At 35.8% G+C, this 57,671-nt stretch carries 60 protein-coding genes and 1 other annotated feature (1 of these 61 only partly in view); of the genes, 10 read left to right on the top strand and 50 right to left on the bottom strand.

Annotated elements, in window-relative coordinates:
* Nucleotides 1–56 precede the first annotated feature (56 nt).
* The 26 genes from CC204_RS18810 to CC204_RS18690 all read right to left on the bottom strand — a co-directional run bounded on the left by CC204_RS18810 (nt 57) and on the right by CC204_RS18690 (nt 24,025).
* A complete protein-coding gene (locus tag CC204_RS18810; protein ID WP_088271568.1) occupies nt 57–530 on the bottom strand; it encodes a GNAT family N-acetyltransferase in 474 nt (157 codons plus the stop codon).
* A 315-nt stretch (nt 531–845) separates the two neighbouring features.
* Nucleotides 846–1,442, bottom strand: a complete 597-nt coding sequence (locus CC204_RS18805) for a DUF805 domain-containing protein (protein ID WP_088271567.1) — start codon at nt 1,440–1,442, stop codon at nt 846–848.
* Between the two features lie 242 nt (nt 1,443–1,684).
* Nucleotides 1,685–2,365, bottom strand: coding sequence for an amino acid ABC transporter permease (locus tag CC204_RS18800; protein WP_088271566.1), 681 nt, complete (start codon nt 2,363–2,365; stop codon nt 1,685–1,687).
* Nucleotides 2,366–3,211, bottom strand: a complete 846-nt coding sequence (locus CC204_RS18795) for a transporter substrate-binding domain-containing protein (protein ID WP_088271565.1) — start codon at nt 3,209–3,211, stop codon at nt 2,366–2,368.
* Between the two features lie 9 nt (nt 3,212–3,220).
* Entirely contained in the window at nt 3,221–4,681 is a 1,461-nt protein-coding gene (locus CC204_RS18790; protein WP_088271564.1) for an amidase, read from the bottom strand.
* A 354-nt stretch (nt 4,682–5,035) separates the two neighbouring features.
* Nucleotides 5,036–5,659, bottom strand: coding sequence for a hypothetical protein (locus CC204_RS18785; RefSeq protein WP_088271563.1), 624 nt, complete (start codon nt 5,657–5,659; stop codon nt 5,036–5,038).
* A 214-nt stretch (nt 5,660–5,873) separates the two neighbouring features.
* A complete protein-coding gene (locus CC204_RS18780; protein ID WP_088271562.1) occupies nt 5,874–5,996 on the bottom strand; it encodes a putative holin-like toxin in 123 nt (40 codons plus the stop codon).
* Between the two features lie 415 nt (nt 5,997–6,411).
* A complete protein-coding gene (locus CC204_RS18775; protein ID WP_088271561.1) occupies nt 6,412–6,912 on the bottom strand; it encodes a hypothetical protein in 501 nt (166 codons plus the stop codon).
* Nucleotides 6,913–6,999: 87 nt separating this feature from the next.
* A complete protein-coding gene (locus tag CC204_RS18770; RefSeq protein ID WP_088271560.1) occupies nt 7,000–7,500 on the bottom strand; it encodes a hypothetical protein in 501 nt (166 codons plus the stop codon).
* Nucleotides 7,478–7,960, bottom strand: coding sequence for a hypothetical protein (locus tag CC204_RS21585; RefSeq protein WP_227011203.1), 483 nt, complete (start codon nt 7,958–7,960; stop codon nt 7,478–7,480). Before CC204_RS21585 ends, CC204_RS18770 begins: the two co-directional genes overlap by 23 nt.
* Nucleotides 7,957–8,481, bottom strand: a complete 525-nt coding sequence (locus CC204_RS21580) for a hypothetical protein (protein ID WP_227011202.1) — start codon at nt 8,479–8,481, stop codon at nt 7,957–7,959. Before CC204_RS21580 ends, CC204_RS21585 begins: the two co-directional genes overlap by 4 nt.
* A 12-nt stretch (nt 8,482–8,493) precedes the next feature.
* Nucleotides 8,494–9,357 (bottom strand): S8/S53 family peptidase, encoded by an 864-nt coding sequence (locus CC204_RS18760; RefSeq protein WP_157894324.1) that lies wholly within the window; start codon nt 9,355–9,357, stop codon nt 8,494–8,496.
* A gap of 1,254 nt (nt 9,358–10,611) precedes the next feature.
* Nucleotides 10,612–12,063, bottom strand: coding sequence for a hypothetical protein (locus CC204_RS18755; RefSeq protein ID WP_088271558.1), 1,452 nt, complete (start codon nt 12,061–12,063; stop codon nt 10,612–10,614).
* Between the two features lie 37 nt (nt 12,064–12,100).
* Nucleotides 12,101–12,430 carry a nucleotide pyrophosphohydrolase gene (locus CC204_RS18750; RefSeq protein WP_088271557.1) on the bottom strand — a complete coding sequence of 110 codons (330 nt, stop codon included), beginning with the start codon at nt 12,428–12,430 and terminating at the stop codon, nt 12,101–12,103.
* Nucleotides 12,418–14,151, bottom strand: a complete 1,734-nt coding sequence (locus CC204_RS18745; protein ID WP_088271556.1) for a DNA/RNA helicase domain-containing protein — start codon at nt 14,149–14,151, stop codon at nt 12,418–12,420. The genes CC204_RS18750 and CC204_RS18745 overlap by 13 nt, the downstream gene beginning before the upstream one ends.
* 261 nt (nt 14,152–14,412) lie before the next feature.
* Nucleotides 14,413–14,691 carry a hypothetical protein gene (locus CC204_RS18740; RefSeq protein ID WP_088271555.1) on the bottom strand — a complete coding sequence of 93 codons (279 nt, stop codon included), beginning with the start codon at nt 14,689–14,691 and terminating at the stop codon, nt 14,413–14,415.
* Between the two features lie 5 nt (nt 14,692–14,696).
* The gene (locus CC204_RS18735) at nt 14,697–15,014 is read right to left on the bottom strand and encodes a hypothetical protein (protein WP_088271554.1); all 318 of its coding nucleotides are present in this window, start codon (nt 15,012–15,014) and stop codon (nt 14,697–14,699) included.
* Nucleotides 15,015–15,031: 17 nt separating this feature from the next.
* Complete coding sequence (locus tag CC204_RS18730; RefSeq protein ID WP_088271553.1) at nt 15,032–16,321, bottom strand: hypothetical protein; 1,290 nt, start codon at nt 16,319–16,321, stop codon at nt 15,032–15,034.
* The gene (locus CC204_RS18725) at nt 16,314–16,763 is read right to left on the bottom strand and encodes a DUF1310 family protein (protein WP_088271552.1); all 450 of its coding nucleotides are present in this window, start codon (nt 16,761–16,763) and stop codon (nt 16,314–16,316) included. Before CC204_RS18725 ends, CC204_RS18730 begins: the two co-directional genes overlap by 8 nt.
* Before the next feature lie 367 nt (nt 16,764–17,130).
* Complete coding sequence (locus CC204_RS18720; protein WP_088271551.1) at nt 17,131–17,349, bottom strand: helix-turn-helix transcriptional regulator; 219 nt, start codon at nt 17,347–17,349, stop codon at nt 17,131–17,133.
* Nucleotides 17,350–17,590: 241 nt separating this feature from the next.
* Complete coding sequence (locus CC204_RS18715) at nt 17,591–18,556, bottom strand: DUF1002 domain-containing protein (RefSeq protein WP_088271550.1); 966 nt, start codon at nt 18,554–18,556, stop codon at nt 17,591–17,593.
* A gap of 320 nt (nt 18,557–18,876) precedes the next feature.
* On the bottom strand, nt 18,877–19,968 hold the full coding sequence (locus CC204_RS18710) for a hypothetical protein (RefSeq protein ID WP_088271549.1): 1,092 nt from the start codon (nt 19,966–19,968) through the stop codon (nt 18,877–18,879).
* 30 nt (nt 19,969–19,998) lie between these two features.
* Nucleotides 19,999–21,348: a deoxyguanosinetriphosphate triphosphohydrolase gene (locus CC204_RS18705; RefSeq protein ID WP_088271548.1), complete on the bottom strand. Its 1,350-nt coding sequence runs from the start codon at nt 21,346–21,348 to the stop codon at nt 19,999–20,001.
* A gap of 318 nt (nt 21,349–21,666) precedes the next feature.
* Complete coding sequence (gene ptsP / locus CC204_RS18700) at nt 21,667–23,394, bottom strand: phosphoenolpyruvate--protein phosphotransferase (RefSeq protein ID WP_088271547.1); 1,728 nt, start codon at nt 23,392–23,394, stop codon at nt 21,667–21,669.
* Entirely contained in the window at nt 23,394–23,660 is a 267-nt protein-coding gene (locus CC204_RS18695) for a phosphocarrier protein HPr (RefSeq protein ID WP_010765749.1), read from the bottom strand. The genes ptsP and CC204_RS18695 overlap by 1 nt, the downstream gene beginning before the upstream one ends.
* A gap of 173 nt (nt 23,661–23,833) precedes the next feature.
* Entirely contained in the window at nt 23,834–24,025 is a 192-nt protein-coding gene (locus tag CC204_RS18690; RefSeq protein ID WP_088271546.1) for a hypothetical protein, read from the bottom strand.
* 249 nt (nt 24,026–24,274) lie between these two features.
* On the opposite strand from CC204_RS18690, the gene CC204_RS18685 reads away from it, so the two are divergent.
* The 3 genes from CC204_RS18685 (at nt 24,275) to CC204_RS18675 (ending at nt 28,102) form a co-directional block, all read left to right on the top strand.
* A complete protein-coding gene (locus CC204_RS18685; RefSeq protein WP_088271545.1) occupies nt 24,275–26,548 on the top strand; it encodes an ATP-dependent Clp protease ATP-binding subunit in 2,274 nt (757 codons plus the stop codon).
* A 602-nt stretch (nt 26,549–27,150) separates the two neighbouring features.
* A complete protein-coding gene (locus CC204_RS18680; protein ID WP_087639448.1) occupies nt 27,151–27,465 on the top strand; it encodes a DUF1827 family protein in 315 nt (104 codons plus the stop codon).
* 157 nt (nt 27,466–27,622) lie between these two features.
* On the top strand, nt 27,623–28,102 hold the full coding sequence (locus tag CC204_RS18675) for a DUF3955 domain-containing protein (RefSeq protein ID WP_088271544.1): 480 nt from the start codon (nt 27,623–27,625) through the stop codon (nt 28,100–28,102).
* Nucleotides 28,103–28,184: 82 nt separating this feature from the next.
* Here the strand turns inward: CC204_RS18675 and CC204_RS18670 are convergent, their stop codons facing one another.
* Nucleotides 28,185–29,762, bottom strand: coding sequence for a peptide chain release factor 3 (locus CC204_RS18670; RefSeq protein ID WP_088271543.1), 1,578 nt, complete (start codon nt 29,760–29,762; stop codon nt 28,185–28,187).
* Between the two features lie 512 nt (nt 29,763–30,274).
* On the opposite strand from CC204_RS18670, the gene CC204_RS18665 reads away from it, so the two are divergent.
* Nucleotides 30,275–31,783 carry a helix-turn-helix domain-containing protein gene (locus CC204_RS18665; RefSeq protein WP_088271542.1) on the top strand — a complete coding sequence of 503 codons (1,509 nt, stop codon included), beginning with the start codon at nt 30,275–30,277 and terminating at the stop codon, nt 31,781–31,783.
* A 19-nt stretch (nt 31,784–31,802) separates the two neighbouring features.
* On the opposite strand, the gene CC204_RS18660 is transcribed toward CC204_RS18665, so the two are convergent.
* From CC204_RS18660 to CC204_RS18650, 3 genes are all read right to left on the bottom strand, one after another.
* Entirely contained in the window at nt 31,803–33,182 is a 1,380-nt protein-coding gene (locus tag CC204_RS18660; RefSeq protein ID WP_088271541.1) for a hemolysin family protein, read from the bottom strand.
* 161 nt (nt 33,183–33,343) lie between these two features.
* Nucleotides 33,344–34,489 (bottom strand): AI-2E family transporter, encoded by a 1,146-nt coding sequence (locus CC204_RS18655; RefSeq protein ID WP_088271540.1) that lies wholly within the window; start codon nt 34,487–34,489, stop codon nt 33,344–33,346.
* Between the two features lie 582 nt (nt 34,490–35,071).
* Nucleotides 35,072–36,070, bottom strand: coding sequence for an alpha/beta hydrolase (locus CC204_RS18650; protein WP_227011201.1), 999 nt, complete (start codon nt 36,068–36,070; stop codon nt 35,072–35,074).
* 124 nt (nt 36,071–36,194) lie between these two features.
* Between CC204_RS18650 and CC204_RS18645 the strand changes: the two genes are divergently transcribed.
* Nucleotides 36,195–36,629: a GNAT family N-acetyltransferase gene (locus CC204_RS18645; RefSeq protein ID WP_088271539.1), complete on the top strand. Its 435-nt coding sequence runs from the start codon at nt 36,195–36,197 to the stop codon at nt 36,627–36,629.
* 44 nt (nt 36,630–36,673) lie between these two features.
* On the opposite strand, the gene CC204_RS18640 is transcribed toward CC204_RS18645, so the two are convergent.
* The 4 genes from CC204_RS18640 to recX all read right to left on the bottom strand — a co-directional run bounded on the left by CC204_RS18640 (nt 36,674) and on the right by recX (nt 40,594).
* Nucleotides 36,674–37,489, bottom strand: a complete 816-nt coding sequence (locus CC204_RS18640) for a hypothetical protein (RefSeq protein WP_088271538.1) — start codon at nt 37,487–37,489, stop codon at nt 36,674–36,676.
* Between the two features lie 144 nt (nt 37,490–37,633).
* Nucleotides 37,634–38,167, bottom strand: a complete 534-nt coding sequence (gene ntdP / locus CC204_RS18635) for a nucleoside tri-diphosphate phosphatase (protein ID WP_087639440.1) — start codon at nt 38,165–38,167, stop codon at nt 37,634–37,636.
* 461 nt (nt 38,168–38,628) lie between these two features.
* Nucleotides 38,629–39,804: an A/G-specific adenine glycosylase gene (mutY, locus tag CC204_RS18630; protein ID WP_088271537.1), complete on the bottom strand. Its 1,176-nt coding sequence runs from the start codon at nt 39,802–39,804 to the stop codon at nt 38,629–38,631.
* Complete coding sequence (gene recX, locus CC204_RS18625) at nt 39,794–40,594, bottom strand: recombination regulator RecX (RefSeq protein WP_088271536.1); 801 nt, start codon at nt 40,592–40,594, stop codon at nt 39,794–39,796. The genes mutY and recX overlap by 11 nt, the downstream gene beginning before the upstream one ends.
* A 161-nt stretch (nt 40,595–40,755) precedes the next feature.
* Here recX and rlmD point away from each other — a divergent pair, with 161 nt between their 5' ends.
* Complete coding sequence (rlmD, locus tag CC204_RS18620; protein ID WP_088271535.1) at nt 40,756–42,126, top strand: 23S rRNA (uracil(1939)-C(5))-methyltransferase RlmD; 1,371 nt, start codon at nt 40,756–40,758, stop codon at nt 42,124–42,126.
* A gap of 88 nt (nt 42,127–42,214) precedes the next feature.
* Here the strand turns inward: rlmD and CC204_RS18615 are convergent, their stop codons facing one another.
* The 5 genes from CC204_RS18615 to CC204_RS18595 are packed head-to-tail and all read right to left on the bottom strand — an operon-like array spanning nt 42,215 to nt 46,415.
* On the bottom strand, nt 42,215–43,012 hold the full coding sequence (locus CC204_RS18615) for a histidine phosphatase family protein (RefSeq protein WP_088271534.1): 798 nt from the start codon (nt 43,010–43,012) through the stop codon (nt 42,215–42,217).
* 20 nt (nt 43,013–43,032) lie between these two features.
* The gene (locus tag CC204_RS18610; protein WP_088271533.1) at nt 43,033–44,457 is read right to left on the bottom strand and encodes a glycoside hydrolase family 1 protein; all 1,425 of its coding nucleotides are present in this window, start codon (nt 44,455–44,457) and stop codon (nt 43,033–43,035) included.
* An 18-nt stretch (nt 44,458–44,475) separates the two neighbouring features.
* Nucleotides 44,476–44,820: a PTS lactose/cellobiose transporter subunit IIA gene (locus CC204_RS18605; RefSeq protein ID WP_088271532.1), complete on the bottom strand. Its 345-nt coding sequence runs from the start codon at nt 44,818–44,820 to the stop codon at nt 44,476–44,478.
* A 4-nt stretch (nt 44,821–44,824) separates the two neighbouring features.
* On the bottom strand, nt 44,825–46,078 hold the full coding sequence (locus tag CC204_RS18600) for a PTS sugar transporter subunit IIC (RefSeq protein WP_088271531.1): 1,254 nt from the start codon (nt 46,076–46,078) through the stop codon (nt 44,825–44,827).
* A gap of 16 nt (nt 46,079–46,094) precedes the next feature.
* Nucleotides 46,095–46,415 carry a PTS sugar transporter subunit IIB gene (locus CC204_RS18595; RefSeq protein ID WP_088271530.1) on the bottom strand — a complete coding sequence of 107 codons (321 nt, stop codon included), beginning with the start codon at nt 46,413–46,415 and terminating at the stop codon, nt 46,095–46,097.
* Nucleotides 46,416–46,654: 239 nt separating this feature from the next.
* Here CC204_RS18595 and CC204_RS18590 point away from each other — a divergent pair, with 239 nt between their 5' ends.
* Nucleotides 46,655–48,553 (top strand): BglG family transcription antiterminator, encoded by a 1,899-nt coding sequence (locus CC204_RS18590; RefSeq protein ID WP_088271529.1) that lies wholly within the window; start codon nt 46,655–46,657, stop codon nt 48,551–48,553.
* Between the two features lie 52 nt (nt 48,554–48,605).
* On the opposite strand, the gene CC204_RS18585 is transcribed toward CC204_RS18590, so the two are convergent.
* The 6 genes from CC204_RS18585 to CC204_RS18555 all read right to left on the bottom strand — a co-directional run bounded on the left by CC204_RS18585 (nt 48,606) and on the right by CC204_RS18555 (nt 52,528).
* Complete coding sequence (locus CC204_RS18585; protein WP_088271528.1) at nt 48,606–48,848, bottom strand: GlsB/YeaQ/YmgE family stress response membrane protein; 243 nt, start codon at nt 48,846–48,848, stop codon at nt 48,606–48,608.
* Nucleotides 48,849–49,320: 472 nt separating this feature from the next.
* Nucleotides 49,321–49,689, bottom strand: coding sequence for a 50S ribosomal protein L7/L12 (gene rplL / locus CC204_RS18580; protein WP_088271527.1), 369 nt, complete (start codon nt 49,687–49,689; stop codon nt 49,321–49,323).
* Between the two features lie 58 nt (nt 49,690–49,747).
* Nucleotides 49,748–50,248, bottom strand: a complete 501-nt coding sequence (gene rplJ, locus CC204_RS18575; RefSeq protein WP_088271526.1) for a 50S ribosomal protein L10 — start codon at nt 50,246–50,248, stop codon at nt 49,748–49,750.
* Between the two features lie 126 nt (nt 50,249–50,374).
* Nucleotides 50,375–50,503, bottom strand: a sequence feature (ribosomal protein L10 leader region).
* A gap of 190 nt (nt 50,504–50,693) precedes the next feature.
* Entirely contained in the window at nt 50,694–51,383 is a 690-nt protein-coding gene (gene rplA, locus CC204_RS18565; protein WP_088271524.1) for a 50S ribosomal protein L1, read from the bottom strand.
* A gap of 111 nt (nt 51,384–51,494) precedes the next feature.
* Nucleotides 51,495–51,917 (bottom strand): 50S ribosomal protein L11, encoded by a 423-nt coding sequence (gene rplK / locus CC204_RS18560; RefSeq protein WP_088271523.1) that lies wholly within the window; start codon nt 51,915–51,917, stop codon nt 51,495–51,497.
* Between the two features lie 248 nt (nt 51,918–52,165).
* Complete coding sequence (locus CC204_RS18555; RefSeq protein ID WP_088271522.1) at nt 52,166–52,528, bottom strand: hypothetical protein; 363 nt, start codon at nt 52,526–52,528, stop codon at nt 52,166–52,168.
* A 151-nt stretch (nt 52,529–52,679) separates the two neighbouring features.
* Here CC204_RS18555 and sdaAB point away from each other — a divergent pair, with 151 nt between their 5' ends.
* Both sdaAB and sdaAA read left to right on the top strand, forming a co-directional pair.
* Nucleotides 52,680–53,348: an L-serine ammonia-lyase, iron-sulfur-dependent subunit beta gene (sdaAB, locus tag CC204_RS18550; RefSeq protein WP_088271521.1), complete on the top strand. Its 669-nt coding sequence runs from the start codon at nt 52,680–52,682 to the stop codon at nt 53,346–53,348.
* 19 nt (nt 53,349–53,367) lie between these two features.
* Nucleotides 53,368–54,243: an L-serine ammonia-lyase, iron-sulfur-dependent, subunit alpha gene (gene sdaAA, locus CC204_RS18545; RefSeq protein WP_088271520.1), complete on the top strand. Its 876-nt coding sequence runs from the start codon at nt 53,368–53,370 to the stop codon at nt 54,241–54,243.
* Between the two features lie 59 nt (nt 54,244–54,302).
* Here sdaAA and CC204_RS18540 read toward each other — a convergent pair whose 3' ends face one another.
* The 4 genes from CC204_RS18540 to rpmG form a co-directional block, all read right to left on the bottom strand.
* Entirely contained in the window at nt 54,303–55,172 is an 870-nt protein-coding gene (locus tag CC204_RS18540) for an alpha/beta fold hydrolase (protein ID WP_088271519.1), read from the bottom strand.
* 76 nt (nt 55,173–55,248) lie between these two features.
* Nucleotides 55,249–55,791: a transcription termination/antitermination protein NusG gene (gene nusG / locus CC204_RS18535; RefSeq protein WP_088271518.1), complete on the bottom strand. Its 543-nt coding sequence runs from the start codon at nt 55,789–55,791 to the stop codon at nt 55,249–55,251.
* A 167-nt stretch (nt 55,792–55,958) separates the two neighbouring features.
* Nucleotides 55,959–56,129 (bottom strand): preprotein translocase subunit SecE, encoded by a 171-nt coding sequence (gene secE, locus CC204_RS18530; protein ID WP_087639412.1) that lies wholly within the window; start codon nt 56,127–56,129, stop codon nt 55,959–55,961.
* Between the two features lie 17 nt (nt 56,130–56,146).
* Nucleotides 56,147–56,299 carry a 50S ribosomal protein L33 gene (gene rpmG / locus CC204_RS18525; protein ID WP_087639411.1) on the bottom strand — a complete coding sequence of 51 codons (153 nt, stop codon included), beginning with the start codon at nt 56,297–56,299 and terminating at the stop codon, nt 56,147–56,149.
* Nucleotides 56,300–56,446: 147 nt separating this feature from the next.
* Between rpmG and cbpA the strand changes: the two genes are divergently transcribed.
* The gene (cbpA, locus tag CC204_RS18520) at nt 56,447–57,091 is read left to right on the top strand and encodes a cyclic di-AMP binding protein CbpA (RefSeq protein WP_088271517.1); all 645 of its coding nucleotides are present in this window, start codon (nt 56,447–56,449) and stop codon (nt 57,089–57,091) included.
* A 59-nt stretch (nt 57,092–57,150) separates the two neighbouring features.
* On the opposite strand, the gene murB is transcribed toward cbpA, so the two are convergent.
* Nucleotides 57,151–57,671, bottom strand: partial view of a UDP-N-acetylmuramate dehydrogenase gene (murB, locus tag CC204_RS18515; protein ID WP_088271516.1) — the 3' portion only. 382 nt of this gene lie beyond the right edge of the window; 521 of the gene's 903 nt are visible here — the last part of the coding sequence; its start codon lies beyond the right edge, outside the window; it ends in the stop codon at nt 57,151–57,153.

Below are 57,671 nucleotides of genomic sequence, written 5' to 3'. Positions count from 1 at the left end.
CACCATGTTGCTTTCTATTTATACCAATATAAACAGTCAACTGCATTTTTTATTTATCACAGTTCATATTCCATACAAATCGATGTCTCCATCTCTTCATACGGCGGGAAATTTGGAATTCTCGTAAAGCCATATTTTTCATAGAATTTGACCGCACCAAAAAAATAAATATCCGTTTCCAAAATCAACTTCTGAAAACCCTGTTTCTTCGCTTCATCAGCCAAAATATCTATCAACTGCCAAGAAATCTTCTTTGAGCGATATTCATTTTTAACAAATACTCGTTTGATCTCTGCATGATCTTGATCAACCCTTTTAAGTGATGCGCAACCGATAGGCTGCTCTTGATCATAGGCTATAAATACCAATTGATTTTTACGAGGCTCATTGAAAAGAGAGTACGCTTCGTTATCTTTTTCACTGTAGCTTTGATGGTCTAAGTCTTCATCCAACAATCGACATAGATAAAGAAAATGTTCGTCTTCTGAGGTTGTCTTGACAATTTTGATTTCTGGATTCTGTTCTATCATATCATTTTCCTTTCTATCACATTCTTAAACGTTCTTATTCCTAATAGCTTCTTTAAAACATCCGTAAATTCAGTTTACTACTTATAAATGTTCAAATCTATTGATAATTTTTTTGCCTTCAAATTTGTTTGATTCATACGATTTACTGTTTTCCTCACCACACATATATCAAAACACGTACTAAAAAAGCTTGGATACTTGAGTATAATAGACAAAAAAAGACAGGGAGAGCCCTGTCTTTAAATAAATATCAAAATCAGAAATAAGCTACATGCTTTATCATTCATCGCTTTCAACTTACTGCTTTGATTTGAATTATTCTGAGATATTTTCGTATGCACTAGAAAAAATAGAGGTTATAATAGGATTCTTGCTTTTAGTCGCCAACATATTCGTTGGTAAAAATGGACATACAGAGACGAACGTTGCTAATGTCATAAACAAGAAAATAAACAATGGTGAGCTGTTACTCATCATAGTCGGTGCTGAATAACTATCAGAATATTGATAAAGCATACTTGTGATCGAGCTTAAAAATGATGAATAAAAACTCAACATAAAGGTAAGATATAATCCGTAATAAACGACCATCAGCGCAAGTATCGCTTTGCTCTTTAATCCTACATCTCTTAGTCTTCTAACTGTTAATGCCAACATTGGGACAACTAATGCTAGAGAAAAAATGACAATGATAAATAATAAAACAGGGCTTACAGATGACTCATAATAAGATCGGCTGGCAGCATTAATACTCATAATAATAAATAAAATGACATAAATAAGAGCAATACATAAATTTGCCCACCAATAGCCTGCACGAGTTGAACGCCCTCTAAAATCAGCATAACCTTTCCAAAAATCTTTTACCGCTTGGGGAAATGAAACTTTCCCAGATTCTTCAATAGTTTTCATAAACTACTCCTTTCTCCATTACAATAGTTTACATTGTGTCAGTAATTTTTTCAAGAGATTTTTGTACTGTTCTGAAAAAAGGAGTAAAAAAAGATTTATGGCTACCGGCGCAATGATCCTTTTATTTTTAAAGTCATCATTGTAAACTGAGTTGAGTTTCTTAAATACTATTCGTCATTTCCCAGTAATGATTTAACAATCACTAATTCTATCTATAATAATTGTATCATTGGCTAAACATACTATATACGAATGCTACTTTTCCCTTCATACCGCTTTGCATAATACTGCTCCAAACGATTTTGTCCCCAGCCGATCCCAATACACAGTAACCAATACATCACAGCCACTAAAATATACATCGACATATAATCAAATGTCCTACCACCAACGATTTTAGCCTTTTGGAAAATATCCGGAATCGTGATCATCGCCGCCAGCGAAGTGCCTTTTAATAAATCCATCGCCACATTCCCTAAAGCCGGAATAGAGATTCGAAACGCTTGCGGTAAAATAATTTTACGCATCACTCGTCTAAAAGGTAAGCCTAACGCATACGCCGCATCCCATTGTCCAGCATCCACACCAGCAATCGATCCGCGATAAATCTCAGCAATAAAAGCACTGCTGGTCAAACTAAAGCAAATACACGCCGCAGTCAATGCATTTAACTGATACGGTAAACCAAAATACAGAAGGAAAAGCAAAACCAGCCCCGGCACACCACGCAAAAAGGAAATATAAAAACGAACAAACCCTTTTACGATTTTTGACGGCAACATGCCGAGCATCGTCAATATGATACCTAACATATTTCCAATCAAAAAAGTCAACACGCTGATGCCAATGGTGTAAGGTAATCCTGTCAGTAAAAATGGTATGGAGTCAACCATTAAACGAAGATCGATCATTGGAATATACATTTACTCCATCGAAACACTTTCTTCAACCTTTTCCTTTGGCTCTACTGAAACATCCGTTTGGAAATACGTTTCAGAGATTTTTTTCAACGTGCCGTCACTCGCCATTTCTTTTAGCGTTTCATTGATCTTTTCACTAAGTGCTACACTATCTTTTTTCATTAAAAATCCTGTTGAGTTAGCATTGAAATAGACACCCTCTAAAATTTTCACTGGAATGTCCGGCAGTGCCCCAACAGACATTTTTTGCAGGTAATAATCATTCAAGATCACATCTGTCCGGCCATTGGCAACATCTGTCAAATATTGATCATTCGTGGCATTATCATATGTTACTAGTTTTGCACCATATTTCTCTGCAATTTTCATATAATTTGTATTTGGCTCACCTGCTGCTTTTTTGCCTTTTAAATCTTCTAGAGAAGCGATACCTGAATCATCACTTTTCCGCACGATCATGCTGTCAAAAGAGTACTTGATCGGCGAAGATAACCTGAACTTATCTTTTCTTTCTCCCGTCAAGCTAAAATCATTTGCCGCTAGATCTGACTCTCCTTTTGCCACAGATGTGATCTGTCCATCCACATTGTACTCTTTAAATTCAACCTTCAAATCCAACCGTTTAGCCACTTCCTTGATCACATCCACATCGTAGCCAGTCAATTCATTTTGATCGTTGTAGTAAGACGAAGGAAACAAGGTACCAGATGTCGCGACGGTTAGCTTCTTCGCTTCTTCTACCTTTTCCCAACTTTGATCTTTACCTGAAGATGATTCTTTCGATCCCCCACACGCTGCTAAAACAAACAATAAGCCCATCACACTTAAACTAGTAATAATCTTTTTCATTAGAACCTCCTATGATTCACGATAAAATTTAGGTAATAAAAACTGCTGTTCCTGCTCAAAAAGTTTTCCTACTTGGAAAAGTAGATCCTCTCTGCCTTTTGAAGCCATAAACTGAATCCCCAGCGGTAAACCAGAATCAGCGATATGGGTAGGTAAACTGATCGCCGGCTGTCCAGTTAAATTTGCCAGCTGAGTAAAAGGCGTGATCGTCAAACTCTTTTCAAACATCTCATAGATCAACCTCTGTAACTGTTTTACTGATAAAGATTCTGCCTGAGCTAAGTCTTGGCGAATCTGATCACTTTGCAGCTCTGCATCGATTTTTGGTGCAATATCTGCTGCCGTTGGTGTTAAAAACAAATCATATTCTTCAAATAATTGCTCCATTTTATAGGCAGCCTGATCCCATAATTGCAGTGACTGAACATACTCGCTTGCAGGCAATTGTCGTCCGTATTGGTAGATTCCCCACGTCATCAGTTCCATATCAGAAATCGTTAATGGACGTTGAATTGCTTCCTGAATACCGCTAAACATTGCCGCGGTCTCTGCACCGTTCATTGCGTAATAACTGTCGATCAATTGCCGTCCATTGACTGGATACGAAATTTCGGTCACTTCATGCCCTTGCTGTTCTAAAAAAGCAACCGCCTTACGCACTGCTTTGACAGCTTCTGATGAAACAGGCGTACCAACCGGTGATTCAGTCAAAAAGGCAATTTTCAAACGTTTCTTATTTGCTGCCGTTTGGTGAGACCACTCTGCCTTCGGCGCTTGATACGGTGCTGCTTTTTCTGTCCCTCGTAAATGATAAAAAAGCGTCTCCGTATCTCTCATCGAAACAGTCAAGGCAAAATCGATCGAAGCCCCTTGCCATCCCCGCCAGCCATTGGGACCAACTGGCATCGTTCCTCTTGTCGGCTTTAAACCGATCAACCCACTAAACGAAGCAGGAATCCGGATCGAACCGCCGCCATCACTAGCTCCAGCAATTGGAAACAACCCGCTTGCCACAGCAGCGGCCGCACCACCGCTAGAACCGCCAGGAGAATAAATCAAATTCCACGGATTTCTCGCTGAACCATAAATCATCGGATCAGAAATATTCTTAAACCCAAACTCAGGCGCATTGGTTTTTCCTAACGGAATAAAACCTAAACGTTCTAACCCTTGAACAAAATTATCCGTTGTCGATGCACGATGATTCTTGAATAGACGAGATCCCGAAGTCGATTTCATGCCTGCTTTGTCTTGCCCTAACATTTTCAACGGAATCGGGAGACCGGAAAAAGGACCATCAGCTATTTGTGTCGTTTCAAATTGTTTTTTGGCAGCTTCAGCATCCCAGTCGACGAAAGCGTTTAGCTCAGGATTAAGCTTCTTTACTTGCTGATCCCGCTCATTTATCCATTCGGTGACACTTAACTTTTTTTCTCGGAATTGTTTTGCGTAGTATAAACCATCTTTCATTACTGCTCTCCTTTCGATTGCTTGCTGTTTTTTATTATACAGGTTTGTGTTGGAAAACCGTGATAAATTTGCTTGGGGGGGTTATTTTTAGAAAGATTTTTGTGTAGAGATATGTTTAGATCGGTTTGCTATATAGAATTATTTAAAATTATAGCGATTGTTTTAACAATTCCAGCAAATTTCAAATTGGAGGAAACATTGATTATTTCAATATTCCTTTATCAATATCTAACCTTTTCATTCTATATAAACAAAAACACCAATTCTCCTCAAAATTGGTGTTTTTGTTTAATCATTCGTATTTGCGCGGCATCCTTCTATTTGAAATAACTTCTTAACTTTCTAATTGCCTCATTACTCCTTACCCCAATATTCCTCATATTTTTTAATAGACATGTTCAATTCGGGATGTTCTTCCGCCATTGTTTGGATAAAAAGATATTCTCCTTTGTGCGGCTCTGGTTGCCCTTTGTTTTTGGATAATTTTTGAATGTTGTTTACTTCTTGATCTGATACTTTGTCAATATTCTCTGGCGTTGCTCCAGCTTGAAACATTCGTTCACGTTCTGTTGAATGACCGTCATACGTCTTTTTAGTAACATCGATTTGTTTTCTGAGTTCTTTTGCATCTTTTATTAATGTTTTTGACCCAACGTTTTCCTCAACAATATCTAAATCCTTTAATGTTGCTTCCCAGTCTCTATTGTAATGAAAATTGTAGTCTGCACTTAAATAGTGTTCTACTTGGTTTGATATTCTGTTTAACATATAGTCATTCGGGTAACGCTGTTTCATTTTGTAGATGGTCTCTCTTACTTGATTAAAATTTGACTGATCGATCGTTTTTACTAATTTGTTATAGTTGATTTTATTTTCATTCAGTTGACCATTGGCTTCTATCACGGCTGGGTATTGTTTACTGTTGCAACCAACGAGTAAAACCGATACAAACATAAGCAGTAAAATCACTTTTTTCATTTGTCTGCTCCTTTTGTGTAAAAAGTAAGACGTGCCATTGTTATATAAAAAATAAACGAGAAGAATACTTCAAGTCTCATTTATACTATGCTATAATTAAATTGAGTAAGAGAGATATGCTCGAACATACCTCTCTTATATAGAACCGTTTAAGACGGTAGCAAAGTTTTTTATTAAAAAAATAACCAGTTAACTTGCTAAAGTTGATGACTGGTTATTTCTTTTTGTCGTTTTTATGCATTTCTACAACTAAACGGATCAAAGCAATGGTAAACATCCCAAAGCTTAATATCAATTTAATTGTGTCTAATGCGGACAAAAGGCATCCTCCTTCCATAGATTTCAGTACTTACATTCATAAGCACCACCACCTTTCAGAAGTAGCCACCGTCATAACTTTTCTATAAGTTAATTATATCATACTAATTTGAACTTTTAAACGCGCGATTTTATTTCTATTTGGCACGATTGCATCAGTAAACAGATTGCTTTTCCATCACTAGACTCACTCCCAAAATAGTTTATATGACTAGTATAAAAAAAACTGCAAACAACACTCCAAATTTAGGAGTTTGTCTACAGTTTGAACAGTCCAACTAGCAAGCTGTTAATGACGATAAAAATCATAATCAACATGACAATTTTAGTCTAGAAAAGACTGAGAAAAACAATGGAAATTTTCTCAGTCAAAATAATTTTAAGCTATTCAATGTTTAATACGACAACCCTTTTCAGATTCTCAAGAAGATGTTTCAATCTTTCCAAAGATCGATCCCAAAAGAAGTAATTTCCTCATATTCTGCATCCGTTAAATGCCAAAAAATCATAGTTTCATGTCCAACAGTTCCCATCCACATATTTTTTCCTCTAAAAAAGGCAATGTCCTCTGGTAAAGTTGGCCCACACCAGTCATTTATTTTACTTGAATACTTTAATAATATCTCTAAAGAAGCACTATTCAATTTGAATCTATAAACATCTGCAACAAGTTCATAACGTATGACAATCGAGGTGCCCCATCTGTTCGTTTTTTCTACTTCTACTAAAAATTCAGATAGCTCATCGAGTAATTGATAGGTTTGAGGATTATATGAATATGAATAGTCTTCTTTAAAATCAATATCGTGTCGAATCGTAAATTCAAAGTAATCACAATCTGTTTTCAATGCCATTTGTAAAACAGCTTCATACTGTTGCTCGGTCAGTTCTTGTTCGTAACTATAATGATTTCTAAATTCTCGAAGCAACTCCATAAAATGAATGACCTCCTTTTCTGTTCCAAGTATGAAACTTTCCTCCTTAATCCACTAGCTAATACGACTACTTTTTTACAAAGCATTCTAGCTCTTCCAAGGATCAATTCCTAGGGAATAAATTTCCTGATATTCAGATTCTGTCAAATGCCAAACACTCTCAACTTCATGACCAACTGTACCCATCCACATTTTTTCACCTTCGAAAAAAGCAATATCCTCTGGTAATGTCGGCCCACACCAATCACTTATTTTCTTTGAATAGCGTAACACTATTGCTAATGAAGCTTGATTCAGTTTATACCTATAGACATCGGCAACGATCCCATAGCTTATTACAAGTGATGTTGCCCATCTATTTGTTTTTTCTACCTTTACTAAAAATTCAGACAATTCATCCAACAGCTGGTATGTTTGTGGATTGTATGAGTACGAGTAGTCTTCCATAAAATCAATGTCGTGACGAATCGTAAATTCAAAATAGTTACATCCAGCTTTTATTGTCATAAATAGTATTTTTTCATATACATCGTCACTAATATCTTGTTCATAATTATACTGGGCTCTAACCTCTTGCTGCGACTCCAAAGAATGAATGACCTCCTTTTCTATTCCAAGTATGATAGTGTGGAAAATTACCTGGGTTTATCTTTTTTTCTAATATAGGCTGCTGAAATTTCCCTCCTCTTAATCCACCAGCTAATCTGGCTACCTTAAATGCATCTGTTGAACTAGTAGACCATAAATCTCCATTCAATTTCATAAAAGTTACTGATGTGTTCAGATTCATTCCAGAATAAACCACAATACCAACTCTCCCTGTTCTCACTGCTCTATAATGATCATAGAATTGTCTATAATTTGAGTTCACAGAAAAAATGGTCAATGCTAAGCCTAACAGTCCCCCTACTATAGCTGCAAAAAATATTTTGATTAATTGTCGAGCAACTGGTACGGCTATTCGAATACCAGGTCCTATTGCAAACCCCGATGCTATTCCATCCTCCGGGGCAATTTCTTTCTTTTCTTGAGTTTGTGCATCGGTCACAACAATTGGTGTTTCAGCAAGTTGTTCTTCTGATGTGACATGATTTTTTTCATTTTCAAATATTTTTTTGTTGGTAATTCAATCTTTTGGATTTCTTCTGAATATTTCCCAGATTCAATGTCGCTCATTATTATTTTTTCTTCTGCTATCGCCTTATCCAACTCGTTCTTTTGTTCTAACGTTCCAAAGTAAATGCTAAATTCTTTCGTTCCTTCTTCATTGGACTCGGTTATTTGTAAACCATCTGAACTAATCAACTCTTCTTGAAATTCCTGCTTGATCTCTATCTTTTCAATGTCATCATCAATTTGCTTAATCGCATTAATAGTAAGCTCACTTTCTTTCAAATCAATATCAACATTTTCAAATGTAGTACTCTCATCACTTGATTTTTCTAATTCTGTTAAAATCTTTTTTTCAATATTTGCTACAGGATCATTTGTAACTGCGTAGGCAGTATTACTTATCCACCCACATACCAAAACCAACAATAAACTTACAACACTTTTTTCATTTTTCATCTCCTTAAATAATTATTTATTGATAACTTCCACAGATTTGAGATACTTACTCAAATCTGTAAAGTTTATCTCTTCTTTCACAGCTGCTTTTTGTAATTTATCAACAAGGATTCCGGTCGCGATTGCGGTAGAATAAGTTGTCCCTTTTACGTTTGCATACTCTCCAAGATCGTTTACGATTGCTTTGATTTTGCTTCCGGGAAAATAAAAATCAGCGTTATTGTTTGAATTCATCATAGATTTTTTGAAATGATCATCTGTTGCACCTATAAAAAATAGATTTTCTTTACTTTCTATTTGACGTTCAGTTGTATCAAAATTTCCATTTGAAAACACAAATATAATTCCTTGTTTTCGACCTTTTTCGATTAAGCTCTCAATTTCTCCCGAAAATGTGTTGAAAGCGATGCTGATATTAATAATTTCAACTTGTTTATCTATACACCATTCAATGGCACTTATGAGGTCTGCTTGCTTACAAACCCCATTAGATAGCACTGCAGCATTATATACTTCTATATATTTTGGATCAGCTATTCCATACGATTTATCGCTATGAAAATTTTGACTGATGACACTCAAAACTGAACTAGCATGTAGTGTATCTTGATTGTAATTTGTTGCAACAATCATTTTTCTATTAAAGTTTGCTAATTTGAAAAATACACTATGTTTGTCATCAACTAGACCATCAATTAAACCAACTTTAACTGTTCGTTTTTTTAGATTATTAGAATCTGAATACTTTTTTGAAAAACTTTCATAATTGAATATGGAAGATCTACTTGTATAAATTTTATTGATAGTCAGATAAAAAGAAATTAGCAGAAATAAACAAACAATTATTATTCTAGTATTTCTATAAATTGGTTTCAAAGCACTCACAACCTCTTACTTTTCTTTTAAACTATGATGAATTAAATAGCGAATTATTATTTTTTGATACTGCTACATTTTTGTTAATATAACGCAATGGAAATATTAACAGATTGCTAAACGTAATTACCAAACTAAAAAAGACATTTTTTACTTACAAAAAACATTCAATTTAAAACTTATTATACGTTATAAAGTTCGTTTAATCAATAAAAAAATTATTTCTCTGTTATTTTTCCTTATATATAAGAGAACAAATCAAGCTGTTATTTAATGCTATTTTTTACAAAAGTGACTAGATTTCTCTTGTACTTTTTGTATATACTGAGGAAGTAGAATAGAAAGGAGAATTTTCTTCCTTCTGTCAGCAAGGATTGCTAATCATCAGCTAAAAAAAATGTTATGATCAGCAATAAAAAAACAGCTCATGTAGAAATGAACTGTGGATATCAGAATATAAAATTGAATTGGCACTTCACTGTCCGGCAGCAACCAGATAGATGAAGCCTTGTAATGACAGCGAACACTGCCCTGACAAGTTGCCAATAGTGCTAGCAGCAGATACTAGCTTTTTTCAATGTACTCAAGGTTTATCTATTTTTCTATAGATTTCTTGCTTTTTTAGTGTACGAAAAAAGTGATAGCTGTTTCTTGAGGACTATTGCAAACGATATCAGGTGAATTTACCTGATATCGTTTTTTCTATTCTACAATTTAGTGAAAGGAGGTATTTTCAAGATAAAACAAAAAAGCACTTCATCATCTGACAGCAATCAAATGATGAAGCCTTGCATAGACAGCGAACACTATCTATACAAGTTGCCAATTACTAGCACTTTCGCACTAGTTCTTTTATTGTACCTAATTTTTCTTTTATTTTCTAGCACATTTGGAAAGTTTTAGTTTAAGGAGGGTATTTTAGTTAGTTCTTGCGTGTTTCTAGGAATTGATGGCGGTATTGGTAGTCCGCAAACGCCAATAGCGTTTTTTGTTTTATGTTGAGCAGATGGTGACACAGATACAGCAAGGCTTGAGGGGATTAGATGAAAGTCGTTTGTGTTACTAGTTTTGAACTAAAGTTGCCTGAGTCAATGCGCTGAAAAAATATTTATACAAACAATAAGATTAATTAAACTAGGTCCACTGTGTTTATAGTGTCCCTAGTTTACACTTAAAATTATCCTATACTTTTGATTCATGTAATTCAAATATATATTCTAAATATACTCCTTTGGATATTCATTTTTTCTATATCTAACCAACCATTATTTTTCTAGCTAAGGTATTTAAAAATTCCTGTTGAGGATGATCATATTCTGTATTTTTCTTTTTCTCAAGCAGCGAGACAAAGTCTTTATCCATAATAGGAATAATTAAATTTTTCATATCACTATAAAAATCACGACATCGATCTAAAATTAACTCTTCATTTTCTGTCCCTCTAAAAACTAAAAAACCGAATTGACCATTATTGACAGAAAATCTACCATTTAGTTGATCAAATTCTGGATTCAAAACTTCACCAGAATAGTTTTTACACTCAACAAATACATAAGAACACGGAATTTTTTTATTATTTGACAAAGTATAGAAAAAACCCCTTCGAGAAGCATTATCGTATGAGATATCTATTCTTTTCCTACCATCATGTATAGGTTGCTCTTTGATGGGATTAATTAAATCTGGATAAAATAAAAATGTCATTGTACCAATAATCAGATTGTGATAATCATTTGCATGCGACTTTCCGGTAGGTATCGTTTTAAATTTACTAATCATGCTATCTATAATACCTAGATATAATTCGTCAGAATAATCTTCAATGAGTTCTATATCTGTAACAGAAGCTACTCTGTCTTCAGCCTGACTTTTGAAATGATCATATATCTCTGGATGATTCTTCGTAAACTCCTGTAAAAAAATTTTTTTATCAAATCCATACTCTTTTTTCAAATCTTTTTTAGTAACATATTGCTCTCCATTTTTTCTTTCTCTTACTAATGTAGATCCTAACCTAATTTCTGTTTCTGCTAAATAATTATAGACAAAAGAATTTGCGTATATATTATAATCATAAAAATAATTATCCATTCTACAAACTATTGCTTTGGGTACTAAAATTATTGGCTTTCCCTCAATAACTAGCATGTCTTCAAAACTATTGTTCCAACTCATATTCTTGCTATCCCAATATATACCAGATGCAGCCTTCTCCAATTTTATTCCAAGTAACTCCATTTGATTTTTTGTATACTCAATCAAATGTTTTCTGATAACATTAATTGTTAAATCAGACAACTTATCATGTCCAATATTTCGAACAAAGATTTTTATATCACTAGCAGTATTAATTACACCATCTGTCACTGCTTCGCTGTCAATAATGTATTGAAATAATTTTTTTGATTCGTCTTTCCCTAATCCATTACCTTTTGTCCCTTTTTTCGTCCAACCAAAACATACTTCTTCTGGTTCATTAAAGCGAAAATACGTTCTTGCCTCGTCCTGTTTCTCTTCATGTAAAAGATTCAGAATAAATCCAAAATAATTTTCTAATGTCCGATGTGCAACTTGAGACCATCGATCATCCCTTATTGACAAAAAATACGGATCCAAAAATAATGGCATATCATTTTCTAAATCAATATCAACAAAATCAAGTTCACTCTGAGACATACCAAGACCTAATTTATCACTAATTTTCATATCAAATTCCCTCTTTTTTAGTTATTAGAAATATAATTTATAGTTTATTATATTTTTTACTATTCCCCTTACTCTTCTCAACCGGATACTTCCGATCATTCAACTCCAACTTTTTCTCAATAATCTCTTCAACGTCCAAATCTAAATCAGAAGCCAACATCAAACTATAAATCAACACATCTGCCAATTCCTGTTCAATATTCTCTTGATTCTTCTCTTTCGCTTCTTCACTTGTTTTCCACTGAAAATTTTCTAGTAATTCAGAGGCTTCCAAGGAAATTGAAATTGCTAAATCTTTGGGATTATGAAATTGTCGCCAGTCTCGGTCATCTCTGAATTGATTGATTTTCTTGATTAATTCGTCCATTTTGAATTCTCCTTTTGAATCGACATTAACTTCTCTCTAAGCTTATCATTACTGGCATAAATATATAAACCATTTATACCTCGTTTTAGCAAAACATTGATCGAATTCAAAATAATTTGTTCTTTTGTTTCTTCTATATTCTCGATTCCTTCACGATGTTTAAACGCCTCTGAATCTTTATACTTACTCGTATCAATAACTAACTCATCTTTTTCTGCATCATAATCGATTGAAGGACCTAAAATCACCCCTACATAATTCAAATCAAATCCTTGTATTGTATAAATCGAACCAACTTCGTTAATTGTTTTCTCTTCTTCAGCCCAGCTTTTTTTATAATCCGTACGATTCCAAGGAGCAGAAAACTCCCCTTCCTCAACAAGATAGTCTCCACCATCTTTTTTATGGATATAGTCAAAAGTTGAAACAATCCTACTTAAACCATATTTCTGATTTCTTGCCTTTATTTCCATTCGCATATCTTCGGCACTTGAGAAAAAGCGAAAATCAAAATCTTCATCGCCAAATCTTTTTTCTGATGCAGTCTTTTCTCGTTTTATCACTTTAGGAAAGGATAAGATTTTTCGATTCACAAATGAATCTACCCAATGAACGATTTCTGGATCAGCTTTCATTCTAAATTGAGTCGTCAAATGATATTCTTCATGAATTGGGTATTTATCTTTTATCTCAACAAGACTATCTACATCCCAATGACTTTTTAGTTTTAACACTTGTTTTTCATCAAACACAACAATCGTTACTTTGCTTCTTTTGATAACCTCTTCTAGTTGGTTCTCATATTCAAAATTATTGTACTTATCTTTTGTAGAGAGTAATAAATGGGACTCATCTACTAGCACTATGTCAGCTTGTTCTCGTTTCCCTTTATCAATGTCGTTTATAAAACTTGTTGGTTTCATAAAATTTTTCTTTTTTAAATTGGGTAAACTTTCCGCAATGCTTTTATATGTTTTCAACATCTCATTATGGTTCACTAAAAGATAATTATTATCTTGATCAAAGTCAGAAAACTCGTTGTCCTCTATCTTTTCAGCCAAGTCTTGAATTGTTTTAAATACCGAACTTAAAACAACGCTTTTTCCTGTGCCAGCTTCTCCTGCAATAAAAAAAACATGGTGTTCATTTTCCGTATCAGCTAAGCTTCGTTTACAAAAATCAATTACTTTTTCTTTTAAATCCTGCTGCTCAGGCGATAATCCACGAAATGGCGATAATTTGAAAGTATCTTTATTTCTTAAAAAATCAACGCTGTGATTAACAATTTTTTCATCTCTAAGACGAGTCCATATTTTAGGAAACAATACTTCATCATAATATCTTTTATCATAATAATTATGTGATTCGCTCCCTTTAATTTGGCTTCTGTTTTCAACTTTATATTTTTCATCAGCAACAAAACAACTGATTAAATTTGTCTCGATGTTCAATGCTGCAGATACGTTCAATGTCTCGTGACCGATCATTACGATTTTCTTCATCATCGCTTTTTTCTTATTTTTTAAATGTTCTGACATTCGTTTATCAAATCGTCTACTTTGTCCTACATACGCTTCTGGCATTTTCTTTTTATCCGTGTTATACAAGATATACAAAATAGGATAATTGGTTTCAAAAGGATCTTTTAACTTCTCGACCTCTTCTTCACAAAAATCATATTCCTTAAGTTGTATTTTTATACTATTGTCTTCATAATTCATACTCCACACTCTCCCAAACACATTGTAACAATTATTTTAGGAATAAGGAATCTTTTATGTAAGAAAATTTTAATTTTCCATTGGTATGTGCAAATTATATGTAAAAAAGTACCCTATAATTGTGAAATCCAAGATTTATCAATCATAGAGTACTTTTTGGTTTTATACATTTTTAATTACTTATCTAAAGATACTTTTTGCACTAACAACTATCTTTATTAAGTATGTTTGTTAGTAAATATGCCTAGGTATTTTTTTACTTTAGAAAGAATCTAACACTTGTTTCTGCTGATCAAATACTTCGGTCACTTTTGTTCCAAATTGTCCTTGAACGGATTCTTGAAATGAGCTTCCTGTTGTTCCAATCATGGCTGCTGCTTCGTTCATTTCTTTTTCTCCTTTTGTTTTTATAGATTCTTTATCTGAATTTTTCTGCTCACTTGCATTTCTTCCAAGTGCTTGCACTGCTATTTTTTGACTTTCTTTCCGAAACGCTTTCTCTCGCTCTTTTCTTTCTCGTTCTTTTCCCTCTTTTGACAATCCCTTTATTCCTCCTGCTCCTCTAGTTCTTGACGCTTTTTCCGATAATGTTGCTCCACTTCTTCTTGTTGCATGAGAAGTTCTCTGCGCTCCAGTTCTAATTCTTCTAAATAATCAGCCTCATTCCATTGTAACGCCCGCTGCATATCTTGGATAATCTCTTGCGAATGTCCTCGCTTGCTTAACAAACGATGGGTGTGAGCAAAAATATCTTCTGTATACTCTTGTCCGTTACGGATAAAGAATTTTACTGTATCTTCTTGTTCTTCTAAATCTGCTCTACTTCTTTGGTATTCTAGTCGCACTGCTTCTTCTGTATCCATCTTCTTTCTCCTAACACTTACGAAACAAGTCCTTTTAATTGCTTCGATAATTCTTGATCTTTTTGAACGAATGTATTGATTTTACTCCGGATTTCTTGTGCTAATTGTCGGAACTTATCATTCATTGTTTTCGCTTTATGTATTTTTTCTTTATAATCATTCGTCGGCTCGGCCACAATACTTTGTTTAGAGCAGCCCACACTTTCTAGGGCAGAGAGAATTTCTCCTTCTGATAGATCGACCGCAATTGTCCGAGCATCTGTCAGTGTTTCTGTCCATAGTTTTTCTACTTCTTGTATCCCTTTTTGATAGACCATGACAACAGACAACATAGCTGCTTCAAATTCTGCTGACGCATGACTGACAACGGCTAAGGCTCTGCTGTCTTCTAAATAGATACGTTCTCCAGAAGAAAGAACGCCTCCACTTTTCGTTAATTTCTTTTTCAATCGTTCTAAAGCAGTCAGTTGTCCTTTCATCGCTCGCATATTGTATGCATGTTTTGCTTTTTGAAATTCTCGTAGCGATTCTTTCGTTACCTTTAAATGACCATTTTTGAACTGATAGCCACCCCACATATGTTGATCAGTCATTCCTTTTCTCTTCGAGTCAACAAATACAAGCGTACCAATATATGGACAATTCATTTGCCAATCTGGATGCCTATATCCAATAGGAACGATGTCTTTTTCATCCACAAAATTAAATATACGATTTTTTAACTTAGCTACTCTGTCCCTCTGTTTTTTTGTCATCATCGAAAAAGCATTCGGACCTTGGTAAACAAATGCACCATTCATTCGATTTACTTTATCTTCTGAATCAAGTGATCCTAATGCATATTGTACATTTGTCGATGAATGAGAATGACCATATGTGTCAAACTTAGCATTGAAATATGTATCCATCGCATTATTTAACGTTTTTGCCGAAGATTTCATTTGTTTGGTTGGCTCGAATCTAATATTAGGATTCTTATAACTTTTCTCGATATTATTTAAGATTTGCTTATTGTTGTCCCACCAATCACGTTTTACTTCACCAGGATTTTGCAAGGTTTTATCTACGCCTAACGATCCTTGAAACAGTACGGTTACATGATTTACTTCTTCTGGTTTTTGTACCTTAGGATTGCCGTCTGTAATAATGTATGCTTGTTCGCCTGTTTTTTTGTCATTTACTACTTTTGAAACATAGCCTATTGTTGTTTTTCCATTATTAATAGTAACTGGATTATTTTTTTTCAAATTATCATACTCTTTTTTTGCAATTTGAACACGTTCATCATCTGTATACGTTTTACTCATTATTTCTCTCCTTCAGCATATTATCTAATTCAGATGAATAACTTGAAATACCATGATTTCTATCTAAATTACCTTCTGAATCCATATCTAAAATAAAAGTCACATATAAATTTCGTGTATTATTTATATATAACTTACCATTGATCCCACCCATAGGATTATGTTCAACACTCTCATAATCAATTTTATAGGTTTTGATAAGCCCTTCTGATGTTAATGCTTTTGAATCTAAGTTTTTTAATCCGTCTTCAATTATTTCTTTTGCCTGCCCACTTTTTACCACATTTAGCATGTCATCGTGAAACCTTCTATTATCCATATATATTTTCCCTCCTATTCCAATAGCAATTATCAAAAGCACTCCGAGAAAGGCAACTAATGTCCTCCGTTTTATTTTTTTGATCTCTGAAAGTTCTTGATTGTCGATGTCTGTATCTTTCAATTAACTTCACCTCTATGAATAAACTACAAGGAAAATAATTCCTAGCATGTTTTTCAGATTTTTTAGATTCCTCAAAAAGCCTAGAAAAAAAATGCTCGTTCTACTTTGTTATAGCCCACAACCAATCACAGAAGAAATGTTTTAGTCTGTTTCTTCTATGATTGGCGCGATCTCTCACCAGATGTTTTCTCTCACTTACTCTTAAACTAAAACCATCACTTTATTATTCTAACACAATAAGACATCTATTTTTATCTAAAAATACAAAAAAGAGAGTGGTTTATTGTCCCACACTCTATTCTCTCGCTTCTTCACTCGCTTTCTTTATTCTATATAAGAAGCATCAAGTTATCTCGTTCCTTTTTTATTATTTTTCTTCCATTGCTTTCCCTTCTCCTTTCAAAATTTCATCCAAAGAAAACTCAAAAAAGAAACTCAATTCAACCAACGTATCCAAATTCGGATACGACTGTTCATTCTCCCATCGTGACACGGTTTGTCTTGTTACGTGAAACTGATCAGCTAATTGTTGTTGTGTCATTTTTTTCCTTTCTCTACTTTCTTTGATCAATTGTCCAATCTTCATACAATCCTTCCTATCTTTAAAACATTCTTTCCATCTTTTAATCAGGTTATGTTCTAAATATCACACACTACAAATGATTTAAAAAGCAATTTTAATGTTACATTATGAAAGTTAGGACAATAAACCTATTTCAACTTAAATCAAAACAAAAAAAGAGATGAAATAAAAGTTTCCTTTTTCATTTCATCTCTTTTTTATTTGTATGTCTATTTTAGTTTATTTTTTATGCTAATTCGCCAAACTATTTCCCTGTGATCGAATCCCAAAGACCACTGAAAAAGCTTTTGATATTTTCCCAAAGTCCCTTAGATTTTTCTTGAAGTTGTTCTTTCGTTTTGGTTAAGTCTAGTTGATTCACAAAATCATCAAAAATGTTTTTATCTTTCATGTCACTCATTAAAGTAGTCAATTCATTGACTTGATCTGAGGTCATGACATCTTGGATGCCTTGGCTTTTTAATGCATTATCAACGGCTTGCTGGATATCTTCCTTGGTTAGCTTTGTGCCATCAGCTGTTTTAGCTGCTAATTCTTTTTTCGCTTCTTCCTGAGCCGCATTTAGCGCTTTATCGGAATAACCTTCTTTATCTTTATTTTCCTCTGTGATCTTAGATAAAACGTCCATTTCATCTTGGGCTACGCCAACGCGGTCACGATTGATGATACCGCCAGATTCTTCAACAATCTTATAGACACCAGCCAATGCGCCAGAGCCATCAATCGGAACAGCGGAAGCAACCGTTAATTTGGCATCAGAGATACCAGCCGTCAAAGCGGCATTTTGGTATTGAGCAGCCGTGATCTTTGTGATATTTTCAGGTGTCGCAATATCTACCGTGATACCTGAACCTTTCTTTTGGGTTTCCATTCGAACCGAGCTGTATACTGCCCATTCTGCGTTAAAACCACCGTCTGGGATGAAGCTCATCAAATCTGATCCATTCGTTGTATAGGTTGGCGTTTCCCCCTTTGCACCAAGTGCTTTCAAGGTATAGTCTTTTTGTTCCTGTGTTAAGGCGTTTCCTAAAGCAACTGCATTGATTTGAAGTGTTTCTTCAGAAGTGCTTGTTGCTGTCGATGATTGACTAGTTGATGTGCTATCAGTTGAGCTTTGTTGTGTCGCAAAAGCAGTCGTTCCACTATAAACACCTGTGGAAATCAAAAGTAAGGTCATTGCAAGTGCGAGTTTTTTTTGTTTATGTTTCATAAAAATCCTCCTATAAAAACTTGTTCTTGCTTATTACTATACAGTAATTTTTTTCAATATGCTTTAAGGAGGCTCCGTTTTAAGAAAATTTTAGGAGATATCTTGCGTTTTTGTTATGTGTATTTTCTTAATTCTGTGAAAATTATTTAAATACTTCGAACTTAAAATTTTTCAAAAACGTTATCTTTATTTTATTGCAACGTAAATAATTCGACCTATAATCTTTACATATCAAAGTATAAATAATATAGTTTGATAATTGTCTTTATTCCTTCTCTTATCGCTAACCAATGATTAAAAATGACTTCATATATTCATTATCAAGACACAATCACTGTTTCATTATCAAGAGTACCCTCTTCTTCCTTAAGAGATCTCATGTGTTTTTCAGTCATCCTAACCATTCTCATTGCAATTTTATCGCCATAATATAAACTAAAATTCGTTTCTAAATAGGCTCTTTTATTTGATTTAGGCAAAATAATTTCTTTTTTGTTAAAAAACTGCTTGCCACTTGGATGAACAGGCTCAATCATTGAGTAGATATATCTTTTTTGGGTAGAAGTCAACATACTCGTTGGTAAATCACAGTTTTGGTCTAAAAACTCAAGAATATTTATTAATTTATCTGGTACCGTTTTTGATCTTTCCAATATAGCCTTTGCTCTTTTCTCTAATGGAGTCATCTTTATTTTTTCAATACTTGTCTCTTCTTTTATTTCTTCTTCCGGTCGCTGTTCGTCAATATAATCTACAACCAATTTATATATATTTTTATTTAAAACCTGAATTGTCTCTATATTTGAATATTTTTCTCTACCAAATAACAGAAACTGAGATTCATTTTTGATTTTTGTCCATTCTAATTTAGCAACACAAAGTTGAAATTGCTCCATAATTTCTACGATAACATTTATCGTATTAGCATTAACAATGATGTCATCTTTCCTCTCTTCTTCACGCTGTTTATCGTTTTCATTCGTATTAATTTGTTCTATGACATATCTATTAATCGCATTCATGAAAATAAACATGTAGGCTTCACAATCATCTGGTCTTTTCATCAAATTTTTTTCTGAACTAAATACTTTAAAACACTCTTTAACATCCTTATCATTTCCATAAGCATGAAAATCATTTGCTTTAAAGCTCATAAGGACTTTAATTCGTGACTTTTCAAGTTTTTTCCTATTTGATTTGATTTTCTCGACTCTTTTTTCTACATCTTCATTCATTAATTCTTTTATCTCTGACAAGGAATTGTTATATTCACTAAAATTTTCTTTCAATTGTGACAACCATTTAATACGACTGCTAGAAATATTATTATTTTGGATATTCCTGTACGTCACGAATAACGTTCCCAACATTGTAATTAACACTGGGACAATATAAATTAAAAATTCTGGCATAAAAATTCTTTCCTTTCAAAAAAATAAATTCTAATTAAACAGTGTATCATGTAGTTTTTTTGCATACCCATCTGTCATATTACAGATAAAATCAACTGCCATTTTTAATCTATAATAATCCTTATCAACTTCAGAACTATTTTCAGTTTCTCTTTTATACAATTCTTCAGCACTTCTTGGTAAATTATTAAATAGACGTTCCTCATATTTATTCATGGGTTCTTTGTCATATTTCAAAACTACAGGAATAAACTCGGTTAACAGACGATTAATAATATTAAACCCTAATACTTCTTGATCCAATATTGTTTTTGTCTGGAAAACATATTCATAAGAAAATTCTTTTAAAGCATTAAAACATTTCACTTCATCACACTCTTCATTGATAATTTCATCATGAAAAGTTCCTGCCATTATTTCTTTATAATTCTCTACAAATGCTTTACTCGCACTCTGGTAGACTTTCTTTTGTGTCTCTCTTAAAAACGCTTGAATTGCCGCTGCTTCTGAATGAATATTTTTTAAAAATTTGTCAGTTCCAGTTCTCTCATCAATAAACGATTTTATTTCCCGATAACTATATAAACCATAATTATATGCATCCTCAATATCTGAAAATGTATAAGCCAAATCATCAGCTGCTTCAAGAAGAAAAACTAAAGGATGACGGTTTCCCGTTGTTCCGGTTACAACCTTGATGTTCTTGAATACTTGTTCTTCTGAAAAGAAGTAGCCTACTTTTTTTGTTAAAATATTCTGTTTGTCTACTTGGTCAGCACGAGCAGTATATTTAATTACAGTATCCAAGGTAGACGCTGTTAAGTTCATTCCTTTTTCAGATGATCCATTGTCAGTATGCAATTTTGTTAATAAACGAATCGTTTGTGCATTCCCTTCAAACCGTAAAAAATCTTCTTTTTGTTGTTCTGTAAAAGAGGACCAACATGATAATAAGTGCTTGTTTTTACTAAACCATATTCGAATTGCCTCTTCTCCAAAATGACCAAAAGGAGGATTCCCAATGTCATGAATCAATGCAGCTGTTTCTAATAAGCGATAACATTCGTTTAATTCCTCAATTAAAATTCCCTCTTTAGTCAACTTCGTAATAATAGATGTCAATAAATCTCTAGTATGCATGGCAACTTCTAGACTATGTGTTAAACGAGTACGAACAAAATCATTTCTTTCTAATGGAAAAACTTGTGTTTTATCTTGTAGGCGTCTAAAAGAATCACTTTTAATAACTCGGCGATAATCACTATTAAAAGCTCTACTTAAATCTAAAAGATAGTCTTCATGTGTCAACTTATCATTTGGACAAACTTTATCACTCTTTGAAGAAATTCTAAACGTACCAACTAATCGATTCCATTTCATTGTACATATCCTCCTGTTGTCTACTTTATTTCAAAGTGAAACTATTTTTAATTATAATTTCTACTACTCACTATATTATATCAAATAAAAAACATTATGTACTCTATTTTTTATTTAAAAAATAAATAAGTTGCTATTAAGATAATCTATATACACTTTCGAACGTGTCTCTACTAATTTAACTCTATAATATTAAATTTCTTCAACACAAACAGACCATTGACTTTAAATTTAATCAACAGTCTGTTTACAATCATCTTTATTTCACTAAAAAAGAGCCAAAACTATCTTAGATAGCTTTGGCTCCTTTAATATTAACTATTTTGTAAACTCTTCAACCAATTCAATAACTTCTTCCATTGTATCGCAGTCATTCAACGCACGATCCGCAAGTTCAGTCATTTTCTTAGTATCTAGACGTTTCATCAAGCTGCGTGTTTTAAGGATAGATGTTGCGCTCATAGAGAACTCATCTAAGCCCATCCCTACTAATAGAGGCACTGCAGTTTGGTCGCCCGCCATTTCTCCACACATACCAGTCCATTTACCTTCAGCATGAGATGCATCGATCACGTTTTTGATCAAACGCAAAATTGAAGGGTTGTATGGTTGGTATAAGTAAGAAACGCGTTCGTTCATACGGTCTGCTGCCATTGTGTATTGGATCAAGTCATTTGTTCCGATACTAAAGAAGTCAACTTCTTTGGCGAATTTATCCGCAATCACAGCTGCTGCAGGAATTTCGATCATGATACCGACTTGAATCGTATCAGATACGCTTGTTCCTTCAGAAACTAATTTTGCTTTTTCTTCATCGAAGATTTTCTTCGCTGCTCTGAATTCTTTTAATGTAGCAACCATTGGGAACATGATACGTAAGTTACCATGAACAGACGCACGTAATAATGCACGCATTTGTGTGCGGAACATATCATCGCCACGTTCAGATAAGCTGATACGTAATGCACGGTAACCTAAGAACGGGTTCATTTCATGCGGTAATTGAAGATAAGGTAATTCTTTGTCTCCACCGATATCCATTGTACGAACCACGACAGGTTTGCCGCCCATGCCTTCTAGTACAGCTTTATAAGCAACATATTGATCTTCTTCTGTTGGGAAGTCCGGAGAATCCATGTATAAGAATTCTGTACGGTATAAACCAACAGCTTCCCCGCCATTGTTGTGTACGCCTTCTAAATCTTTCGGTGTACCAATGTTGGCAGCTAATTCGATATGTTTGCCGTCAGCAGTTACTGTTTCAGCATGTTTTAGTTTATCCCATTCAGCTTTAAGGTCAGCGTATGCTTTACCTTTTGCTTCAAAATCAGCTTTTTCAGCGTCCGTTGGATGAACGATCACATCGCCATCGATCCCGTTTACCGCTAAAATATCGCCTTCTTTCACTTTTGAAGTGATTTCTTTTGTTCCTACGATTGCAGGAATTTCAAGAGAACGCGCCATAATAGCAGAGTGAGACGTACGTCCGCCAATATCCGTTACGAATGCTTTCACATACGTGCGGTCTAACTGAGCAGTATCACTTGGAGTCAAGTCATGGGCAACCACAACCACTTCTTCGTTGATCATTGAAGGATTAGGAAGCGTTACTCCTAGTAAGTGAGCTAAAATACGTTTTGCAACGTCGCGGATATCTGCTGCACGTTCTTGCATGTAGGCATTATCATCCATAGCTTCGAACATACCGATATACATATCAGTCACTTCTTTTAATGCTGCTTCAGCGTTTACTTTATTATCTTGGATGTTTTGTTTGATTTGACCAATCATTTCAGGGTCAGATAAAACCATCAAATGCGCATCAAATACTTGCGCTTCTTCTTCGCCAAGGCTTTGTGCTGCTTTTTCTCTGATTGCTTGCAGTTCAGTCGTTGATTTTGCTAAAGCTCCATCTAAACGGCTTTCTTCTGCTGCTGTATCTTCTACATTTTTTTTGTCGAAAGATAAATCAGGTTGAACTAACAGGTAAGCTTTAGCGATAGCAACACCATCACTTGCGGCAATTCCTTTTAGCATATCAGACATTATTCTGACAATCCTTCTTTTTTCATTGTGTCAACGATTGCTGCTAATGCATCAGCTTCGTCTACACCATCAACTGAGATAGTCACGTCTGAACCTTGACCAACACCTAGAGACATAACGCCCATGATTGATTTAAGGTTAACAGATTTACCTTTGTATTCTAAGTTGATATCTGAGTTGAATTTACTTGCAGTTTGTACTAATAATGTAGCTGGACGAGCGTGAATCCCTGTTTCTGCTACGATGTGAAAATCTTTCTTTTCCATATGAATCGGTCTCCTTCGTAAGTAAAATAATTTTTTATGTTAGGGTTTTCCTTTCTCTGCTTGCTTCAAATAAAACAGACATCGAGAAAATACCCTTTCAATTTTTAAGATTACCATTTTTTTAAGGTAGATACAACACTTTTCACCTATTTTTTATTGATTGAAAGGCTCTCTTAATTTTCTTCTTTCATATAACGATATATAATTCGTCCATTTAATCCAGCTTCTCCGACAAAAGACATTCGATCTGGTAAATTCTTCCACACTTCCCGAAATGCTGGAAAATCTTGCGGATCGACGATCAGTTCAGAAATACTGCCTTCTTTTAGTGCATTGATTTGTTCTTCAAACGGATTTTCGATCATTCTTTGCTCACCGCTTTCTGTTTAATTTTAAGCTGAAATCATTGTATGACAAAACAAAGCAATTGTCTAAGCTAATTCCATATTTTTTATCCTTTAAAGAGATTCTTTTTTAAAGTTCAATTGCTTGATTCTTCTGAGAAAGATGCTATAATATTCTCAAAGGTCAAAAATGGTCAATCAGTTTTTGATCTTTCTTAAAATGACTTTGATACATAATTAGTCTTATTTTGAAAGGACGTGTTTTATCCTATGATCTGTCAAAATTGTCAGCAAAATCCAGCAACGATCCATTTATATGCGAATGTTAATGGTGAAAGAAAACAACTTGACTATTGTCAAAGCTGTTATCAAAAATTAAAAGCACAAGCAAATGATAATCAACCAACCATGTCTCAGCAAGATCCATTTGGTTTTGGAAGTTTAGATGATCTCTACCGCTCATTATCCCGTCAAATGCAGGAACAACAAGGCAATCCGAATGGTCAAGTGCCGCCAACACAATTTGGTGACGGTAACGGCTTCAACGGCGGCCAGCCTCCACGCGGCGGAGCAGGACAAGCAGATGGTTTACTTGGCGAATATGGTATCAATATCACACAAGCGGCTCGTAATGGTGATATCGACCCTGTTGTCGGACGTGATGAAGAAATCAAACGCGTGATTGAAATTCTCAATCGCCGGACAAAAAACAATCCTGTCTTGATCGGTGAACCAGGTGTTGGTAAAACAGCTGTCGTTGAAGGTTTAGCACAAAAAATCATTGATGGTGATGTTCCTCAAAAACTGTTAGACAAAGAAGTGATTCGTCTAGATGTCGTTTCATTAGTCCAAGGAACAGGCATTCGTGGTCAATTTGAAGAACGTATGCAAAAGCTGATCGAAGAAATCAAGCAAGCTGAAAATGTCATCTTATTTATCGATGAAGTACATGAAATCGTCGGTGCCGGTGCTGCTGGTGACGGCAATATGGACGCCGGTAATATTTTAAAACCTGCGCTTGCTCGAGGCGAACTCCAAATGGTTGGGGCAACAACATTGAATGAATACCGCATCATCGAAAAAGACGCTGCTTTGGAACGTCGGATGCAGCCTGTTCGTGTAGATGAACCCACTGTCGATGAAACGATCGAGATTTTGAAAGGTTTGCAAAAACGCTATGAAGATTATCATCACGTAAAATATACAGATGAAGCAATCAAAGCTGCTGCAACCTTATCTAACCGTTATATCCAAGACCGTTTCTTACCAGATAAAGCAATCGACTTATTAGATGAATCAGGCTCAAAAATGAATTTGACGATTCAAATCGTCGATCCAAAAACGATCGAAAAGAAATTAGCCGAAGCAGAACAGCAAAAACAACAAGCCTCTGCTGAAGAAGATTTTGAAAAAGCGGCCTACTACCGCGATCAAATCAATAAATTACAAGTGATGAAGGAAAAACAAATCAGCGATGAAGAAACTCCTGTAATTAATGAGAAAGCGATCGAAGCGATCGTCGAGCAAAAAACAGGAATTCCAGTTGGTGATCTGAAAGAAAAAGAACAAACACAATTGAAAAACTTAGCAGTCGACTTAAAAGCTCATGTTGTCGGACAAGATGATGCTGTCGATAAAGTCTCAAAAGCGATTCGCCGTAACCGTGTAGGTTTGGGTAAACAAAATCGACCAATCGGTTCTTTCCTATTTGTTGGACCAACTGGTGTTGGGAAAACAGAATTAGCGAAACAATTAGCCTTTGAACTATTCGGATCAGAAGATTCGATGATTCGTTTTGACATGAGTGAATACATGGAAAAACATAGTGTCTCTAAATTGATCGGTTCACCTCCTGGCTATGTTGGATATGATGAAGCTGGACAATTGACTGAAAAAGTGCGCCGCAATCCATACAGCTTAGTGTTACTTGATGAAATTGAAAAGGCACATCCTGACGTGTTGCATATGTTCTTGCAAATCCTTGATGATGGACGTTTAACAGACGCTCAAGGTCGAACAGTCAGCTTCAAAGATACGATCATTATCATGACAAGTAATGCTGGGACTGGAAATGTGGAAGCTAATGTTGGTTTTGGTGCTGCTCGCGAAGGCGTGACAAAATCTGTTTTAGGTCAGTTGAATAACTTCTTCACTCCGGAATTCTTGAATCGTTTTGATGGTATCATTGAGTTCAAAGCTTTAAGCAAAGAAAACTTGATGAATATCGTCAGCTTGATGCTGGATGAAGTGAATGGCTTACTCGCTCACCAAAAAATCCATATCGAAGTTCCAACAGACGTAAAAGAAAAATTAGTCGATTTAGGCTACGATCCTTCTATGGGTGCAAGACCATTGCGTCGAACGATCCAAGAACAGATCGAAGACGGAATTGCTGAATACTATTTAGATCATCCAGAAGACCATGATTTAGTAGCTAAATTGGATGATGATGGGAAGATCAGCGTAACTGGTGCAACTGAAACTGTTTCTGAAGAAGCTCCTTTATCTGATTCTCCTGACAGCGAACAAGCAATAGAAGAATAAAAAAATGAGGTCAGCGAATGAGCGCTGATCTCATTTTTTGTTTTAATGGGTAAAATCACAGATCTTTTTACTTTCATCATAGAAAATCACATGTGCCTGCTCTAATTTCGCAATTGCTTTTTTCAGCGCATCAATAAGGTCTTGTGCCAAATTCAATCCAAAATTTTCTTGAACGTTGTACCTTCTGGCTTTTCATCTACAAACGTTTAGACACATCACAGCATGTCCAGCCTCTTTCATCTAATTGACGATTTATCCTAGGCTAGATCGATCGTTCAGCCAAACGTTATTTATCTCCATATGTCAAAGAATCCCGCTCTAAATAGTCATTTTTAGTTGGTTCCTTCTCTTGGTGTAGCATTCCCCTCACTTCAAACTATTTTTAGTCTTTTACGACTCAAATAAAATGAAAGCGATTTCCTTTTTTGTTTATTCAATGTCTTTTTTCATTTTTTTGAGTCAAAATTCTTTTTATTTAGGCTAAAAAAATTTATAATAATAGTGAATAAATCTACAACAAACGTCAAAAATGTCTATTTTAAGCGAAATTAGCACATTTTAAGTATCAATCTAAAATATAGAAATAAGTCGGGGTGAAAAAAATGAAGCTAGTCAATGTAACCAACAGCTACAAGCAATTAGTCAATAAACAATTGGAAAATACTGATGCCTACTTTGTTAAAGTATATTCGGCTGGTAATACCACTGTCGTTTATTCTGAAGCCACAAAGCATGCAGAAATATTGATCGTCAATAAAAAACGGGCAGTACGCAAAACTGAGATCAATGAAATTTTAGCTTACTTCTTAAAACGTATTCCTAAAGAAAAATACCGTCAAGAAGATATTTCCATCATCGAATTAAAAGACGTAACAGAAATTTCAATTCCTGTGACCTCTAGTTTAGTCGAACAGTAGATGAAACGGCATACTCTATTCTTTTGAGTAGAATGTGTCTTTTTATTTTGTCAGATGCAGCAGCAAGTATTGCTTTCCTCCACGCAAGCACTGCTTTCTTGCTAAGTTCAGTGATTCTCTTTATGCTTGAGAAACATTAGTGAAAGGAATTTAGACGATGGAATTTGGAACTAAAATCAAAGGATTACGAACAGAAAACCAATTAACACAAGAACAATTTGCCTTGCGTTTAAATGTTACAAGACAAGCCGTTTCAAACTGGGAAAATAATCGAAATCTACCAGATCTTGAAATGTTGATCCTAATTGCTCGTTCATTTCATATTTCACTTGATGAATTGATATTAGGAGGAAATACTGTGAATAATATAACTGAAAAATTGATTCAGGATGGTAGTGAAACAAGGCGAGCAAGATTCAATATGATCACAACATTGATTGGCGCTTTTTTATTGTTTTTTGGTTTTGCCTGTTTCTTCATCAAAGCAAACTCTGTCGAATATATCGACCAATCGGGCATTTTGCATGAAAATTTTTATCTTTTACCAATTGGTTTCTTCTTCATTTTTACAGGGATCATCGTCTTTTTGGTCATTGGAATCAACTATGTGAGAGAATTGATCAGACACAGAATCTAAATTCATAGTGATTTATTTTTTTTACACTAAAAAGGACTGGGTCGTAACTCCTAGAGTTAAGTCCCAGTCCCTTTTATATTTTTTATAATAAACTTTTTAATTCTACATCCGGATACTTATCTGCAAACCAACGCTCAGCAAATTGATTTTCAAATAAGAACAATGGTTGATCAAAACGGTCTCTTGCTAAAATATTTCGGCTTGAACTCATCCGTTCATCTAAGTCTTCCGGCTTGATCCAGCGAGCGATTTTACTACCCATTGGGGTCATAACGACTTCTGCATTATATTCATTCAGCATCCGATGCTGGAACACTTCAAACTGCAATTGCCCTACTGCTCCAATGATATATTCTTCCGTCAGATACGTTTTATATAATTGGATCGCACCTTCTTGAACAAGCTGATAAATCCCTTTATGGAATGATTTTTGTTTCATCACATTTTTAGCGACAACTTTCATAAATAGCTCAGGTGTGAAGGATGGTAGTTCTTCATATTCAACCTTTAATTTGCCTTCGTATAAGGTATCACCGATCTGGTAATTTCCTGTATCATAGATACCGATGATATCACCCGCTACGGCTTCTTCTACATTTTCTCTAGAATCCGCCATAAATTGCGTCACATTACTCAATTTTATTTTCTTGCCAGTTCTTCCTAAGGTGACATCCATTCCCCGCTCGAAGGTTCCCGAACAAATTCGAACAAATGCGATACGATCACGGTGAGCCGGATTCATATTGGCTTGGATCTTAAAAACGAAACCTGAGAACTCTTCTTCATAAGGACTGACTTCTTGTCCATCTTCCGTTTTATGACTGTACGGTGAAGGGGCAAATTGTAAAAAGGTTTCTAAAAATGTTTGCACACCAAAATTTGTTAAAGCTGAACCAAAGAAGACAGGGGTTTGATCACCGCGAGCAATTTTTTCTGTATCAAATTCATCTCCCGCTTCCACCAATAGCTCAACTTCTTCTAATACTTGCTGGTAAACACTTTCCTTATGCAATGGATGATCACTTGGAATGTCATTATCGACTAATGGGATAAAACGCTCATCATTGTTTGTCTCAGGTCGATACACTTCTACGCGTTTATTGTAAATATCATAAAGTCCTTCTAGACCTTTCCCCATACCGATCGGCCAATTCATTGGATAAGATTCGATATCTAGCAGTTCTTCTAATTCTTCCAGTAAATCTAAAGGTTCACGACCATCACGGTCCAATTTATTGATGAACGTAAAAATTGGAATCCCGCGTTTTTTGACCACTTGGAATAATTTCTTCGTTTGCGCCTCGATCCCTTTCGCACTATCAATGACCATCACAGCGCTATCCACGGCCATCAATGTACGATACGTATCCTCGGAGAAATCCTCATGCCCAGGAGTATCTAAAATATTGACCCGTTTGTTATCATAGTCAAATTGCATCACAGAACTGGTAACGGAAATTCCTCTTTGTTTTTCGATTTCCATCCAGTCCGATTTAGCAAAATTCCCAGTCTTTTTTCCTTTAACTGTTCCTGCTTGACGAATCGCACCACCAAATAATAATAGTTGCTCTGTAATGGTCGTTTTCCCGGCATCCGGATGGGAAATGATCGCAAATGTACGGCGGCTGTCTACTTGCTCTTTTAAGTGTGAATTTTTCATTTGTTGCTCCAATCTATCGTTTTTTTCTTGAATAGGTATAACAAGTCTATCATTTATTTTTTAAGAATCCTTCTACATTGGAATATTCTCCTTGGTCTTTATTATTCAACTAGTGTAGTATATCATGTAATTACCTTAGTTTTCAAAGGCTTTAGCCAAGTTTCAAAAAAAGAGTCAGCCAAAGTCTAAAGACCATGCCTGACACTCAATAATAGGGGAAGAAACACCTCTTAATAAGTTACCTTGGAAAAACGATAGTAATTTAAATAGAATTTACTTTGTAACTATAGGATAAGTATAAAGTCAGTTATATAATTGCGCAAATAAAGACAGAGAATCATTAGTTTAGTGATCTAAAACAAAATCTTGTTATTTTATTCAATAATATCTTGATCTTCAAGCTTCAATTTCAAACGTATGTTATTAAATAAAGATTTTTCATTCAAATTGTTCAAAAAGAATGAACTAACTTGTTTTTATTGATAAATAATTAATAGAAGGATGTGAAAAAAATGTTAGATGCTATGATGTTGGAAAATACTGATAAACGAAAATTAACTCTTTTTCGACTACTAACTATTTTTTCAGATAAAAGATACAGTGTAAAATTTTTTGAAAGTAAACTTGACTATTCATATAGCCGAGTCGTCTATCTCCTTGAATTGATTCAACAGGATCTAACCGACATGACTGGTAAAAAAGTTGATCTATTCACGAAAAATGGTGTTCATCATAAACAAGATATCACTTATGATATGTATTATCAGTATTTGATTATACAAAGTATTCCCTACCAGTTATTAGTTTCTTTACTGTACTTTCCCGAAAATAATTTAGATCAATTTTGTGACAATCATTTTCAAAGCAGAACAACTGTCGTTCGGAAATCAAAACTATTGATTGATTACTTCAAACACTTTGATATCAAAGTAAATATTTCTCAATTGAGTCTCTCTGGTGATGAACGTATCATTCGCATTTTATTTTACGATCTGATCTGGATGACCTCTCAAGGAACCAACCTTCCAAAAATCAGACAAAACCCACTCACATATAAAGAAGTTAGTAAAATCATCAGTCCATATTTTCCTGATACCTTCAGCTATGGTGCTCGCAAACAGATTTCTTTAATGCTTGATATTATCTATTTGAGAGTACGGAAAGGGAATGCTTTAACTGAACAAACAGAAATCGAACCCTATATCATTATTCCTGAAATGTACACTGCTCCTTATTTTGAAACCCTTATAACAGATCCTGAAGCTTTAGCAGCTGAAGCTCAATTCGCCGCCTTCTTATTGATCGCATCGCCTAATTTTTTCAGAGAAGGTGAACATCGATTATTACTGCTGGATTCTTATTTAGAAACACATTCAAATACGGCTACAAAATTGCTGGAAGAATTTACTGTTTTTTTTAAAGATCAGTTTATGCCTGATGGTTTTTCTTGGAGAAATGAAGTGATCCTCTTTGGTAATGTTGCCAATATTCTTTTTTCCCACAGTATTATCAAGCAAAAGTTTCCTACTTTATTTCACTTGACCGATAATAATATTTATTCAAAAAATAAATATTATTATCAATTGTTTACTGAATTCAGAGCATTATTTCAAAAAATTTCTAACAGAAAAAATTACGCCTGGTTAAGATCAACTATTGATTCTTTATCTGATACATTATCCGCTTTACTAGTTCCACTTTACGAATCTTTCTTAGGAAATAATCTCATTCGGATTGCTTTAGTAGCAGAGTCAAATTACCTACTGGTAGAACCATTGACTCAATTCATAAAAGATATTCCGTTCGTTCAGTTAGTTGCGTACAAATATGGCGAATTTTCTTCTTTTGATTTTATGGTAACGACTTCTTCTTTCTTGATTCCCGAAAATTGTCCCTTACCTTCATTTGTCTTTCGTTTTTCTGCAGACAGTGATGAACAATTTCTCAGTCTCTATCAAGCGATCAAAGACGTTCATAATCAAAAGGACAGTAATTTGATGCAGCAAAAAAAGACTAACTGAAATGTTAGTCTTTTTCATTTTACCTTCTAGGCTCGTCTTCTTCTAACTCTTTACGGAAGAAACGACGATTTTCTTCTGGTTCTTCATCGACCTCTTCTTCGTCATGAAAAACAACTTTTAATGCTAAAACCCTCGTCCCTTCCATTTCTTCAGAGGTCAGTGTCAGATTCCCCACATCAAAAGATAATTTCTCTCCCTCATCCGGAATCGTTCCTAACGCTGTAATCAAATAGCCCGCCATTGTATCCACATCACTCATATGAAGATCTGTTTCAAATGCTTCATTGAACTCATCGATCAGCATTCTACCTTGAACTAAATACTCGTGGTCAGAAATCTTCGAATAAAGATTTTCAACTTCATCGGACTCGTCATCGATCTCTCCAACGATTTCTTCTAATAAATCCTCTAACGTAGCTAAACCAACAACACCACCGTACTCATCCAGCAAAATGGCCATTTGATTTTGCGTTCGTTTCAATTCATATAATAAATCATCAATAAAAATCGTTTCAGGAACAAAGAGTGGTTCTTGGATGATATTCTTTAACTGAACATTATCGAAGCCCAACTTATGAGCAGCTTTCAATAAGTTTTTCGTATGGAGAACACCGACGATTTTATCTTTATCTTCGTTATAAACAGGAATTCTTGAATAATTTTCCGACAAGACAGCATTGATATTTTCATGAATATCATCTTCTATATCGATCATAAAAGCATCCGTTCGAGGAACCATGACCTCTCTGGCAACCTTCGTATCTAAAGAAAAGACACCTTGAAGCATTTCCAATTCGTCATTGTCCAGCACACCTTCTGATTCCAACATATAGCGCATTTCATCCCGTGTCATTTTAGAATCAGCATCATCAAACTTCATTGGTGTCAGCTTCGAAAGCAAATCCGTCGATGCAGAAAGCAACCAAACAAATGGTCGAGCAACTATACCGATCGCACGGACAAAACCGGACGTAACTTGAGCTACTTCCTCAGATTTATTCATAGCGATTCGTTTAGGATATAATTCACCAAAAACGATCGAAACATAGGTCAGTAACGCTAAAATAATAATGTTGGCAAGATTTTTTGCTGCAGCTCCGCCACCTAAAATAGGAGCTAATTTAGCAGATAAAGAGTCAGCCAAAGACGCACCAGATAAAATATTGACTAACGTAATACCAACTTGAATCGTTGATAAAAAACTAGTCGGATCTTTTAAGACTTTCAAAAGCTTGATCGCTTTTTTATCTCCTTCTTCTGCCTTTTGTTCAACACGGTTCTTATTCACAGAAACTACCGCAATTTCTGAGGCAGCAAGAAATGCATTGATCAAGGTCAAAACAATTAATAGTAAAATTTGTGCGATAAGCGACTGACTATCGGGGTCAGCATTGTTCATAATGTTTTCTCTCCTTAAATGTGTGTAGAAAAACCTGATGAAACATCAAGTAATTCAAGTATTTTGAAAGATCGAGCTCTTTCGTTTTAAAAAACGTGACTACGCAATGTAGTCACGATGAAATCGTATCACAAATAGAAAGTGATTTCAATATTCTCAAACTATTTTTCCTTACTTGATGGTGAATTTATTTCGCCGTTTAAATCCAGCACCAAATCTTCAGCCATTTTATCCTTGCGCACCATACTATAAACATGGACAGCTATCGTCTTACAGATCGCATAAAATGGAACACCTAAGAAGATTCCCAATAGTCCAGCAATATTTCCAGCAACAAGCAAAATGATAATGATCGTTAAAGGATGGATCTTTAAAGACTTACCGATCACATTTGGATAAATGATGTTTCCATCGATCTGTTGTACAACCAATACGACTAAACAACAAAGCAACGCTTTGAATGGTTCATCAAAGACTGTCACAAAAACTGCTGGAGCTAAACCTAAATAAGGTCCTAAATATGGAATCAAATTAGTTATACCAGCGATGACACCGAATAAAAATGCATAACGTACACCGATCAGAGAATAACCGATCACCGTAAATGTAGCAACGAATAAACATTCAATTGCTTGTCCGCTGATATAATTCGATAATGTTTTATTCAGTTTATCTAGAAGATCAACGATATCGTCTTGACGTTTTTTCGGTAAAAAATGTTTGATTCCAGGCACTAAACGATCGCCATCTTTTAGCATATAAAACAAGATGAAAGGAGCTGTCACAATAATGATCGTTGTGGACGCAACCGTTGAAACGATCGAGCCTAAACTACTTGATAAACCGCTCAGAAATTGCTGGATGATATTTCCATACGAAATATCCAGCTGTTCAATATATTTCGTCAATTCTGCTTCTTTAAAAATTGGCAGCTCAGCCATCTGAGTGACCCAGGCCTCCACACTTTTGAATACCTCAGGCATATTCGATGCTAAACTAGATAATTGAGAAACCAAACTAGGAATCACACTGACCAAAAGTAGTACAATCGCTGCAATCAAAAGCAAAAACACGATCAAAATCGCATAGATTCGTTTCATTTTTGTTTTCATCAATAAATTGACGATCGGATTCAAAATATAGTAAAGAAAGCCCGCTACAAGTACTGGTGCAAATAATGTAGAGAAAAACGTCCCCACCGGTGCAAAAATAAAATTGATCTTTGAAGAAACAAAAATCAACGTAGCAATAACTAATAACTCCGCTGACCAAAAAAATAACTTAGATTGCCTTAAACGTTCAAACACAAATACTCCTCCTTAAAATAAAAGCGGAACAGGTCGCTTAGCCTTGACCGGAAAATAGGAAAAATGAAATGTGGTGCTTTTTACCACAATTCATTTTTATCTTTTTCCAGAAAGGCTGACCTGTGCAGCTGGATAACAATAAAAGCGGAATGAGCCTGTTTAGTCTCGACTGAAAATAGGAAAACATGACTGAGGTGCTTTTTGCCTCATTCAGGTTTTATCTTTTTCTCGAGAGACTGGCTCATGCAGCTAGATAACATAAATGATCAACACTTTCTTACAAAAGTCTTGTACTGTTCATCATCAACTCAAATTCTTTCATTGTGATTCTCAGCAAAAGCGGAATGAGCCTGTTTAGTCTCGACTGAAAATAGGAAAACATGATTGAGGTGCTTTTTGCCTCATTCAGGTTTTATCTTTTTCTCGAGAGACTGGCTCATGCAGCTAGACAACATTAATGATCAACACTTTCTTATGAAAGTCTTTTACTGTTCTATCTCTGAAAAAGTTCAATTTCTTACTTATAGATTTTAGCATACCTTTTACTATATAAGATAGCAATACTTCTTTGGACCTAAAAAATCACTTCTGTTTATGCTTATTCAAGAAAACCAATGTATCTTTAAATACAATTTTAGCAGGTTCAGATGCCATTTCAAATTGGTACTCATGAGCTGTTTTATATTCAGATTTTAAAAAGAACCTCTGACTGACGGAAATCCCTTTAGATTTTAATACTTCGACTAGCTTTTTCCCTTGTTCTTCAAAAGAAAAGGTGTTTCCATCTGTGATATACGCAGGTGGAAAATCAGCAGTAACAAAATTTGAGATTACAGAACTCTCAGCCAATTTACCATGAAGCCAATTTTTATCCTGTGCATAGCCCCAACCGATTTTTTGAAACATGAATTTAACTGGCGGTATTGAATAGGAATGGACTACTTCCGGTACATCGTATACGCCACAATATAATAAACTACCTTTAATTTGATTTTGTTTTATTACTTGATCGACGCTCATAAGTTTCCGATATACTTCATTTGTTTGTGTTGTGATAAATTGGCTTGCAATTTGAGCACCAGCAGAATCTCCTGCAATAAAAAGATTATCAAAATTGATCGAATAGTTTTCGGCATGATTTTTTAAATAGGCTAAAAATTCTGAGGTTTGAATAACTGGTATAGGATATTTAGTTTCAGGAACAAGTGCATAGTTCATCACAGCAACTGCGTATCCTTTTTCAGCCAGTTTTGTTGCAAATTCCTTTTCTTCCAATTTATCTCCACCAACAAAGCCGCCGCCGTGTACCCACGCAATAATAGGTTCCCCTTTTATCTGCTTTTTAGGTAAATAGAGATCAAACTGATTATTTTTATAAGCGGATGTATAGGTTTCATTTACAAGAACCGTTACATTGCCCTCATCATATTGATTTACCCTCGTTTCCTTAGGAATTTTAAATGCTGTATGCTTTGCGAAAAAAATCACGGGATAAGGTGAAATATTGATAATAATAATAATAGCGACAATAATAAACAAAATAGTGAAAATTCCCAAAATGTATAGAACTTTTATGTTCAACTTTCTCCCTCCTTTTCATTTAGTCAATAAGTTAGTAAATCTATAACTAAAAAAGTTTCAACTCTTTATTTTAGCAATGATTTTAAGGTATAATAAATAAAATAATAAGAGTTAGAGGTGCCAAATGAAAATCGTTCAAACAAGAGACACGATGAGTAATATCTACTTAGATGCCGTTCAAATCCGGCATCAAGTGTTTATGCTGGAGCAAGGAGTTCCCAGCGAAATAGAAATCGATAAATATGAAGCAATGTGTATTCATTTTGTTTTATATGGTGATGATAACAAACCAATCGCTACTTGTCGCCTTTTACCACTTGAAAATAATGTCATAAAACTACAGCGAATGGCTGTTAAAAAAGAGTATCGGGGTAAAGAGTATGGTCGAATCATTGTAGAAAAGGCCGAAGAGTTTGCAAAAGAGCAGGGATATAAGGTGATTACTTTAGGTGCTCAAATCACTGCTTTAGGGTTTTATGAGCGGATGGGCTATGTGAAAGAAGGCGACATGTTCCTTGATGCTAATATTGAGCATTATCAAATGAATAAAGAATTATAATCTCAAAAAGTGTGAAATATGTTGAATATTCCACACTTTCTTTATTATTTCCAGACTAAAGGGATTGTGTATTGAAGATCATGCCGATACATTCTATTGGATGAAATCGCTGTTAAGGTAACCTTTATTTGCGTAGCCCTCTCATCGATCCCTTCAACAGTGACAAGATTATTTTCTAATTTTGCATCTATCTTTTTATTCCAAGTGTCATCCCCGTTTGACAATTCTGTATAACCTGTTGATTTTTCTGCCTGATCAAATTGGGTAGAATACTTCATCGGGTTTTCAAAGATAAGCTGTTTCGTTGATCGATCCACTACCGCTGCTGGAGCTGTCACATATGAGTCTCCATCAAACCTATCTAAATTTTTCAGATTAGAAAGCGGTGTAAGATCAAGCACTGGATAACCGTATAAGTCAAGTCCTTCCAAATTTTCCAGTCCTGATAAATAGCTGATATCTTGCACCATATGTGTCGCTTTGGCTTCGGTCATATACCAATAGTATTGTAAAAATTTCAAATTTTTCATTTTTCCAATCGGACGCATATCGATACTACCTTCATTTACTGGTACATAAACAGCACTCTCTACATTGGTTAGGTACTGTACGCCTTCAAGTGACTCACCAGCAAGATAAACTGAATCTGCATATTCCATTTCTTTTATTGTGGGCAACTCATCTGTGATCTTTTTACCAGTATTTTCCTCAATCGACTTCACAACAGATTTTCTCAGCTCATCTGATGGAATATAAACCTTTCGTTCTTCAGCGATATTGCTTTTTCCCCATCCAAACGTAATCATAGCAAAAAAGATGATTCCCATCACTTTTACTATTTTCATTGCATACTCTTTCATTATATACCCTCCATTCTTTTTAATATAATTATATCATTTAAAAAATATTTAACTACATAAGAAAAAATATTACAGCCTTAAAATACAAAAAAAGACTAGCGAAAATTTCTCACTAGTCTTTTTTCACTTAACATCTTACATTCGCTATTTTCTAGATAGCTCCTGATAGCGTTGGTACCAGATATTTACATAATCTTCAGAGAACGGACCTTTTCCACTATTAATCCAATCCACTAATGTCTTCACATTTTCTTTTAGAATAAAATCGATATCTTCCGGATATTCCATGATTTTACTGTGAAACTCGTATTCGTCTACATCTAGCAAACGTTTCTCTCCATCAGGAAAAACCTTGATATCCAAATCGTAATCGATATACTTCAATGCTTCATCATCTAAAAGATATGGTGACGCAAGATTGCAGTAATATGAAACCCCCTTTTCTCTGATCATCGCTATTATGTTGAACCAGTATTTTTTATGAAAATAAACAATCGCTGGTTCCCGAGTAACCCATCGGCGCCCATCAGACTCTGTCACCAAAGTATGATCGTTAACGCCAATCAGAGAATACTCGCTTGTTTTCAATACCATAGTATCTCGCCATGTTCGATGCAAATGTCCATCGTGTTTGTAACTTTGGATCGTTACAAATTCACCTTCTTTTGGAATTGCCATAGTCCCCCAACTTTCCCTCGTACGAAAAATCGCATATCAAAGCTGATTGCGCTTCGTTTGGGTGTTCATTACACCGATATCACTATAATTATATCATAATTTTCAACTTTGCATACTAAGGAGTTTGATTTCTTATGACTGTTGTTAATTAGTTACTATAAAAATGTTTTAGAAGTCATTTAGTTGGTTTTATTTCAGATAAAAAAATCTAGCTCTAAATAGAGCTAGACTCCGGCTATGTTGGTCTAGTCATTGGCTGGGACATTTCAATCCACTAGCTCTAAATAGAGCTAGACCGTGAAATAGGTTGAAATATCCGACATATCTCAGCTATTCCACTACTAACACTATTATAACATTAAATATAAATGAGAAAAACAGCATTTTACAGCTGAAATCCTGAAAATTTTGGTGCGAATCTCCTAGCTATTTCATGAGCACTTAGGATTCGCACCAACTAATTATTCCCTTGCTTTAAGTTCTTTTTGATAAAGCTCTACCATTTTTTGCTGCGGCTTTGGAAATACATAGTTCGAAAATTCTTCTGGAGTTGTCCAATTTTGATTGTCATTGATAGAAATTGGACCTGTTTGCCTTCCATAAAACACCAGGATATGCCATTTTAAATGGCTAAAAATATGAACGACTTCGCCCAAGTTTCGCTTTTGCCAAACAACTTTGGGATACTTTTCAAAAATCTCTGAATTTTCTTCTGCAACCAAAAGTGGTTCTTCAAATTCAAGAGATAATTGTTGTTCTTCTTTTACCCGGGATTTTTGGAGAAATTCAAAACGCTCCTTGCTGACTTCTTCTATTGGAAATAACCACATATTTGCTAATAACCCTTTAGCATCACGCTTTTCTAACAAGAACTCCTGTTGATTATTTTCGATGATTCCACCAACATAATAAACATCCTTTGGTTTTTGTTTCTTCGATTTGACCGGATATTCAGTCATTGTATTCATCCCATAACTCAAACAGTATTTTTGAATAGGGCATTCCTCACATTTAGGCGATGTTGGTGTGCAAATCGCCGAACCCAGATCCATCATGGCCTGATTGAAATCTCCCGGGCGTTCCCTATCAATGATTTTATACATCGCCTCTTCAAACACTTTGCGACTACTGGCTTTTGCGATATCATCATTGATTTCAAATAAACGGCTGACCACACGCATGACATTTCCATCGATTGCTGGTTCTGGTAGTTGAAAAGCAATACTGCCGATTGCTCCTGCCGTATACGGTCCGATCCCTTTCAATTGCCTGATTTCATCGATCATTTGGGGCATTTGGCCATCAAATTCTGTCATGATCTGTTGCGCTGCCACTTTTAAATTTCTAGCTCGAGAATAATAGCCCAGCCCTTCCCAAGCTTTCAATAAACGATCATCAGGTGCTTCAGCTAAATCTTTGATCGTCGGAAACCACTCCATAAAACGATAATAATAATCGATCACAGTATCGACACGTGTCTGCTGCAGCATGATCTCTGAAATCCAAATACGGTATGGATCTAAATTGACGCGCCATGGCAAGTTACGTTTTTCTTTTTCATACCAATCAATAAATTCTTCTTGAAAAGACTGAAGTTTTTCTGTGCTCCATGTCTCCCAATATTTTTCATTCTTCATCCTCTAATTCCTTTTCATCAAAATATTGCTGGATCAATTCAGAATCAAACTGCTTTTGAAATAGACTTTGTTTGACCTTCATCGAGCGTTTATAAGGATCAAGCTTACGGTGTTTCTCCCAAAGCTTATCTCCTTCTTTTTTGATTGCCTCTATCTCTTGTTCTTCATCACGTTCAAAAGCTAACTCCTCAAGCGCTAGATCGATGACCTCACGATTGAAGCCCTTTTGTATCAAGTGAATTTGAACTTTCTGCAAGGCATCTCTAAAACTTTTCGTTCTATAGCGTTTCATTGCCTTTTGAGCGGCAGCGGCAGCGACCTCAACTTGATCTTCCATTGCATAAAAAGTCAAACCATGTTGAATGTCTTCATCGCTCAGCCCTTTGCGTTTTAGTTGTTGTTCGATCATCTTAGGCCCTTTATCACTGGTTCGCATCAAAGTCCGTACATAACTTTCACTGAAAGATTTATCATCCAGCAGATTCATCTCTTCTAAACGAGCAACGATTTTTTTCCGATCTTCTGGTAAAATCTCTTTCTCTTTCAAATGATCAAGGATTTCCTTTTTCGAGCGTAATTGATAACTCAGATAATTCAAAGACAGCTGCAAACCAACGTCATAAGAGCCAGCTTTTTTTATTTGTTCGATCATTGTGTCTGTTAGTTCTTGTCCTTTTAATAAGCGCTGACGGACGAGTGTATCTTCTGATACGCGTAATTTTTCTCCCGAAGACAGCCAGACTAGATAAAATTGTCCTTTGTCCTTCGTGATTTTCGTGATTGTTTCCATCTTCCTCCGCCTTTCTAGTGAGAACATATATTCTACTATAACATATAAATGACAGAAGCTAAACCAGTCAAATTGTGCTAAAATAGGAAGAAGTAAAAAATGAATGATCAAGAACGACTGTACAATGTTTCTATAAAACTATGAAATAAAAGGATGAAACCATGACCACACATCAATTAAAAGAAGGACAAAGTATTTCTTTAAAAATAAAACGCTTAGGCATCAACGGAGAAGGCATCGGTTATTACAAAAAGACGATCGTATTTGTCCCCGGCGCCTTACCTAAAGAAGATATTTCTGTAAAAATTACGAAAGTTGCTCCCCGTTTTGTTGAAGGACAGCTGACTAAGATCGTGAAAGCAGCACCTGAACGTGTCATACCGCCTTGTCCTGTCTATGAAGAATGCGGCGGCTGTCAGCTGCAGCACTTAGCCTATCCAGCTCAGTTAACGTTCAAAAAAGATCTACTAAAGCAAGCGTTGCATAAGTTTAAACCAAGAAATTTCGAGCAGTATCCATTACGAAAAACCATTGGGATGAAAAATCCATGGAATTATCGGAATAAAGCCCAATTTCAGTTACGGAAAATTGATGGAGAGATCGAAGCGGGACTTTATCAAGCTGAGTCACACCATCTAGTCCCGATCGATGATTGCCTTGTACAACAACCTGCCACAACAAAAGTTATGAACGCTTTAGTTGAATTATTGAATAAATATCAACTGCCGATTTATAACGAACGAAAAAACAGCGGTATTTTCCGCACATTAATGGTTCGTGTCGGTATCAAAACCAATGAAGTTCAAGTGGTTTTCATCACTCAATCAAAAAAATTCCCACAAAAACATGCTTTGATCGATGAAATCACCCAACAGCTTCCCGAAGTTGTGTCAATTATGCAAAATGTTCAAAACAAACGGACGTCGATCGTTATGGGTGACGAAACGCTCCATTTGTGGGGTAAAGAAAGTATCGAAGAAAAAATCAATGAAGTCACTTTTGACTTGTCGCCAAGAGCCTTTTTCCAATTAAATCCAGAACAAACCGAGGTTCTTTATAATGAAGCGATCAAAGCGTTAGATTTACAAGAAAACGAAACAGTTGTCGATGCTTATTGCGGTGTAGGTACGATCGGTTTAAGTCTAGCCAAGAAGGCTAAAGAAGTTCGGGGAATGGACATCATTCCTGCGGCGATCGAAGATGCCAAACTCAATGCCGAGCGCTTAGGTTTCACCAACACGCATTATGAAGTCGGCACAGCAGAAGAGTTATTGCCGAAATGGTTACAGGCTGGTTTCAAGCCTGATGCAATCGTTGTTGATCCACCTAGAACTGGAGTAGATCAAAAGCTACTTAAAGCGATCATGAAGCAGCCGCCTAAAAAAATGGTATATATTTCTTGTAACGTATCGACCTTAGCAAAAGATCTAGTTGATTTAGCTAAAGTTTTTGAGATCGATTATTTACAATCAGTAGATATGTTTCCGCAAACGGCACGTTGTGAAGCCGTGGTAAAATTGACTAGAAAATAATCGGCTTTTTCAGAGTTGAATAAACTAAGAACCGTACAATGCAAGATATGCATCGTACGGTTTTTCTATTCTCTTACATCTATATTTTCTATTCTTTTCCTTTTTCCAAATAGCTTAGATCACCGATTTTATCGATCGAAAATGCAGCATCTTTGACCTTGACCGTCGTTACACTACAGTTTTTGATGTCTTCTCCTTGATAGCCTCCTGGAACTAATATTTCCAAAATCGTCGGGATTTCACTACCATGAGCCACGATCAACACATTTCCGCCGCCTTTTGCTTTCGCTTCTGCTAAAATTTGGTCCATCGCTTCTTTTGATCGTTTAACGATCTCTTTGTAATTTTCAGCAGTACCAGTTTTATCATTTGCGGCAATTTCATCTGCGATTTCTTCGTCACTTAATTTTCTTGTCAGCTCCCCATATTGAGTCCACTCTTCATCAAATTTCAGACCATTTTTTTCAAAAATTGGCGTCCACATATCCGCATTATCCCGACCTTCATAGCCGCCATAATTCCACTCTCTTAGTCCAGATAAAGTCTCCAGCTCGATCCCTTTACGGTCACCTTCAGCCAAGACATAATTGGCGGTAGACATCGCTCGTCCTAAATCACTTGAATAAGCTAAAACAAAAGGTGTTTCTTTTAATCCTACTGCTAAGTCCTTAGCTCCTTGAACCCCTTCATCAGTTAGCGGTGTATCAGACCAACCCTGAACCTGACCCGTTGTATTGAACATCGTTTTCCCATGCCGGACAAAATATAAAGTTGTTTCTTGTGCTGCTTTTGTTTCAGTTGAATCTGTTTTCTCTTCTGATTTTCCAGTATTACAGGCACCCAAAAGAAATACCAACCCAACAAGACCTACTAAAATTTTTTTCACTATCCAACTCCTCCCATCGATTATAAAACTTCCCCATTCGTTTCGATCACTTGTTTCATCCAGGCATAGCTATCTTTCAAATAGCGTTTTTGACTGCCTTTGCCATAATCATCCTGATCCACATAAATAAAACCATAACGCTTACTCATCTCTGAAGAAGAACAGCTGATGATATCGATCAGCCCCCACGCGCAATATCCTCTAAGATCTACACCGTCTTTGATCGCTTCTTTCATTTGTTCGATATGTGCTTTGTAATAATCGATTCGGTAATCATCGTGGATCGCTCCATCTGCTTCTAATTTGTCATAACAGCCGATCCCATTTTCAGTAATGTAGATCGGACACTGGTAACGATCATAAAAAGAATTCAGCAAGGTTCTTAGTCCTAAGGGATCGATCGTCCAGCCCCAAGGGTTTGCTGGTAATTCTTTATTTCGGTAAGGTTCATCATGCTTTGCATCGCAAATTTGCGTATAGTAGTATGAAAAGGACATATAATCAGCTGTGTTTCTTAAAACTGCCTCGTCTTCTTCAGCAAACGCAATATTGATCCCCCGCTCTTCAAAATAACGAAATGCATAGCCGGGATAATAGCCTCGTAGTAATACGTCAGCGAAGAAATACTGCATTTGATTGATTTTTAGCGTTGCTAATACATCTTCTGGCTGACAAGTTGCTGCGTATTCTGGCCCTCCGCATAGCATCATGCCAACTTCGTAATTTTTATCTACTTGATGCGCATATTCAGTGACTGCAGCAGAAGCCACTAGCATATGATGTACCCCTTGATATTTTGCCTCTAACAAATTATCCACTTTATCTTCTGCAATTCCTAAATGATTGAAGGATTCATGCCCAATCAAATTGATCTGATTGATCACGATCCAATATTTGACTTTACCTTTGTAGCGATCTAAAACGATCTTGGCATAACGAATAAAGAAGTCAGCGACTTCCCGCGAATACCAACCTTGATACTTCAATGTCAGGTTCAAAGGAATCTCATAATGAGAAAGAGTGATCATCGGCTCCATCCCATTAGCAATAATTTCATCGATCAGCTGATCATAAAATTGAAGCCCAGCTTCATTCGGTTCAAGATCGTCACCATTTGGAAAAATTCGTGACCAATCAATCGATGTTCTGAATAATTTCAAGCCCATATCGCCCAATAATTTTAAATCTGCTGGATATGTTTCCTTAAAATTTATCCCCCATCTTTTTGGAAATACGCCTGTTTTGCTGTTCAGCGCTTCCTCAATATAACTAGTAGATATCTCTGCATTGGAACGTTTTTCTAAAGGCAGATCGGCTCTAAATTCATTGATATCAGCAACACTTGTGCCTTTCCCTTCATACTCATAAGCGCCTTCACATTGATTTGCTGCAACAGCGCCCCCCCACAAAAAATCTTTTGGAAATCCTTTTGGTACTTGATACATATGCCTTACCTCTTTTCTTTATTCTTTTTCTAGTAATCGTAATCGTTCATTGAGTTGCTTTGCTATTTTGATCAAATGGTTTGCCATATTGATCTCACTGTAAATCGTCATCAATGTATCTTGAGCGTGTGTAAATAGTAATGAGTGAGGATGTGCTTGAGCTTCTTCACTCATTTCGCTTTGAATCGCCTTCGTTTGTACTTGATGCGCTTGTGTAATATTACTTTTCGCTATCTTCATTTCTGCTTTTGCCGTCTCAAAATCATTTTTCTCCACTGCTACAAGTGCATTTCGGCAATTGACTCTAGCATCTCCAGCGTACAAAATAATTTTCATGGCTTGCTCTGATAATAAATCGTCCATTCTTTCAGGCCTCCTTCAATGATTGGTTCTCTGCTTTTGTTTCTTGATCGTCATATGCTTTGAAAAATGGGTACCAGATAGCGGTTGATATCATAAAAATCACGACCATCAAAATCAAACCCGTAACTGTCCCAGTTGTAAACCATGTCGCAAAAGGAAACGGACAATACCACAGTTCAAATTGAACTTTGGGGATCGGCGCAAATGGGATCACTTTGGTAAAGATATAAATGACGATCGGTAAAATAATCCCCTGAAGCCACATCGGAATCATCAACAATGGATTCCAGGCAACCGCACCAAAAATCACAGGTTCGTTGATATTAAAAATCGAAGGTGCAATACAAGCTTTCCCCAAAGCACTGATTTTTTTAGAACGAGCCCGCATCATCATTAAAACAAGCGGCATCGTACAGCCGATTCCACCAATCCAAAGATAAGCAGAATACAAAGTACTGCTGGTCACTAAGTTCAGATTTTCAACAGTTGCCGTGCCATTTTGAACGAGAGCAATATTTTCAGCAATTGCTTTTAATAAGACTGGTTGAACGACTGGTGTCAGCACCCAAGTTGAAATCCCCATTGAATATAAGAAACAAATCAAGAACATCATACCGACAAAGCCGCCTGGTGATTCCATAAAACTTGATAATGGCATAAAAATACTTAAAACGATATTATACAGATCGACTTTCATGATCAAGACAACGACCCATCCAAAAATCACAATGATTCCAATCGGCAGCATCGAATCAAACCACGCCCTAACAAAATCCGGAATCACCGATTCTTCTTTGAAGAAAGAGAATTTTCCCAACATCACCAAAACAAATCCTGCAATCAGCCCAGCTACGATCGCCACAAACATTCCGCCAGCGCCCAATGCATCGTGACCAAAACCAATGACACTATCTTTTTCCACTTGTGGTGAGATGATCATCAAAAATAGAACCAAGCCACTCATGCCAGCAACGATCCGCTGTTTCCGTAGACGCTTCTTCTCCATTAAATTAAACGGAATCAAAAATGCGACGAATAAAGAAATTTTTCCCATCGTCCAACCGAACGGTACCCAAAAACTTGGTAATGCCGGAAAATAATCATTTAAAATCGCCAGCATTGAAAAGACTGATCCTAAAAAGATAAATGGCAATGTCTGCATGATCGAATCTTTGATACTAACGATCCAAGGATTGTTGTTCACTTTGTTCATCTTTGGTGAAAAACTATTTTCCAGCCAGAAAATCAATTTGTTCATCATTTACTCCTCCTTTTTATTCTTCTTCCTTCATTGATGCTAATAAGTGCTCAATTGCTGCCTCTCCATCAAGGGTTGCATAGTAGTCTTTTTTCATTAAAATCACTTTTACTGGAAATCCGTGAATAATTTCGTCGATCTCATCAATAATATATTCCAGATGGGGGCCAACCATCAGAGCATCGATCTCTTCAATATAGTTTTCAATCTCCGATTCACTTCTAGCAACAATACTCATATTTAACTCTTTTGCTTTGGCTGCTTTTCGCATATTCGCTGCCATAAATCCGCTACTTGCACCTGATCCACAAACTAATAACACATTCAATTCACTCATATTTCTTCCTCCTGTTTTAATGCTAAACAAGCGTATGTTTAGCCACTTAGTCTTAAGCAAATAAGTCCTTCATTCAAAAGAAACAGCTATCTGCTACCTCTCTATCTTCATCTTTTTTTGAAGCGCCATCAAATATACTTTTTTCCTCTAAGCATCGTTTTAGCGGAAAGAACTATACTTGATTTGCCGTTTGAAAGTCTCAATAATAAGAAGTATAAAAGATAAAGAGGGTGAAAGGTGTGTCCTTAAATAGTAAGGAAGCAAAACTGATCAAACTGTTGACCCAGCATCATGACTGGCTATCTGCCGTTTTTTTAGCTGAAACGTTATCTACTTCAACTCGAACGATCCGAAATTACGTTGCTAGAATCAATCAATCCACCGAACAAGAAATAATCTGCTCTTCTAGACAAGGGTATAAAATAAACGATGAGAGCCCATTCGACGAGATTATTTCTCAAAACAGAAAAGAAATGATGACCCCCAAAGACAGAATAAATTATTTGATGAATTTATTGATCCAACATTCTACGATTGATTATTTTGATGTAGCAGAAACACTATTTATCAGCATTCCGACGATTGAAAAAGACCTGCACCGCCTACGAAAAAAAATGGACAAATATCATTTAAAAATCATTAAAAATGGGCAGTTTCTTACAATGACTGGTGATGAAATAAACTTTAGAAAGCTGACGAGCGATATGCTGCAAGACGAAGCTTTGCATAACTTTCAGTCACTTGATCATGTCCAGACAATTTTTCCAGACATCCCTATTGAACGAATCCAAAAAATTGTTGTAGAACGTTTGAGTAACCAGCATCTTTATGTCAACGGGTATGCGATCAATAGCTTATTACTTCATATCGCAATCGCTGTGGACCGTCTCTTACATCATCAACGCTCAGATATCGAATTGACTTCGGAGCTATTTTCAGAAGATCAGTTGGAGTATAAAATTGCATCTGAGATCGGTAAAGATATTCATCAAGCCTTTTCCGTCGAGATGGATCTTTATGAAATCAATAATTTGACCCTTTTGTTGATGACAAAAATTTCTCCTGCGAATGAGACCTTTCTAAAAAATTATATGGACACGACGATTTATGCCTTTATTTCCTCAACGATGGAAACTGTTGCAGAAAAGTATTTTATTCCCAATATCTCAGATGAATTGGTTTTAAATTTAGCTTTACACGTCTCTAATTTGATTTCACGAGCAAAAAGAGGCAAACAAGTTCGCAATCCGTTATCAGAAGAAATCAAACAGTCTTATGCCTTTATTTATGAAGTGGCTGTCTTTATTGCCAAACAAATTCAAAAACAAATCAATATTCCAATCACAGATGATGAAATCACCTTTATTGCACTCCATATTGGTTCCTATTTTGAAGAAAAATTTGAAACTGAGAATAAATTGAGCTGTGTGATTTATACACCTGAATATTATGAAATGCACAAGCGTTTAGTCTACAAAATTAGTGATATCTTTAAAAAGAATGTAAACATAACGGGCGCGTTTTATCGTTTAGATGAGCAAAGCCGAACAGAAATGCTCAATGCTGACTTAGTTTTATCTACGATTGAACTAAAGGAATTGCCTAATGCGCTTCAACTCTCTCCCTTTTTATCAGGAAAAGATATTGATAAAGTTCAAAAAGAAATAAACCTTTTGAAACAGAAAAAACTGGTCAATGATTTAAAAGAAAGTATCGGAATGTACCTAACCTCCGAGCGCTTTGAGCGAAATGTTTATTTACAATCTGAACATGAATATATCGATTATTTAGGCGGCAAGCTAGTTGAAAGTAACCACATCGATCTCTCCTTTATTGAATTGATCAAAGAGCGGGAAAAAATGTCAGCAACCTCTTTCAATAATTCAGTCGCCTTACCTCACGCAATTGAAATGAGTGCAGAAAAAACCGGCATCTCAATCATTTTGAATGATCGTCCCGTTCGCTGGGGCACCCATTACGTTCAAGTAATCATTATGATCGTCATGAATCAAGGAGATATGAAAAAATTTCGGCAATTATTTGATTTTATGATCGATACGTTTTCTACTACTGAAAAACTAGAGAAGCTATTATTGGTGAAAAACTATGAAGAATTTATTGAGGAACTATTTAATTAACTAAAAAAAACGCTCGAAGGCTGAGCCTCCAAGCGTTTTTTTGTTATATTGTTTATTTTTTACCTAAGAAAAATGATACGACTGCGACTAAAATCACCGCACCGACGATTGACGGGATCAAGGCCATACCAGCCATTTGAGGTCCCCAAGTACCAAGCAAAGCTTGACCAATCGATGAACCAACTAAACCAGCGATAATATTGAAGATGATCCCCATAGATTTCCCTTTGCTAGTAATTGCTCCAGCAATTGCGCCGATCACACCGCCGACAATTAAAACCCATAACCAATGCATATACTTGTCCTCCTTTACTAATAGAATATAGAAATAAAAATGATTACTTATTTATGCTAACAAATTCTTTTATTTCATGCGAAAGATATGCATAAAAATGAGAAATCAATAAATATTCTTATTATCTATTCTTTTTTACTGTTAAAAAAACAATTATGGATAATAAATTTGTTTTTAATGTTCATTTTCTCAGATAGAACTTTCTAAAAAAATCACTCGAAAGAACTCCTATTATATGATATTTTTCTCGATTCCCTTGATTGTTATAGCTGTAAAAGACATTCTTACTGAATTTCTACTCATTTATAGAGATCGTTTATCTGATTTGATGAATCTTTGTAGTGAAGAAAGGTTTTTGCTTTTACTTTATTAGATAAATTGTTCCCTTACTAAATGAATCTAAAGCAACATTTGAAAAAAAAAACTCTATCCTTTTGATAAAGGATAGAGTTAGACTTTACAATGTAAAGAATTATTTTACTGTTACAGAAGCGCCAACTTCTTCTAAAGCAGCTTTTAATGCTTCAGCTTCGTCTTTAGAAACGCCTTCTTTAACTGGTGCAGGAGCGCCATCAACTACAGCTTTAGCTTCTTTCAAGCCAAGACCAGTTGCTTCACGAACTGCTTTGATAACTTTAACTTTTTGATCTCCAGCTGCAGTTAATTCTACAGTGAATTCAGTTTGTTCTTCGCCGCCGCCAGCTGCAGGACCTGCTGCTGCTGCAACAGGAGCTGCTGCTGATACGTCAAATTTTTCTTCGATAGCTTTAACTAATTCGCTTAATTCTAAGATAGTTGCTGTTTCTAGTTCAGCAATAATGTTTTCAATGTTTAATGCCATTTGAATTTCCTCCATTTAAATTAAAATTGTTTTTTAGTTTGTGTAGATCAGGCTGCAATTAAGCAACTTCTTCTTGTTTTTCTGCCACTGCTTTGACAGCGTAAGCCACGTTTCTGACTGGCGCTTGTAATACAGATAACAGCATAGAAAGTAGACCATCGCGGCTTGGTAGTTTTGCCAAAGCTGTGATTTCTTCAACTGAAGAAACTTTACCTTCGATAACGCCACCTTTGATTTCCAATGCTTTCGCATCTTTCGCAAATTCGTCGATGATTTTAGCTGGGGCTACTACGTCTTCATTACTGAAAGCGACAGCAGTTGGTCCAGTAAATACTTCGTCTAAACCTTCTAGTCCAGCTTTTTTAGCTGCGCGTGAAAGGATAGAGTTTTTGATAACTTTCATTTCCACGTTAGCATCACGTAATTGTTTACGTAAAGCTGTTACTTCTTCTACTGTTAAACCACGGTAGTCAACGATAACAACTGAAGATGCTGCCTCAAATTTGGCTTGTGCTTCTTCTACTAAGGTTTCTTTTTTAGCGATTGCTGCTTCACTCATTTATTTCACCTCCTGAATAGTGATGGTGGAGTTTGGTTGGCTTACAATATAGGTGTTGGAAGGATCAGATGAAACTTCACTCACTTTGTTCGCCAAGTATTTATTTATATCAGTTTTAAAAAAACTGTGTGAATAAATAAAACTCCATGCCACCGTTGACATAGAGGGACCATTGATATATTCATCAATCATTGTCCTCGGTAGGAAATTAAGACTTACGTCACCTACTGTCTTCGGTACAGTTAATTATTAACCTCACTCACTTTACCATAAGGCAAGTGAGTGAGTCAAGAATAATTTTAAAAATCATTCAGCTTTTCTGTTGATCTAGCTTTATGAACTGAGACTTTTGAAAAAAGACAAATACTATTGGTGACAAAAAACGTCACAAATAGTATTTTCTATTTTTCTGTCAGTCTCGAACAAGTTCATTCAGCTTTTCTAATTAAAATGAAGCTTGGTCAACGTGGATTCCAGGTCCAAATGTTGTTGTTACTGAAATGTTTTTGATGTATTGACCTTTTGCTGCTGATGGTTTAGCTTTCAACAATACGTCGTTGATCGTATTGAAGTTTTCTAGTAATTTTGCATCATCAAATGATACTTTACCGATTGGTACGTGGATGTTTCCAGCTTTGTCAACACGGTAAGTTACTTTACCAGCTTTTACTTCGTTAACAGCTTTTGTTACGTCCATTGTTACTGTACCAGTTTTAGGGTTAGGCATTAGACCTTTAGGACCTAAGACACGACCTAATTTACCAACTTCAGCCATCATGTCTGGAGTTGCTACTACTACGTCAAAACCAAACCAGCCTTGTTGAATTTTGTTGACCATGTCAGCATCGCCTACGAAATCAGCGCCAGCAGCTTCAGCTTCTTTTGCTTTTTCGCCTTTTGCGAATACTAAAACAGATTGAGTTTTACCAGTTCCGTTAGGTAATACTACAGCACCACGGATTTGTTGGTCTGCTTTTTTAGGGTCTACATTTAAACGGTAAGCAACTTCAACAGTTGCGTCGAATTTTGCAATATTTGTTTCTTTAGCCAAAGCGATCGCTTCTGCTACTGGGTAAACTTTTGTTGCTTCAACTTTTTTTAATGCATCTTGCATTTTTTTGCTTTTTTTAGCCATTTTGTTTCCTCCTTGATTGTGGTTATAACGGTCGAACCTCCCACGTAATTCATATCTTTGAATATGAAATAAACTGAGAAGCTACTTCTTTGGGTTTCATTGGAATAAAAATTATCCTACAGTGATTCCCATGCTTCTTGCAGTTCCTTCAACCATGCGCATAGCCGCTTCAACGTCTGCTGCGTTTAGGTCTGCCATTTTAAGTTCAGCGATTTCTTTTACTTGATCTTTAGTAACGTTCGCTACTTTTGTTTTGTTTGGCTCACCAGAACCTTTGTCGATTTTTGCAGCTTTTTTCAATAATACTGCAGCTGGTGGTGTTTTAGTAATGAATGTAAATGAACGGTCTTCATATACAGAAATTACTACTGGAATGATCAAACCAGCTTGATCAGCTGTACGAGCGTTGAATTCTTTTGTGAATCCCATGATGTTGATACCCGCTTGACCTAATGCAGGACCTACTGGTGGAGCTGGTGTTGCTTTACCTGCAGGAATTTGCAATTTAACTAATTTTTCTACTTTTTTTGCCACGAGACATACCTCCTTGAGTCCGTGATGTGGTTAATTGGAGATGAAGATTTCTCCTCCCACGTCAGTCCTTCTTTGTTTGAGCAAAGAATTATGATGTACAAAATTGCACACTAAAATAGTATACACTGTTTTTAAGTGTATTTCAACAACTTACTAAATAAAAAGAGAGCAAGTTATCCGTACCTAGCAAAAAAAATTAAATCTGAGATCTAGTTTTTAAATTCAGCACAAATCGCTTGCTCCTTTTTCTATTTGATATACCCACTATAAGTAACAAACCAAATAATACCTGGTGCTTGGCTAGAATGGGATTCTTTAGTCAGGTAGCCTGATTTTTTACCATTGCTATACCAACGTAAAACAGGAGGAAATCCAGCAGTTGTAACATGGATTCTGACAAATTCCGGCTTTCCATCACTTTGTGGAAACACTGGTTTGATCCCACTTCCAATAGTAATTGAATCTATTTTATTAAATCTTGCATTACTGTTACTTTCTTTGATCACCTGATCATTGATACTGACAGCACTTGCAGCTAAAGATCCTCCTACCAAGAAGTTACAACTAAGCATCACTAGTCCTACAAGAGCAATTATTCTACTTTTTTTCATTTATCTATCTCGTTAATTCTTTTTGAACACTAAACATCACATTAAGATAATTTTAATTCAACCTTCCATCTCTAGTAATATTCATATAATTATGATAGACTTTCGTTAGCAAAAATCTACGTTCAAAATAAGAAAATAGGTGAATGAAACAATGGAAAATTTACGTTATAAAAGTGTCTTTGATATCATCGGTCCTGTGATGATCGGACCAAGCAGTTCTCACACTGCTGGAGCTGCTAGAATTGGTAAGATCGTACGCAGTATTTTCGGTGAACAGCCAGATACAGTCGATATTTATTTGTATGAATCGTTTGCTAAAACTTATCGTGGTCACGGAACAGATATTGCTTTAGTTGGGGGATTATTAGATATGGAGCCAGATGATGAACGTTTGGCCGACTCATTAAAGATCGCCCATGAGCAGAATATGGAAGTCCTATTTGTACCTCTTAAAGAAAAAGCCGAACATCCTAATTCAGTAAAATTACTTGTCTCTAAAGGCGATCGCAAGCTGTCTGTTACTGGGATTTCAATTGGTGGCGGTAATATTCAAATTTCAGAGCTGAATGGGTTTAAGATTTCTCTAACAATGGGCACACCGACATTCATCATTGTCCATCAAGACGTTCCCGGAATGATTGCAAAAGTAACCAATCTTCTTTCTGAAACAAATATCAATATTGGCACAATGACAGTCACACGGGAATCAAAAGGTGATAAAGCCATCATGATCATTGAGATCGATCATGCAGATATTGGGGATATCACAATGAAATTGGTTCAGATACCACATATTTTCAGTGTAAATTATTTTGACTAAACCAAAGGAGCAGTAAACTATGTTTCTAACAATAGAAGAATTAGTAAAACAAGCAGCAGATTACCCTTCTGTTGCCGAATTGATGATCGCAACAGAAATCGAAAATCACGGCTATAGCCGCGAAAAAATTATTGAAACAATGGAACGCAATCTTGCGGTCATGAAGCAGTCGATCGAAGAAGGGGTCAACGGCGTGACGTCTGTTACTGGTATCACTGGCGGCGATGCTACTCGCTTAAATACCTATATTCAAGAGGGAAATTTTTTAAGCGGAGAAACGATTTTAACCGCTGTTAGAAATGCGGTTGCTGTCAATGAAGTCAATGCAAACATGGGCTTGATTTGCGCGACTCCGACAGCTGGAAGCGCAGGAGTAGTTCCTGGCGTTTTAATGGCAGCTATTGAAAAATTACATTTAACACATGAACAACAGTTAGATTTCTTATTCACTGCCGGAGCTTTTGGCTTGGTGATTGCCAATAATTCCTCTATCAGCGGTGCAGAAGGCGGCTGTCAGGCCGAAGTTGGTTCAGCCAGTGCAATGGCCAGCGCCGCACTAGTCAGTGCTGCCGGTGGTTCTGCTGATCAGTCTGCTCAAGCAATCGCGATCACTTTAAAAAATATGATGGGCTTGATTTGTGATCCTGTTGCAGGACTTGTTGAAGTTCCTTGTGTGAAACGAAATGCTTTGGGCTCTTCTCAAGCTTTTATCTCAGCAGATATGGCACTTGCTGGTATCCGCAGCGTGATTCCCCCAGATGAAGTTGTCGCAGCAATGTATCAAGTAGGACGGCAAATGCCGCAAATATTCAAAGAAACAGCTGAAGGCGGGTTGGCGATGACACCGACTGCACAACGTTTAACAAAAGAAATTGCTGCTAATCAAACCAAATAAACTGAAAAACTGTTGCGCTCCAGATTAAACTCAATGGAGACTGCAACAGTTTTTTAGGTTTATTTATCAGAACGCCACAAAAAGTTTGCAACCGTCTGATCTACTTCTCTATTTTCATGCAGCTGACTGTGTTGTGCATTTTTTCCATAAAAGATTTTTTCTTGAACCTTATTTCCATGTGCTTTAAATAAAGCTATTACGCTTAGTGCATCTGCTACTGGAACGATCTCATCGCTTAAACTACCATCTTCTATATCTCCGGCAAGAATCAGTACTGGCATTCCTGCTGAAACTTTATCGATCCCATTCACATAATCAGCATAGCGTTCACTTTGAACAGATGGCCCATTTGCAATCAAACCATCGACCGTCTCACCTTCTGACAATTCAACAAAATTATTGAAAGGTGCTGCGATCGCAACAAATTTTTGAACTGTGGGTAAGCTTGGATCATCGCCATAAGTCGTCAAATACCTTAATGTACTGACACCACCCATCGAATGTCCGACAAGATTGACCTGATTGATTTCAAATGTATCTCGAAGGTAAATCAGACAATTTTTGATCCACTCCGCTTGGTTCCATTCATTATTTTTATTATCCTCAAATAATACTTGAACACTCGGGTTGTTTTCTTTCCCCGTAAGTTTTCCTGAAGCATTGATTTTTCCTTCTGCGCTAACAGTCAAAACAACTTCTTTTTTCGTAAAATCATCTGCTTCTAAACGCTTGATCATTCCACCAAACGAACCATTACCGCCACTATAACCATGAATAAAAAGTGTAGGAACTGCTGACTTCGACTCAGTTTCACTAGAACTTGTTGGGTTTGATGAAGGCTTTTGCTCTACTATTTTTTTACTTCCACAGCCTGTAAAAAAGAGCGCGAAACAAATCAATACTACATAAAACAACTGTTTTCTTTCCATCACTGAACCTCCATAAGAATCAAAAAAGCAAGCCCAACCGAATTTTCAGTCCTGACTTGCTCTGTATTTCTAAAACTTAAATTGAATCTACTTGTTCAAAGTCTAACTCTGTACTTGTTTCACGACCGAACATATCGATATTTACTTTTAATTTTTGACGTTCCTCATCCACCTCAGTCACTTCTCCTTCAAGACCCGAGAATGCTCCTTCAATGATTCGAACCGTATCACCTAAAGCTACATCCAAATCAGACTGACGAGTACTCATACCGATCGAACGTAGAATATGGTTGATCTCTTCTTGTAATAGTGGAGCTGGTTTGCTTCCTGCGCCATGTGAACCAACAAATCCTGTAACACCAGGTGTATTACGGACAACGTACCAAGAATCATCGGTCATAGTCATTTCTACCAAGACATATCCTGGGAATGTTTTATTGATGATTTCTTTTTCTTTTCCATTTTTTATTTCTGTCGCAGTTTCTTCTGGAACAACAACACGGAAAATAAAATCACCCATTCCCATGCTTTGTGCACGTGATTCAATGTTTGCTTTGACCTTGTTCTCGTAACCAGAGTATGTATGAAGTACATACCAATTTTTTTCAAATGATTCCATTTTGATGCAGCTCCTTTAGTTTTATAGTGGAAAATAATCAATCAAGAGTCTTAAAGGTGTCCTTAAAACTCGGTTTCTTTTGTAAGTGAAAATAAAAAAACCTCAGTTCCCCGAAGTTTTTCTCCTCTGCAATTATAGCACCGTTTTCCTTAAATTACTAGTTTTAATTATTTAAGAATCCAGCCAAACACTGTTTGAACTGCAGTATCCATGACAAAGAACAATGCTGCGAAAATAATTGACGTTTCAATAACGACCAATGTATCTTTGCGTAATTGTTTTTTTGATGGCCAAGTTACTTGTTTCATCTCATCTTTAACACTACGTAAAAACTTCATTTGAGTCCCTCCAATATCTATTTCGTCTCTTTATGTAACGTGTATTTTTGACAGTATTTACAGAATTTTTTGATTTCTAACCGTTCTCCACGTTTTCCTTCACTGACGGCTTTAGAATAGTTTCTGGAGCCACAATCTGAACATGCAAGTGCTGCTTTTTTGGTTGCCATTGTTCAACCTCCTCTATTCAAAAATTTACTAACTAACATTATCATTCTTTTGACAGAATGTCAATGTATACTCAATAAACTATGGTTTTCAAGGGAATTATGGTATGATTAGCTTGTCAGAAGAATTTATCCTACGGGGGGCTTATCATGTTATTAAAATCCGTTGTTATCAAAAAGAAAAACCTTACAACTGTCAATGAATCTTGTACTTTAGAAGAAGCATTGAACATCCTTGAAGATTCAGGTTACCGCTGTGTACCGATTCTTGATGAATCTGAAAAAATCTTCCGAGGAAATATCTATAAAATGCATATCTATCGCCATAAAGCAAACGGCGGAGACATGAGTCTACCAGTGACTTATTTATTGAAAAATGCGACAAAATTTATTTTTGTGAATACGTCATTCTTTAAGGTCTTTTTCACGATCAAAGAGTTGCCTTATATTGCTGTACTAGACGAAAATAATTATTTTTATGGGATTCTAACACACAGTACGTTATTAAATATCTTGGCCCAGTCTTGGAATATAGAACGCGGAAGTTATGTTTTGACGATCGCGACAACTGGAAAACAAGGTGATTTGGCTGCTATGACTAAAATTATTGCCAAGCACAGCAGTATTGCCAGCTGTATCACCTTAGATATTGGTGAAGATGAGTTTATCCGCCGCACATTGATTACTTTACCAGCTGAAACAACTGAAGAAACGTGCGCGCAAATTGTTGAAAATCTAGAGCGTAAAAACTTAAAAGTTGTTGAAATCGAAGATTTAAAAGCGAATGCAGAATAACCAAATAAAAATAGAGCTTGCATAAAGCAGGCTCTATTTTTTATGTGTGGACATTTTTACTATTTTTCTTCACCGATAATACGGACTTCTGTTTCTAGTGAAACATCAAATTTCTCTTTGATCACACTTTGAATATGGGCAATCAATTCGACATAATCTGTTGCGGTGGCATGATCGATATTCACAATAAAACCAGCATGCTTTTCAGATATCTGCGCGCCGCCCCATTTTAACCCCTGCAATCCTGCATCTTGAATCAACTTTCCAGTAAAGTGCCCTTCCGGACGTTTAAATACACTTCCACAAGAAGGATATTCTAACGGCTGCTTGGAAACTCTCAGCTCAGTCAGCTCATCCATTTTTGCTTTAATAAGGGCATGATCGCCTTTTTTCAAGGTGAATCTAGCTTCAAGTACGACGCAATGCATTGTTTGGACCACGCTGTGACGATAAGAAAAGTCCATTTCTTCATTACTAAAAGTCTTGATCGTGCCATCTTCTAGTAGGATATCAACAGATGTAAAAACGTCCTTGATCTCCCCACCATAAGCACCAGCGTTCATATAAACAGCTCCGCCGA

It is taken from the genome of Enterococcus wangshanyuanii (assembly GCF_002197645.1).
Taxonomy (GTDB): domain Bacteria; phylum Bacillota; class Bacilli; order Lactobacillales; family Enterococcaceae; genus Enterococcus_L; species Enterococcus_L wangshanyuanii.
The sequence above is the reverse complement of the archived record's forward strand: the minus strand, read 5'-3'. Positions and strand labels throughout refer to the sequence as shown.

What these genes read in the sequence shown, in the direction of transcription:
- CC204_RS18640 (WP_088271538.1), bottom strand. Translation starts at nt 37,489, where the DNA reads ATGAAAGAGTATGCAATGAAAATAGTAAAAGTGATGGGAATCATCTTT.
- CC204_RS18675 (WP_088271544.1), top strand. Translation starts at nt 27,623, where the DNA reads ATGGAATTTGGAACTAAAATCAAAGGATTACGAACAGAAAACCAATTA.
- CC204_RS18665 (WP_088271542.1), top strand. Translation starts at nt 30,275, where the DNA reads ATGTTAGATGCTATGATGTTGGAAAATACTGATAAACGAAAATTAACT.
- CC204_RS18730 (WP_088271553.1), bottom strand. Translation starts at nt 16,321, where the DNA reads ATGAGTAAAACGTATACAGATGATGAACGTGTTCAAATTGCAAAAAAA.
- CC204_RS18710 (WP_088271549.1), bottom strand. Translation starts at nt 19,968, where the DNA reads ATGCCAGAATTTTTAATTTATATTGTCCCAGTGTTAATTACAATGTTG.
- CC204_RS18790 (WP_088271564.1), bottom strand. Translation starts at nt 4,681, where the DNA reads ATGAAAGATGGTTTATACTACGCAAAACAATTCCGAGAAAAAAAGTTA.
- CC204_RS18605 (WP_088271532.1), bottom strand. Translation starts at nt 44,820, where the DNA reads ATGGACGATTTATTATCAGAGCAAGCCATGAAAATTATTTTGTACGCT.
- CC204_RS21580 (WP_227011202.1), bottom strand. Translation starts at nt 8,481, where the DNA reads ATGAAAAATGAAAAAAGTGTTGTAAGTTTATTGTTGGTTTTGGTATGT.
- CC204_RS18720 (WP_088271551.1), bottom strand. Translation starts at nt 17,349, where the DNA reads ATGAAGATTGGACAATTGATCAAAGAAAGTAGAGAAAGGAAAAAAATG.
- CC204_RS18540 (WP_088271519.1), bottom strand. Translation starts at nt 55,172, where the DNA reads ATGGAAAGAAAACAGTTGTTTTATGTAGTATTGATTTGTTTCGCGCTC.
- rlmD (WP_088271535.1), top strand. Translation starts at nt 40,756, where the DNA reads ATGACCACACATCAATTAAAAGAAGGACAAAGTATTTCTTTAAAAATA.
- CC204_RS18745 (WP_088271556.1), bottom strand. Translation starts at nt 14,151, where the DNA reads ATGAATTATGAAGACAATAGTATAAAAATACAACTTAAGGAATATGAT.
- CC204_RS18670 (WP_088271543.1), bottom strand. Translation starts at nt 29,762, where the DNA reads ATGAAAAATTCACACTTAAAAGAGCAAGTAGACAGCCGCCGTACATTT.
- CC204_RS18785 (WP_088271563.1), bottom strand. Translation starts at nt 5,659, where the DNA reads ATGAAAAAAGTGATTTTACTGCTTATGTTTGTATCGGTTTTACTCGTT.
- CC204_RS18680 (WP_087639448.1), top strand. Translation starts at nt 27,151, where the DNA reads ATGAAGCTAGTCAATGTAACCAACAGCTACAAGCAATTAGTCAATAAA.
- recX (WP_088271536.1), bottom strand. Translation starts at nt 40,594, where the DNA reads ATGGAAACAATCACGAAAATCACGAAGGACAAAGGACAATTTTATCTA.
- cbpA (WP_088271517.1), top strand. Translation starts at nt 56,447, where the DNA reads ATGTTATTAAAATCCGTTGTTATCAAAAAGAAAAACCTTACAACTGTC.
- sdaAA (WP_088271520.1), top strand. Translation starts at nt 53,368, where the DNA reads ATGTTTCTAACAATAGAAGAATTAGTAAAACAAGCAGCAGATTACCCT.
- CC204_RS18735 (WP_088271554.1), bottom strand. Translation starts at nt 15,014, where the DNA reads ATGGATACAGAAGAAGCAGTGCGACTAGAATACCAAAGAAGTAGAGCA.
- CC204_RS18610 (WP_088271533.1), bottom strand. Translation starts at nt 44,457, where the DNA reads ATGTATCAAGTACCAAAAGGATTTCCAAAAGATTTTTTGTGGGGGGGC.
- nusG (WP_088271518.1), bottom strand. Translation starts at nt 55,791, where the DNA reads ATGGAATCATTTGAAAAAAATTGGTATGTACTTCATACATACTCTGGT.
- ntdP (WP_087639440.1), bottom strand. Translation starts at nt 38,167, where the DNA reads ATGGCAATTCCAAAAGAAGGTGAATTTGTAACGATCCAAAGTTACAAA.
- CC204_RS18600 (WP_088271531.1), bottom strand. Translation starts at nt 46,078, where the DNA reads ATGAACAAATTGATTTTCTGGCTGGAAAATAGTTTTTCACCAAAGATG.
- rplJ (WP_088271526.1), bottom strand. Translation starts at nt 50,248, where the DNA reads ATGAGTGAAGCAGCAATCGCTAAAAAAGAAACCTTAGTAGAAGAAGCA.
- CC204_RS18555 (WP_088271522.1), bottom strand. Translation starts at nt 52,528, where the DNA reads ATGAAAAAAAGTAGAATAATTGCTCTTGTAGGACTAGTGATGCTTAGT.
- CC204_RS18585 (WP_088271528.1), bottom strand. Translation starts at nt 48,848, where the DNA reads ATGCATTGGTTATGGGTTTTAATTGTCGGCGGTGTGATCGGCGCAATT.
- CC204_RS18810 (WP_088271568.1), bottom strand. Translation starts at nt 530, where the DNA reads ATGATAGAACAGAATCCAGAAATCAAAATTGTCAAGACAACCTCAGAA.
- CC204_RS18780 (WP_088271562.1), bottom strand. Translation starts at nt 5,996, where the DNA reads ATGGAAGGAGGATGCCTTTTGTCCGCATTAGACACAATTAAATTGATA.
- CC204_RS18685 (WP_088271545.1), top strand. Translation starts at nt 24,275, where the DNA reads ATGATCTGTCAAAATTGTCAGCAAAATCCAGCAACGATCCATTTATAT.
- CC204_RS18695 (WP_010765749.1), bottom strand. Translation starts at nt 23,660, where the DNA reads ATGGAAAAGAAAGATTTTCACATCGTAGCAGAAACAGGGATTCACGCT.
- ptsP (WP_088271547.1), bottom strand. Translation starts at nt 23,394, where the DNA reads ATGTCTGATATGCTAAAAGGAATTGCCGCAAGTGATGGTGTTGCTATC.
- CC204_RS18795 (WP_088271565.1), bottom strand. Translation starts at nt 3,211, where the DNA reads ATGAAAAAGATTATTACTAGTTTAAGTGTGATGGGCTTATTGTTTGTT.
- CC204_RS18805 (WP_088271567.1), bottom strand. Translation starts at nt 1,442, where the DNA reads ATGAAAACTATTGAAGAATCTGGGAAAGTTTCATTTCCCCAAGCGGTA.
- CC204_RS18705 (WP_088271548.1), bottom strand. Translation starts at nt 21,348, where the DNA reads ATGAAATGGAATCGATTAGTTGGTACGTTTAGAATTTCTTCAAAGAGT.
- CC204_RS18595 (WP_088271530.1), bottom strand. Translation starts at nt 46,415, where the DNA reads ATGAGTGAATTGAATGTGTTATTAGTTTGTGGATCAGGTGCAAGTAGC.
- CC204_RS18715 (WP_088271550.1), bottom strand. Translation starts at nt 18,556, where the DNA reads ATGAAACATAAACAAAAAAAACTCGCACTTGCAATGACCTTACTTTTG.
- CC204_RS18775 (WP_088271561.1), bottom strand. Translation starts at nt 6,912, where the DNA reads ATGGAGTTGCTTCGAGAATTTAGAAATCATTATAGTTACGAACAAGAA.
- CC204_RS18645 (WP_088271539.1), top strand. Translation starts at nt 36,195, where the DNA reads ATGAAAATCGTTCAAACAAGAGACACGATGAGTAATATCTACTTAGAT.
- CC204_RS18660 (WP_088271541.1), bottom strand. Translation starts at nt 33,182, where the DNA reads ATGAACAATGCTGACCCCGATAGTCAGTCGCTTATCGCACAAATTTTA.
- sdaAB (WP_088271521.1), top strand. Translation starts at nt 52,680, where the DNA reads ATGGAAAATTTACGTTATAAAAGTGTCTTTGATATCATCGGTCCTGTG.
- CC204_RS18800 (WP_088271566.1), bottom strand. Translation starts at nt 2,365, where the DNA reads ATGTATATTCCAATGATCGATCTTCGTTTAATGGTTGACTCCATACCA.
- CC204_RS18750 (WP_088271557.1), bottom strand. Translation starts at nt 12,430, where the DNA reads ATGGACGAATTAATCAAGAAAATCAATCAATTCAGAGATGACCGAGAC.
- CC204_RS18755 (WP_088271558.1), bottom strand. Translation starts at nt 12,063, where the DNA reads ATGAAAATTAGTGATAAATTAGGTCTTGGTATGTCTCAGAGTGAACTT.
- rplL (WP_088271527.1), bottom strand. Translation starts at nt 49,689, where the DNA reads ATGGCATTAAACATTGAAAACATTATTGCTGAACTAGAAACAGCAACT.
- CC204_RS18690 (WP_088271546.1), bottom strand. Translation starts at nt 24,025, where the DNA reads ATGATCGAAAATCCGTTTGAAGAACAAATCAATGCACTAAAAGAAGGC.
- rplA (WP_088271524.1), bottom strand. Translation starts at nt 51,383, where the DNA reads ATGGCTAAAAAAAGCAAAAAAATGCAAGATGCATTAAAAAAAGTTGAA.
- mutY (WP_088271537.1), bottom strand. Translation starts at nt 39,804, where the DNA reads ATGAAGAATGAAAAATATTGGGAGACATGGAGCACAGAAAAACTTCAG.
- rpmG (WP_087639411.1), bottom strand. Translation starts at nt 56,299, where the DNA reads ATGGCAACCAAAAAAGCAGCACTTGCATGTTCAGATTGTGGCTCCAGA.
- secE (WP_087639412.1), bottom strand. Translation starts at nt 56,129, where the DNA reads ATGAAGTTTTTACGTAGTGTTAAAGATGAGATGAAACAAGTAACTTGG.